Consider the following 57,671-nt stretch of genomic DNA (forward strand, 5'->3'; position numbering starts at 1 on the left):
CATCAGCTTCAACATCAGTGAGTGACAGCACATCGGCATCAACGTCATTAAGTGACAGCACATCAACATCAGTAAGCGACAGTGCATCGACATCAACATCATTAAGTGATAGTACATCAGCTTCAACATCAGTAAGTGACAGTACATCAACGTCAACATCGTTGAGTGGTAGTACATCAGCTTCAACATCAGTGAGTGACAGCACATCGGCATCAACGTCATTAAGTGACAGCACATCAACATCAGTAAGCGACAGTGCATCGACATCAACATCATTAAGTGATAGTACATCCAACATCAGTAAGTGACAGTACATCGACATCAACATCGTTGAGTGGTAGTACATCAGCTTCAACATCAGTAAGTGATAGCGCATCAACGTCAACATCGTTGAGCGATAGCACATCAACATCAGTAAGCGACAGCACATCAACATCATTAAGTGATAGTACATCAGCATCAACGTCATTGAGTGATAGTGCATCAACATCAACATCAGTAAGCGACAGTGCATCGACGTCAACATCAATAAGTGATAGCACATCAACGTCAACATCAATAAGTGATAGTGCGTCGACTTCAACATCATTGAGTGGTAGCACATCAGCTTCAACATCGTTGAGTGATAGTGCATCAATGTCAACATCATTAAGTGACAGCGCGTCGACTTCAACATCATTGAGTGATAGTACATCAGCTTCAACGTCATTGAGTGATAGTGCATCAACGTCAACGTCATTGAGTGATAGTGCATCAACGTCAACATCAGTAAGTGACAGTACTTCGGCATCAACATCAGTAAGTGATAGTGCATCGACATCAATATCAGTAAGCGACAGTACATCAACGTCAACATCGTTGAGTGATAGCACATCAACGTCAACATCAGTAAGTGACAGTACATCGACGTCAACATCATTGAGTAACTCGACATCAAGTGAATCAGCAAGTTTGAGCAATTCAACATCATTGAGTGAATCAATCTCAAACATCGACTCCACGTCAAAGAGTGAGTTAATCTCGAACAGTGATTCCACGTCAAAGAGCGACTCAATCTCAAACAGTGATTCCACGTCAGTAAGTGACAGTACATCAACATCAACATCGTTGAGCGATAGCACATCGACATCAACATCAGTAAGCGACAGTACATCAACGTCAACATCAGTAAGCGACAGTACATCAACATCAACGTCAGTAAGTGATAGTACGTCAACGTCATTGAGTGATAGCACATCAACGTCAGTAAGTGACAGTACATCAATATCAACATCATTAAGTGATAGTACATCAATATCAACATCATTAAGTGATAGCGCATCAGCTTCAACATCGGTAAGTGAAAACATTATCATGTCAACTGCCGTTGACCAACCTGAATATGTGGTAGTTGGTAACATCGTGCCAGAAGATGAAAAGGGCAACCCAGTGGAGCCAGAGATACCCTACGGACCAGTTAAGCCAGGGACAACAGTTGACACACCATATGGTGATGTTGAAGTACCAGCCAATGGTGGTGATATCATTATTCAAGTTAAGGTAGCCGTTGATCAACCTGAATATGTGTTAGTGGGTAATATTGTGCCAGAAGATGAAAATGGTAACTCAGTTGGACCAAAAATTCCATATGGTCCACTCGAACCAAATCCCGCAATTATAACACCCCATGGACCAGAAACACCTGGAATTGTCATCAATACACCCTATGGTCCAGTTGAAGTGCCAGTTAATGGCGGTGATATTATTATCACAGTTGCTACCGAAGTTCCCGGTATTGCTGTTTATGAAAAGACAGCTGTTGACCAACCTGAATACGTGGTAGTTGGCAACATCGTGCCTCAAGATGAGAATGGCAACCCAGTGGGACCAGAGATACCATACGGACCAGTCGCGCCAGGAACCACGATTGACACCCCATATGGCGATGTTGAAGTACCAGCTAACGGTGGTGATATCATTATCCAAGTCAAGGCAGCTGTTGACCAACCTGAATATGTAGTAGTTGGTAACATCGTGCCAGAAGACGAAAATGGCAACCCAGTGGGACCAGAGATACCATACGGACCAGTCACACCAGGAACCACGATTAACACCCCATACGGTTCGGTAATTGTACCGGATGCAGGTGGTGATGTTGTCATTGTTGTCAAGGTAGAAACAAATAAAAAATCTCCAATTAGCGACATCAAGGGTAACCCAACAACGACACAAGAGGTTGTGCTACCCGTTGCTAGCTCTAATAACGATGGTCAACCAGTCAATATCGATCATAGTGAAAACACAGACAAGCAGTTACCAAAAACGAGTGCGTCACAAAATAATGACCATGTTGTAATAAGTGGTTTGATTTTGACAACTTTGTTAGGGTTGCTAGCATTATTGAAAAGAAAAAATAACAACTAACCTAGCGAATTAGTTGAAAAAACAGATTTAGTTAATCCTAACTAAACCTGTTTTTTTTGTAATTTATAATAAGTTGAGAATATTTTTAAAAACGAACAATTCTAAAAAATAGTAGGAAATTATTCAAAAATAAAAAAATTTTTTTTAATTACAATGTGAATAAATGTACAAAGCCGATTTAATAGCGATTCTGTTTTTTAAATGTCAATATGTGGGTGTCCCAATTGTTTATTAGCCAAATAATATAATGATAATGAAATGCTTAATAAACTAGATTTCATCACTACTATTCTTATAAATATTAGGAAATGAACATTAGTGTGCAAGCACTTTGTGAAAAAAATACAATGTCATGACTAGCTTTTGAGGAACAGCAGTGCGTTGTATTGCGAACAAATGTTTGTGAAGACGATTATTGTCATTGTACGCTCAAAAAAGGTCAACTATGCTAGGTGAATAGTGACATTGGAGGAAAAAATAATGACAATATTTAAAACAAAAGCAGTTGTTCAGGCAGATGGCTACCTGAATAAAACACCCCCTTTTCAGTTTATTTTACTATCACTCATGTTTCCATTATGGGGGGCTGCAGCCAGTTTGAACGATATTTTAATTACGCAATTTAAAGCAGTGTTTACGCTGTCAAATGTTGCCAGCGCATTTGTACAAAGTGCATTTTACTTGGGCTATTTTGTATTGGCTATTCCAGCCAGTCGCGTGATTCAAAGGACGAGTTATAAAGTTTCAATTTTAATTGGGCTCGGACTGTATATGGTTGGGTCGCTATTATTCTTTCCAGCCAGTCAAATGGGCACATATAGCGTATTTTTGATTGCAATATTTGTTTTGGCAACAGGATTAAGTTTTTTGGAAACTAGTGCCAATACTTATTCTAGCTTGTTAGGTCCTAAGCAACATGCCACTCTGAGACTCAATATCTCGCAAACATTTTATCCTGTGGGATCGATTTTAGGTATTATATTGGGAAAATATCTTATTTTTGGCAATGGGAAAAGCTTGGCGCAACAGATGGCAGGAATGAACGCCAGCGAAAAGCTCTCATTTGGCCACAAAGCCTTGGCACACACATTGTTGCCTTATCAATTCTTACTTGTGGTGTTGGGGGTCGCTTTTATTATCTTGATCTTGACGCAATATCCAAAGAAAAAACACCAGCCGTTAACTGCCGGACACCCAAATGCCAAACTCTTTGACACACTCAAGTATTTATGGCAAAACAAACCTTTTACAAAAGGCATTCTGGTTGAATTTTTCTATGTTGGTATGCAAACAGCAGTTTGGAGCTTTACGATTCGGCTTGCTTTGACGTTGAATAGTCATTTTAATGAACGATATGCTAGTAATTTTATGATTTATGCCTATGTTGCTTTCTTTGTCGGTAAATTTATTGCCAACTTGTTAATCCCAAAATTTGGTGCAGGTCATGTTCTTCTGTCGTACGGTGTGATGGGTATTGTGGCATTGCTCTACGTCACATTGGCACATGATGTTTCAGCATTATATGCCTTAGTGTTAGTGAGTGGGTTGTTTGGACCGGGTTGGGCAACCATTTATTCGGAAACGATTAAGACGGTTCAGGTGCCAGCTCATCGTGAGACAGCCGGTGCTATTTTGGTTATGAGTATTGTTGGTGGCGCGATTTTGCCACTGATACAAGGTGCTGTCGCTGATATGACGGATATGTCTACAAGTTTCAGTATTGATTTAATCGCTTTTGCCGTTGTCGCTTGGTTTGCCAAGACAATGGTGCGGCAAGAAAGAGAGGCACAACAGCATGACACAAAGAATCAATTTGCCGGAGAAATTATTTGACCAAGAACCTTATAACATTTATCAAGATGAGCATTTTACGGTGACGACCATGCAATATGATACAGGCGTTGCTGGTTTGAAAATAAGTAATAATCGTGGCTACATTGTGATACTACCTTTTCAAGGTTTCATGATTTGGGATGCCGTTTTTGATCAATTATCTCTGAAAATGGCATCGGCATTTGATAAACCTTATTTAGGAACGCAGGTGACTGATACGTATGGTATGTTTCAATTTACATCCGGCGTTTTAGCCAGCGGTACGCCTAGTGAGACAGATCAGCACCCATTACATGGTGAATATCCGATGACCAAGCTTGACCATATTTATTTAGAATTTGACCAAGATAATATCATAATTGGCGGCGAGTATGAGTATGTAAAAGGATTTGGATATCATTATCGAACCCATAATACTGCTATCATGCACGCAGCTTCAGCATTGATAGATATTGGATTAAAAGTGACTAATCTCAGCAACTATCAAACTATGCCGTTGCAATATTTGAATCATCTCAATTATTGCTATGTTAATGGCGCCACGATGTCAGCTAACGTACCAGAGAATGCACTGAAATTAAGACGATCAATTCCAGCCCATGTCAAGCCGACAGCCAACTGGCGGGCATTTAACAGAGAACTGCAAGCAAGTGGTGATGTCATTGAGGTGCTAGATGATGGTAGTCGTTTTGATCCAGAAATTGTCTACATGTCAACAGATTTGCGTCCGTTAGTTGACCGAGCTGTTTTTAAAATGTCACTACCAAATGGACCGACATGTGTTACGTCATTTAACACAAAAGAATTACCGTTTGTTACGAGATGGTTGTTACACAATCCTGATCAACAAGTAGCGGCATTTGCCATTCCAGGTACGAGTCACCCAGATGGGCATAACGCTGCTAGTCAGGCAGGCACTTTAATTCACCTTGCGCCTGGTAAAACACAGTCATTTACGGTTACGACTGGAATTGGAGAATAATATGATAAAAGATATTGATGTATTAGTCATTGGATCAAACGTAATGGATTTAATCAGTTATGTTGATCGTTTACCTCATAAAGGCGAGACAGTTGAAGCACCAAGCTTTGAAATGGGATTTGGCGGAAAAGGTGCTAACCAAGCAGTAGCTGCCAGTCGATTAGGCGCTCAGGTCGCAATGCTAACGTGTGTTGGCAACGATAATTTTGGTGTAGAAACACGCGCCAATTTCGTGGCGAATCATATTGACATCAGTGGTGTATTAACAGGGCATCAGAGCAACGGCGTGGCGCCAATTTTTGTTGAAAGTAATGGTGACAACCGTATCTTGGTTGTGCAGGGTGCAAACACTGAACTCACACCAGAAGTATTGTTGGATAAAATCGACTTGATAAAACGGGCAAAGGTTATTGTGTTGCAACAAGAGGTGCCCATGCCAACTAATATTAAGGCCATTCATTTGGCTAAAAAATATAATATTCCGATTATATATAACCCTGCACCGGCTCATAAATTACCGTTGGATGTTTTACCAGCTGTGGATTACCTAATACCTAATGAATCTGAATTAACTGCCATTACCAAAATGCCAGTGTCAACAGTTCAGGAAACCAAAGCTGCTGCGCGACGATTGTTGTCATTTGGCGTGGCAAATGTCATTGTGACAATGGGCGACCGTGGCGCACTTTGGATAACTGCAGGTCAAGAAGCAACATTAGTTGATGGTCAAGATGTCAATGCCATTGATACCACTGGTGCAGGTGATGCGTTTGTCGGGGCATTTGCACATTATTTTGCTCGAGGCGAGTCACTTGAAACTGCGATTATTCAAGCCAATGCTTATGCTGCATTGTCGGTTATGACACGTGGTACGCAAAAATCTTATCCCAGCGTCAGTCATCACATGACAAAGGAGGTGCACGCATGAAGTCTTTCAAACGAATTATGGTCATTGTTTTAGACTCAGTTGGTGCTGGTGCAGCGCCTGATGCAGCTAGCTTTAATGATGTTGGTTCTGATACGATTGGGCATGTTGCGCATGTGTATCATGGTCGGCTTCATTTGCCCAATTTACAAGCAATGGGATTGGCAAATTTGCATCATGGTGGTCTTGAGGGTGTTAGCGTCGAAAGTCAACCCATTGGTGATTTTGGTACTATGCAAGAAGTATCCGCTGGCAAAGATAGTATGGATGGTCACTGGGAAATGATGGGTTTGCCTGTTATGCAAGCTTTAGCGACATTTCCGAATGGGTTTCCCGATGAGCTGATCAACAAAATCTCTGAATTTGCAAATCGAAAAATTTTGTTGAATCGCCCTTATTCGGGGACAGAAGCGCTCAAGGATTATGGCGAAGAACAGATGGTGACTGGGGGACTGATTGTTTACACATCTGGAGACTCGGTGTTACAAATTGCAGCGCATGAAAACGTTGTGCCGGTAGCTGAGCTGTACCGAATTTGTGAATATGTACGTACTTTAGTAAATCAGCCGCCATATCAAATCGGGCGTGTAATCGCTAGACCGTTTGTGGGTCATGATGCAGGTGATTTTAAACGGACTGCCAATCGTCGTGATTTTTCTCTTAAACCCACTGGGGAAACGGTATTAACAAAGTTACAAAAAATGAGTGTACCTGTGGTTGGCATTGGTAAAGTTCAGGATATTTTTTCCGGTGAGGGAATTGATACGGCTTATCATAATGAAAGCAATGACAATGGCATGGTTCATTTGCAGCATGTGATGGACACGACACCTAATGGTTTTGTGTTTACTAATTTAGTCGATTTTGATGCTATGTACGGGCATCGCAGAGATCCGATTGGTTTTGGACATGCTTTGATGGCATTTGATCAAGAACTTGGTGATGTGTTAGGCAAGATGAATCAGGACGATCTTATTATGGTTACAGCTGATCATGGCAACGATCCAACTTTTCAGGGTACTGATCATACACGTGAGGTCGTACCCTTATTGAGCTATTCACCAAGACTGACTCAATGCGGACAGACGTTAGGCAGACGCCGAACATTTGCTGATCTTGGGGCAACGGTTTTGGAAAATTTCGGTGGGCAACTAGATAATGGGACAAGTTTTTTAGGAGAATTACAATGAGTACACATATTGATGCAAAACAAGGTGACATTGCAGAAGTCGTCTTGTTGCCGGGCGATCCCTTACGGGCAAAGTTTATCGCTGAAAATTTTTTGGCAAATGTCACCCAATACAACACGGTTCGTAACATGTTTGGATATACAGGTACTTATCAAGGCGTGCGGGTTAGCGTGCAAGGTTCTGGCATGGGTATTCCGTCATTGTCAATTTATGCCACAGAGCTAATTCAAGATTTTGGGGTCAAAAAAATAATTCGTGTCGGTACAGCTGGCGGATTGTTACCTGAGCTAGAAATTGGGGATGTCTTGTTAGCAGAAGGGGCGTCAACAGATTCCAATGTCTTACAAGCAACCTTTGGACAGGCAATCTCTTTTGCACCTTTAGCTAGTTTTGAGTTGTTGTGTCAGGCACATCAATCTGCTAAACAACTTGATATTCCTGTGCGCGTTGGTAATATTTTTGCTGCTGATCGTTTTTATAATGATGAAATTGATAATCATAAATTGGCGCAGTATGGTGTTATGGCTGTCGAAATGGAGTCAGCTGGTTTATTCTTGATTGGCGCTAAATATCATGTTCAAACACTCAGTATTTTGACAGTGAGTGACAATTTAGTGACTCAAAAATACGCTGATGCTAAAATGCGCGAGACTGCATTTCAGGATATGATGCGTTTGGCTCTTGCAACAGCTGTTGTAGTTTAATTTTGCTACTAAAATAGTGATGCATTTGTTGACAAATGTCATCACTTATCAATTGAGTGCAATCAGTGTGCTAAATATCTTTTTGTTTGTTTCATTTAATGTTGCTTCAGTTATCCGCCCATTACTTTTGAACCAAGTGATATAGGATTTGATTAACCCAGAAGAAATATAGACATTAACGAGATATTTCTGCTGTTCATTTTGTATATTAAGTGAATCATTTAGTGACACTAATAATAATTCTTCCAATCGCTGCACTAATTTGTAGTGCGCATTATTCAAACAAAGTTGACGGAATCCAACAAAGTTGCTTTTTAAAATACGATCAACAGTCTCGACTAAAGACTGGGGTGTGTTGTGGGAATGATTCAAGTTATTGACCACAGTTTCGTATATTTCATATTGGTATTCATCAAAAATGTCTGAAATTTTGCTGTAATGAATATAAAAAGTTCTACGACTTATGGCTGCATTTTGACATAAATCGACAACGCTAATCTTATCTAACGTCTGATTTTCTAATAAATCGAACAGGCTCTGCCGTAATGCTGTTTTTGTTTGTAAAACGCGTTTATCCATTTTTAATACACACTTTCTGATTATTTGTTGCTAAAGTCCTTTAATTAAAGTATATGATACTACACATATAATAAAAATAAAGGAAGTGTTTTGTCATGTGGGATTTTTTTAATGCTATTTTTGCAAGTTATAATGGCACAGGTTATCAACTATCTCAATTTGTGAAAGCCTTTAGTCCAAGTAATCCGCACTATTATTTAGTGCTGATGATTGGTGGGTTGACCTTTGCCATAGGTTTTATTGAATACATTTATAGTTTTCTACTATTAAAGGTCGAGGGGAGTTCGCCGTATAATATATTGATGCATTCCTATTATTTCGCAATTGACTCAATGGGAATAATTGTGTTTGCTACTGCTTCGCATGCCGTTGGTGGTTTTTGGATATTTACTGCAGCAGCAATAGCAGAAGTCATATGGTCGCTGTTTGAAGTTTATAATCTGATTATGTGTGTCTATGTTGAGAGGGAAGAAATATGGGGTGACATCTCTATCAAAGAAGCGTGGCAACGAGTTACAGGCTGGGTAATTGTAATGATTGTCACTGTCAACTTATTCAGAGTATTTATGAATGATCCAGCAATGTTTAAATGGTATATTTTCACTAATATCTTAATGGCTATTATGCCAGGGTTATACTGGGAAAAGCGAGGTACGCAGGTTGGGGCATCGTGGGGATTGGCCCTTGTCATATTAGTTGGTACTATTAATTCATTTTTACCAACCAACATGTGGGCGCTCGTCAGTCCCTACTTCTCAATTTCTAATAACCCATGGTTCTATGTGGTAGGTATCGTTGCCATCTTCTTTGCCATCAGAAATCTTTGGGTATTGAAACATTTACCAAGTAAGAAAGAAGTAATGCCATCTGGTAAAAAATATATCTGGTAATGTCAACCAGTTGATTTTATAAAGACAAAAGCGGTCGCTATCTAATGTTAGCGACCGCTTTTCATGTGAAATGTTTTATTGATAGAAGAAATGTTGGACGGCTTGATAACTAGTATCATTGCCAACGAAATATAAAGTGTCGCCGGACTCAATGACAGCATAAGGGCCAGGCGAAACAATCAGATCTTCATTGTGCAAAATGCCGATGACAGTGGCGCCGGTATTTTGCCAAAGGTTTAGCCCACCAATTGATTGATTTAACTTTGGACTTGCTTGATCTAACACTAATTCATATGGTGTGAGAGGATTGTGTTGTTGCACACGTTGCGTTTGTTCAAACAAAATTGATAATGCACCTGATAAATTATCAAGTGCCGATTTTTGCTCGTCAATGAGATCGTTGATTTGAACATGAATATTTTGAATATTAGTTGTTTCTGCTGCCTGATTCAAAAATGACTTGGCTTTTTCCCGTGATAAAATTTCGACGCCACTACCATGAACGGCACGCACAATATCCAAATCTGACAAGACATTAATTGCTTTACGAGCTGTTTCCGCAGACACGCCAAATGTAGTTGATAGCGTCGAGCGCGCATGGAGTTTGGTACCAACACGGTATTCATTATTAACAATTTTTTCTGCAATTAAAAAAGCAATTTTGCGGTAACGCGGTTCTCTGATTTTGGGCATTTTATATTATCCTAATAATTAAAAATTTGACACAAGTGGCAATCTGTGTAAAAATATAAGTTGTCACTTGAAGTAACAACCTGATAATTACAATGGGTTGTCACTTTATTTTATAGTTAAATTCGAAAAGAATCAAGGAGGAATGTGACACGCGCAGTATTGTTTTATCCCAATCACTGTGTGATGTGCATGCTAAAAAATGTCTAAAGTAGAAATTAAGCATTTAACCAAGATTTTTGGTAAGCGCCCTAAAGCGGCACTCAAAATGGTTAAGCAAAACAAAAGCAAAAATGAAATTGTCGAAAAGACAGGGAGTACAGTTGGTGTCTACGACATTAACATGTCAATTGAAGAGGGCGAAATATTTGTCATCATGGGGCTTTCTGGATCAGGAAAGTCAACGTTGATTCGCTTGTTAAACCGGTTAATTGAACCGACAGATGGGCAATTGTTTATTGACGGTCAAGAAATTACGAATTTGACTAAAAAACAAATGTTATCAATTCGTCGCAAAAAGATGAGCATGGTTTTCCAAAACTTTGGTTTATTTCCACACCGTACCTTACTTGAAAACACAGAGTTTGGGCTAGAAATTCAAGGTGTGCCAAAAGCGCAGCGTCGTCAGCGCGCAGAACAGGCTTTGGATAATGCGCAACTATTATCATTTAAGGATCAGTATCCTAATCAGCTATCTGGTGGTATGCAACAACGTGTTGGATTAGCTCGTGCACTGACCAATGATCCTGACATTTTGTTGATGGATGAGGCTTTCTCGGCGTTAGATCCGCTAGTACGTGGTCAAATGCAGGACGAATTATTAGATTTGCAGGCTAATGTTCAAAAAACAATTATTTTTATCACGCACGATTTGAATGAGGCGTTGCGTATTGGTGACCATATTGCCATCATGAAAGATGGTCAGTTGCAACAGGTCGGCACTGGAGAAGAAATTTTGACTAATCCTGCAAATGATTATGTCAAAACGTTCGTTGGTGATGTTGATCGCACAAAGGTTTTGACGGCTGATAGCATTATGATTCCGGCATTAACTTCTAATATCTCAGTTGATGGACCCACAGTTGCCCTACGCAAAATGTCTGCTGAAGAAGTCTCTGGTGTTGTGGCGGTTAACCGTCATCGCCAATTTATTGGTTATTTGTCATCTGAAGCGGCGGTTTCAGCTCGACGTGACAAATTGCCACTGGCTGATGTTGTTGTTGAAATGCCGACCGTCAAGCCAGATACATTGATATCTGATATCATGCCGATTATTTATGATGCACAAACACCAGTAGCTGTTATTGATGATGATAACCGTTTGAGAGGGGTTATCATTCGAGGTGCTGTGCTTAAAGCGTTAGCAGATACGGAAGGAGACGGTGATGACAACGCATAATCTGATAAATATTCCAAAACTGCCGCTTGAAGATTGGCTTAGTGGTTTCGTTTCATGGTTGACGACCAACTTGTCTGGTTTTTTCAATGCAATTCAGCAAGCTGGGCAAGCCATTATGGACACCATCACAAATGCGTTGATGGCGGTGCCGATGCCATTGATGATTATTGGTATCACAGCGTTAGCATTTGCAATGACCACTAAAAAATATGGTTTCCCCATTTTTGCTGCTTTGGGCTTAATGTTAATTGCCAACCAAGGGCTTTGGTCCGATTTGATGAATACAGTGACATTAGTATTGATGGCATCAGTTGTGTCGTTAATTATTGGTGTTCCTTTAGGTATTTTAATGGCCAAATCGCCAAAAACGGCAGCTGTTGTACAACCTATTTTGGACTTTATGCAAACAATGCCTGGCTTTGTTTACTTAATTCCAGCCGTTGCTTTCTTCGGTATTGGTGTTGTACCAGGCGTGTTTGCCTCAATTATTTTCGCACTACCACCAATGGTTCGTATGACCAATTTAGGTATTCGTCAAGTACCAGTTGATTTAGTTGAAGCTGCAGATTCATTTGGTTCAACCACTTGGCAAAAGCTGATTAAGTTAGAGTTACCAAATGCAAAAAATACAATTCTGGCTGGAGCTAATCAAACAATTATGTTAGCCTTATCAATGGTTGTAACAGCTTCTATGATTGGTGCGCCTGGACTTGGGCGTGGTGTTTTGTCGGCGGTGCAACACGCTGATGTTGGTTCTGGTTTTGTGAATGGATTAGGACTAGTTATTTTAGCCATTATTATTGACCGATTTGCACAAAAGTTCAATACAAAGCCAGGACAAAAAGCGCCACTTAAGCCATGGCGTCGTTGGACAATTGTCGTTGCTTTGCTGGCTATTGTTGGTGGTGGTGTTGCTAATGCCATGACAACTAGTCAAACGACTGGTCAAAAAATTAACATTGGTTACGTCGAATGGGATTCTGAAGTTGCTTCATCTAATGTTTTGGCAGAATCACTTCGCCAGCATGGTTATGATGTTACTTTGACACCATTAGATAACGCTGTTTTATGGCAGTCATTGGCAAACAACCAAGTTGATGTTTCGGTATCCGCTTGGCTGCCAAACACTCACAAAGCCCTTTATCAAAAATATAAAAATGATGTGACGCTTTTGGGACCAAACTTAAAAGGCGTTAAAACCGGCTTAGTGGTGCCTGATTATATGTCAGTAAACTCAATTAGTGATTTAACCACTCAAGCTAATAAAACAATCACTGGTATTGAACCTGGGGCAGGAGAAATGGCGACTGCCGAGAAGACGTTGAAGGCTTATCCGAACCTTTCGGGTTGGAATTTGTCATCATCATCATCTGGTGCCATGGTGTCTGCTTTGGCTAAAGCCTATAAAAATAAACAAGATATTGTAGTGACGGGTTGGTCACCACATTGGATGTTTGGTAAGTATCACTTAAAGTATTTAGCAGATCCTAAAAACACCTTTGGTTCTGCAGAAACAATTAACACGGTTGTTAGTAAAAAACTCAAATCATCAGATCCAAAAGCCTATCAAGTATTAGACAAATTCCATTGGACAAAAGACGATATGGAGTCAGTCATGTTAGAAATTCAAAATGGTAAATCACCAAAACAGGCGGCGGCTGATTGGATTAAAAAACACAAAAAGTTAGTTGATAGTTGGTACCAATAATTACCATCAACAATTAAAAAGTTTGACTTGTTGTATCAAAGCAATAGGTCAAACTTTTTTTGATGTCATTATTGCCGAGAAACTAACTAATAAATTTATTACGCTTAAAAATAGTCATATAGTTCATCATTAATTCTTATCTCTTCACAATTTCTTGGTCTTCAGGTCGTCAATCGCTCAAATTCAATTGTTATCATTATTGTATTAGTTAAACAAGCACTTATAAATTTGGTCACATGATGTGTTTGTGAAGATAATGATATCGCATTTGACAATAATATGGAGAATTTAAGATGGAAAAAAGTAATAAACAAAAAGTAAGAACACGATTAACGATTGGCGCAATTATCATGAGTGCTATGGTATGGCTACTATTCGTCATATTTGCGCACCATTCTTATGTGATGTTATCAGAAGGATTTATCAATAGTATTGGTTTCCCGTTTCATCCAAATTTGAATACGGTAGCATTAATCCGTCAAGTTATTTTGGTAGCGACTGCAGTAACGCTGTTATATACCGCTTTAATGACTTTCAGTCATAATTTAGTGGTGAAGAAAGTGAGCGCCACAAAAAATGTTACTAACAATTGAGATCATTTTAATCTTATTAGCGATTTATCCTGTTTTAGGGGCACTCAAATGGTCGTGTGGCTTACTCTTTTATTTAATTTTGAGTAAGAGAAATCATGAATTTCCAAAACAAAATCATGATTTAGATGAAGTTTTTGCTGTGATTCCGGCCTATAATGAGGAAAAAACCTTGTTGACAACGATTCAGTCAGTCAAAAATCAAGGGTTGGATAACGATCACATTATGGTGATTGACGACAACAGTAATGATGAAACCGTCAAAATTGCCACAATGGCGGGCGTTAGAGTATACACGAAAAACGAAAATAAGGGGAAGGCTGATAGTCTTAATTATGCAATCAAATTAATTGATGAATTAGCTGATCCAAATAAGACTGCTTATTTGCTCTCAATTGATGCTGATACGATTCTGCAAGCTAATGGTGTGCAACGATTATTAGACTATTTTTACGGGCATAATTATGGCGGCGTGACAGCTAATATGGATGTTGCCAATCGTGAAAATGCTTTAGCAAAGTCTCAAGTTGTCGAATTTAGTTCCATAGTTGGTATCATCAAACGTGCTCAGGTCGCTATGACGGGCACAATGTACGCTTATTCCGGCGCAACGACATTGTATGCAATGGCTGCTTTAAAAGAGGTTGGTGGTTTCAGAGAAGATCGCGCGACGGAAGACATTAGTATAGCATTTGATCACTCTTTGAATGGCTATGATGCTGGTTTCGCCCCAGATGTTAAATTTTATATGAATGTGCCAACAACATTGAGAGATTTATATCGTCAACGAAAACGTTGGGCAAAAGGTGGCATTGAGGTGCTATTCACTAATCTATTGACATCACTTAAGCGTCCTAAAATTATTATGATGTTATTTGATCAATTTTTAACGATTGCTTGGTCGTTTTCATGGTTGATTATGTCAATTTATCTAGCCTATCGTTTGTTAACAGAATTTTTGAGCGGTGACTTTTATGCCTTGGGTGGGACCATAGGGATATCGTTGATTGTCATGACCTTACAAATTGTTGTGGGAACAGTTCAAATATTTATTGCGCTATTAGTTGATGATAATGGTAGTAAAATGGATTACTTCATGTTTGCGCCATTGTACTTATTGTTTTATTGGATTGTAAATCCTTTGACGATTATTACGCAGTTCGTACCCGCGTTATTGTCGGTTTACGCTGGCATGGATAAGGGAACGTGGCAATCTCGCGAAAGAAGTGTTGACTAAAGTAATATTTTAATCCAGATGGTAGTGGCAATGTGCCGCTATCTTTTTTAATGATGTTGAATTTTTTTATAAAATTCCGTGATATATTACAACGTTTAGGTATATATGTTACAATATAAGTATCATACTAATTATAAAAGTAATCATTTTTATTCTTTTTTATCATTATCTCATGATATCCACAAGAATTAAATTTTGACAGTGAGTGACATTAACAAATGCAATGACTAATTAAGATGACGATGGTTCATTTTTATTTGCACAGCACATCATGATAGCGATTGATTTATCCAATCAAAGTCATTTTGTACGGAAGTGCTTGCACGAGATAGTATGCAACTGCCAACATGACAACGCTGGGGAAAACGTGTCATGGCTACATGATGTAGTTTTACAATCTTCCCATTAATAGTAAACCAACAGGAGGACACTAAATGGAAGCGTTCCGAAAGGGGATTAAAGAAACAATAACATCACATCAAGTTGATGTGCAAAATGGCTTATCGTCACAACAGGTGACACAAAGTCGGCAAGAAAATGGTGCTAACGTATTTGACGCTGAGAAAAAAGTTTCATTATTTAAAAAAATATTACTCAGTTTAAATGACGTTGCTACCATTATTTTATTGATTGCAGCGGTGATTTCATTTGTTGCGACTTATTTAGAATCAAGTGGTAATTACTTTGAAAGTTTGTTAATTGTTGGTATCGTCGTCATCAATTCAGCATTGGCTATTGTTCAAGAAGGTAAGGCAGAGGATTCGTTAGCAGCACTACAAAATTTAAACCGCACCCAAGTGAAAGTTTTGCGCGATGGTCATATTGTGCAAATTGACGCTGATGACGTCGTTTTAGGTGATGTTTTAGTTGTCCAAAATGGTAGTGTCATTGCTGCTGATGCGCGTTTGATTGAATCGGTTGAACTGCAAGCTGAAGAGTCGGCTCTGACTGGCGAAAGCTTACCTGTTGAAAAAGACGCGAATGCGACATTTGAGTCAGACAATAACATTGATTTAGGTGAACGGATTACAATGGTGTATCGTGGGACCACAATCGTTCATGGACACGGTCGTGCAGTGGTTACAGCTGTTGGTATGCAAACAGAAATGGGTAAAATTGCCAGTCTGTTGCGTAATGAGTCGAAAACGCCGTTGACGCCTTTGCAACGTCGCTTAGTGCAATTAGGGAAAAACATTTCTTGGTTAGCGATTGGTGCTGCCGTGATTGTTTTGGGACTAGGCATTGCGCAAGGCATGGATCTTAAGCATATCTTTTTGACAGCCATTTCATTGGCAGTTGCGGTAGTGCCAGAAACTTTGGCTGTTATTGTGACGATGACATTGGCGCTTGGTGTGCAAAGGATTGCGCAAAAGCACGCCATCATTCGTCGTTTGCCAGCCGTTGAGACATTAGGAACAACCAATATTATTGCGTCTGATAAAACAGGTACGTTAACGCAAAACAAAATGACTGTTCGCAAAGTTTGGCATGATCAGCACGACGATTTGTTGGATATCGCTGATGGTTTAGATACTTCAGCTCAGGAGGTGCTATCATTGGCCGCCATATCAACCAATGTGGCGGTTAAATCAGTGAATGATCAAAAGGTCTACGACGGCTTGCCAACTGAAGTGGCCTTGGTACGTGCCATTGAATCAGAAACTTCACGTGAACAGCTTTTATCACAATATCCACTTGTCGATCAGGTACCATTTAACTCGACAAAAAAGCGTATGACCACTGTTCACAAACGTCCAGAAGGTGGCTACATAGCAATCACAAAAGGCGCTTTTGATGTCTTATTGCCAATGGTCAAACATGGCGATCGTCAACGGGCTGAACAAGTGAACAAAATGTTCGGCGAGCAGGCTTTGCGTGTTCTAACAATTACACACAAAAACTTTGATGTCATGCCAGAAGAACCAACGCAAGATTTCTATGAGCAGGATTTAACTTTGGTTGGTTTAGTTGGTATCATTGATCCACCACGACCTGAATCAGCGCCAGCCGTCGAAAAAGCACGACAAGCCGGTGTACGTACCATTATGATTACTGGAGATCACGTCGAAACAGCCAGCGCAATTGCTCGTGAAATTGGCATTTTGCGTGAGGGTGATCAAACAATTACTGGTTCAGAATTAGCTAAGTTGTCCGATCAAGAATTAGATGAAAACGTACAAAGTTACAGTGTTTACGCACGTGTGACGCCAACTGATAAAATCAGAATTATCAAATCATGGCAACGTCAGGATGCAACAATTGCCATGACTGGTGATGGTGTTAACGATGCACCAGCCTTGAAAGCCGCAGATGTAGGTATTTCTATGGGTGAAACAGGAACAGATGTGGCCCGTGAAGCATCAGATATTATTTTGACAGATGATAATTTTGCGACGATCATTAACGCCATTTCTGAAGGACGTGGTGTTTATGTTAAAGTCCGTAAAACAATTAATTTCTTATTAAGCGCTAATATTTCTGAGCTATTAGTGATTTTAATTGCCATGTTGTTAGGCTGGGGTTCACCTTTGTTACCGGTTCATTTGCTGTTCATCAACCTAGTGGCCGACGGATTACCGGGTTTTGCACTGAGTCGAGAACCAATGTTGACAAATGTTATGAACCAACCGCCAATGCCCAAAAATGCCAAGTTATTTGGACAAGGGCTTGATCGACAAATTGGGTTGAATGCAATATTGTTTGCGGTAGTGACGCTAATTGCCATTTGGATTGGCCAAAAATTAACATTAGGAGGATTACAGCCTAATGAACAAGTTGGACAAACAATGGCATTTATCATCTTATCGTTAACTTCGATTTGGCACGTCTTTAATATTCGATCAGAAAAAACGCTGTTTGCAATCAGCTATGGTGCCAATAAGTCGCTAGTCAATATGGCGATAATCGCGACATTGATTACTTTAGCTATTTCGTTAGTACCACTGACACAGACATTATTCGGCTTAACAGCGCTTTCAATTGCTCACTGGGCAGTAATTTTGGTATTGTCAGTATTACCAACTATTGTCATCGAGTTATTCAAACGCATGCGCCCCAACTTATTTAAAGTCTAAAAAGAACCAGCCACAATTTTGTGAGCTGGTTCTTTTTGTACTGATTATTTAAGTAATTGGTCTTGTGCGATGATAAATTGGGTGAGCGTTTCATCGTTAATACGCTGATTATGTTGTTTTAAAAAGCGTCGATACAAAAATCCAATTCTTGGTTGAAAAATAAATGTTGTTGGTGCGCTAAAGTCATCTTCTAATAGTTGATAAGTTCGAATGGCGCTTGCAATTAAAATTTGTTCTGCCTGATTTGCAATTAACGATAAGTCGTTAGTTTCTTCAAATAAAAATTGTTTCTCAGCAGCAGCTAATGCTTGCTGAAATTGATTGAGATTGTCTGGTTCGATAGCACTATCTTGAGCAACGCTCAGCATCGTTTGTTTAAAGCTGTCAATGGCAGCCGGTGTGGCAGCCGATGTTAATTCGAATCGTTCAAACGGCATACCGTTGGGCGTTGTGTGCGTTTCATAGTGAAACCATTGTGGATCAGTTACAAAGTAGGGGGTGTTAGTCATGTTAAAATACCTGTTAATTAGTAATCATTTTTTCAAAAGCTTTCCGGTAATTTGTTTCATGATGGGTTCGTCTGAATATGATAAGACATTTTTGGCATAAATACCTTGGCCAAACCAAGCTAATAGAATTAAGGAAATAAATGAAATACCAAGTGAAATCAAGGCAGTGGGCCAACCTTCAACATGTGTGACTAGCCGTACTGGCATCATGGATTGTGAGACAAATGGGACGTAGCTTAATGCGCGAATAGCGATGTTATTAGGCATAAACGTCATGAAATAACTAAACATATAGCCAATCATAGCTAAAAATGAAATAGGTTGAACGGCTTGTTGAACTTGTGCGTTGTCATTAATTAACGAAGCAATCATCGCTGTCAATACCAAATATAAGGCAACAGCAATGAGTATAAAGGCCAACGCATAGAGCATAAAGCCAGTTGTCACACCATTCAGATTAGACGTAATCATTTTGACAAAAACATTGTCTTTCAAAAAAATAACTGTAGCAAATCCGGCGATAAGATAAATCAGCATGTGCGTCAAGGCTAATAGAAAGACACCAATTAATTTACCAAAATACTGAATGCGAGCAGAAGTGGCTGCCAACAAAATTTCCATGATGCGTGACGATTTTTCGTTGGCGATCGCGTTGGCAATCATTGAGGTATACCACATCACCACAAACATCGTAATCACACCAATTGCAACTGCGATGGCGTAATTCGCACCCTCAGTATTGGCACCACTTTCAGACTGATTTGCTTGTTTTACAACGGTTTTGAAGTTAACCGGCTTCATGAAATCAGCGGTCTGTGCAGCAGTTAAGCCGTACTGCGTAGCCTTTTTGGCTTGTGAGAGTTGATTTAAAATAGTGGCAATATCGTCTTTTGGTACTTGTTCACTTTTTGGTTGGGTTGTCAGTGTCGCTGAATCTGACTTTAAAGTTAAGACACCATCCAAATTTTCTGATTTTAAGGCTTTGTCTGCTTGCTTTTCGTTAGTGATTTTGGATATCTTCATGTCCAAATTCTTTGCTGATTGAACAAAAGTAGCTCGTTCGCTGGTTTGACCGATAACGGCCACTGTGGGCGTTGTGTTGCCCTGCAATTGTGTTACACCAAAGGCGACACCACCAATGACGGCGACAAAAATTAAGGGAGATAGTACCAAAATCCAGTAACCACGTGATTTGAAGTTAGCTCTTAGCGTATCTTTAATGACAATATTAAGTTGTTTAATCATGAATAGCGACCTCCTGACGGAAAATGTCATCTAATGTCGGTGGTTGTTGGCTGAATGCTGGAATATAGCCATTTCTCGTTACTAAGTCAAAGACGCGACGTCCAGCAGCTTCATCAGATAAAATCAAATCAAAGCCGGTACCTTGTTTCGTGACAGTGGCGACGCCTTCAATTGCAGCCAATTCAGTTGCTGTTGTTGGCGATTCAACATACACGCGCGTCCGTCCAAATTGTTCACGGATATTTTGGACGGGTCCTTGCAAGACCGTTTTACCGTTTTTAAGCATTGTTAGGTCATCAGAAATTTTTGTGACATTACTCATGTCGTGACTTGAAAAAATGATCATAGCACCGTTATCACGCATACGGATGATTTCCGACATCATGAGACTGGTGTTGACTGGATCCAGACCTGAAAAAGGTTCATCCAAAATAATGAAGTCTGGCTCAAAAATCAAAGATGCAATCATCTGAACTTTTTGTGCGTTACCTTTCGATAAAGTCTGAACCTTATCTGTTGGTTTGCCAACAACATCTAAACGCTTCATCCATTGAATTAACGATGATTTGGCGTCAGCACGCGACATACCATGTAGTTCAGCAAAGTACAAAACTTGTTCCTCTACGGTACGCTTTTGGTATAAACCACGTTCTTCTGGCAAAAAACCAATACGTTGTTTGTCTAGTTGGGTGATTGGGTGGTTATCCCACAAAATTCTGCCTGAACTAGGTTGAATAAAGTTCAAGATCATACGAAATGTGGTCGTCTTTCCAGCGCCATTTTGGCCGATGAGACCCATGACTTTTCCAGGCGTTAAAGTCATATTCATATCAGCAACGGCAAGATGTGTACCGAATTTTTTGCTGATGTCAGTTAACTGAATCATATTAAACTCCTCCATGTTCATGTAATCCTATGGTATAGGACCTCTCTTATACTCCATTGTGACATAGTTAGCAAGCTAGAACAAGTTAAGATGGTTGCATTCTTGCAAAAAAAGAACTATAACAGAGTTAAGTAAAGGGGGCCATAAATCATGGCAGATGAAAAATTTGAAACTTTAGATATTCCAATGAATGAAGTATTTAGTTGGAGCGAGGACAAAACCCCACTACGTGATGCGCTGTGGAATCATTTCATGGAAGCCAGTAACAAAGATACTTTGTCAACATTGAAGCACTTGAAAGCATTTGAAAAAATGTCTTCTGACGAAGTGAAAACCGAAGCTGCTAAAGTACTACAATAAGTTAGGCAAAAGAAATTCAAGCGGTGTGGAGCTGCTTGATTTTTTTTGTCTATATTTTGGTCTTAATTAATTCACAAAACGCGCAAAGATACGCCACAATGACTCGCTATAATAAAAGCATAAACTTTTAATGTAGAAGGAATAGGCGATGAATTTTAAAAAAATAGGACTAATGTTAGCAGTGACTGCAATAACGATGGCACCATTATTAAGTACTGTTAATGCGGAAGATAACAGTGTTGGTTTGCGCGTTAGCGCCGTTCTGCCAGAAAATCAACGTTCAAACGACATTTCGTATTTTGATTTGTTAGTTAAACCAAAGGATCAACAAACACTCGTTGTGAATGTAGTTAATACCACAAATAAGCCACAAACTGTGAATACAGCCGTGAGTGCTGCTACCACAAATGTCAATGGTGTCGTAGAATATGCCCCATCAAAGAACAAACTTGATCAGTCGGCGCCAATTGATATGGCAAAAATTGCGACTTTACCTAAGTCAATAGAAATCCCTGCCAATAGCTCAAAAAAATTAGAAGTAAAATTGACCATTCCTGATAAAAATTGGGATGGTGTTGTGGCTGGTGGTATTACGGTGACACAAGCCGAAGCAACTCAAAGCAGTAGTAACAAAAAAACCGGTGTCACCATTCGAAATCGTTATGCATACGCAATTGGTGTGTTGCTGCAAACAAAACAGGATTCAACTGTAACTGAAAAATTGAATTTGGCTAAGGTAACTGCTGGTCAAATTGATGCACGCAATGCAATCATTTCCGAATTGCATAATACTTCCGAAACATATCTTAAGAAAGTATCTGTGACATCAAAAGTGACGCGTGTCAACAGCAGTAAAGTGCTATACGAAGCTAAGAAGAGCGATATGAAGGTTGCACCAAGTTCGATTTTTAACTACCCAATCAATTTAAAAGGACATGCCTTTAAAGCGGGTCGTTATACAATGGATATGACTGTTAAATCTGAAAAAAGCACTTGGCATTTCAAGAAAAACTTTACTATTACAACTAAAGAAGCAAATGATTTGAATGCCAAGGATATTACAATTGTCCATGACGAAGGCTTCAATTGGTGGTGGATTGTTTTGATTGTCGCTATCATACTAGCTCTGGGTGCCTATATTTGGAAACGTCGTCGTAATCAAACTAACAAGAATTAAACCAAAAAACCTAAAAATAAGTCCCACATCTCTGAAAGATAAAGAGTAGATGTGTGGCTTTTTTAGGTTTTTTGATATAAAATCATGACCTTATCGTTCGGCTAGTAGCGTGTAGTGTGCTAATAGTGTGACGACTTGGCTAAATGAAGATGATTCACTGGCTGGGCTTGGTTGAAAATTAGGCTGAGCAATTTCGTTAAAATCACCTACTGTGTCCTGAAATAATGCGTATGGTTGATTTTTGGAGACCACATGTTTCTTTTTGGGGGTTGTGACAGCGGGTGATTGTTTCCTGCTGGGTGTTCTTTCAGATTTAGGCGTGGTATTTTCAATAGTTGGTTGGCTAGTTGATGACGACTGAGGTGTTGCTTGTGGACTGATTGGATTTGTCTTTTGGTCTAGCTGTGCTAGTGCTTGGATTGGGTTTGCAGCACTATCAGAGCGTGGGGCAATGTTCTGATTGATCACTGTTTGACTAGGCTTTTTGGCGAGGTGAATCGTGAAATGCCAAGCGGTGTTATTGTCCTTTGGCAAAACAAAGCTTCCTGGCCAGTCCGTTTGAGAGATTGTGTAGTCCTTCAACTGTGTCAGGGTCATTATTGGTGAAAAATCAATTTGTTCACCGGTTTGTCCGGAAAAAATAGCCTTGCGTAGGATTTTTCCTTGGTATTCGAAGTTAATCGTAACGTACTGTGTTAGGGGCTCATAATAATAATCAATGCTTTGGTTATCATGATAAGTAAAAATACCGCTGGTATTATTTGGTTGTGACACGAGTTTAAAGCCGGGCAATGATAGTGGCTTTGTTTGGTATGTGTCATTGAGTGCGCCAGAAATTTTTTGTGAAGGCGCAATCAGATTGCCCGACTGGTCAAGATAATTGACAGTTAATGAGCTAGTAAAAGGGTGGTAATCGTTATGATCAATAATAATTTGTTGCAGGTTATGATTCGCACCAGTTGAAGCCGAAAAGACCAAAGAGATAGGTTGCGCTAAGATCTTTTGGTCAGTGATTCTATATGACCAAGTTTTAGATTGATAGTTAATCAGAATGGTATGCGTACTAGCTTGGTACTTAATTTCAAGTGGCTCAAAGTCATTCGTATCATGCTGCGCTATTTCTTTGGCATCTTTTGAAAATGTCTGGATAACGCCAGTCTCATCTGAACCAAAGAAAGCACCAAAAGGGATACCGTTTCCTTGCGTTTTGCCAAATTCTTCAGGGTCTTTAGTAAAGGAACCAGCATCATCGGAAGCGTTATAGAAAGTGTCTAGCTTGAAACCAAAGACATTGGCAATGCGTCCCAACCCAAAAGCGCCGCCGTTTGTATGATTGACTTGATCGATATGATCAAATGGTACTAATGCAAAGGCTAAGCCGTCGCCACCACCGCGTTGTTGATTTTTTGAACCTAAATTAACTTGAAGCGCCATTGAAAAATCTTGTGATAAATCGATGGGCGTATTTTGATATGCGGCCCCTGACAGGGCTGACTGATCTTCAGTTAATGTGAAAATGTTGCCCTTAATGACAGCAGAGCCATTGGTTGTAAAATGTGAGGTCAGCTGTTGCTGTGTCCAGTGATTTTGTGTGATTAGCACATTTGCATGGGCAATTGTCGCGGGAATGAGCTGGTTGACGGTTAATAAGGTCGAGCTGAAAGCTAAGAGATAATAAAGGCGATTGATTTTATTTTGCTTGTTCGTCATTTTTTCTTTAACCTTATAATAAGTTCTGCAAGTGCCTGCCAGTCACTGATAGTTGGGGGTTTTTTCCAAATAACCTGTGGTGTAGCAATTCTATCAGATGGTGTGTCAGACAAATAAATGTCGCCCTCTTCATAGGACCACTCTGTTATAAATTTGATACTGGCATGACTGATATGATCTTTAAGCATCGCTTCAATCATATGATTCGTAAAAGGTGAACCCGCAAAATTGACGATAATCGTAATGTTGTCAATTTTAGTGATGTCGATGTAATAAAAAATAATGCTGATGATATTTAAAATAAACGCGTTTAAATAGGTCGCAGGTATAATCTCTTCAGGTGAATTAATGGCAGGAAACATTGTCTCAACTGAATAGTAAATTGAAGGATAAATATCTTGAAAATATTGAGTTGATATGTTTTCTTGTGATATAAGCGCCCATTGATTGTTAGTTGTAAACTTTAAGCAATAACGTGCGGCAGCTTGGCTAATTTTTTCAGCATCTTGTGGTGTACATGACAGAATGTGCTCCTGTAATTTGGGCATTATAATCGTTGACAATCGTTCCAAAATGGGTTGAGCATAGTCAGTAAAAGCGATTGGGGCAGAAACTTCTAACAAATCAAAAATGTTGAGAGCACTTAGTAAGTGACAAAGCACAAAGTTGTCTTCAGGAATAGCTAAGTGCTGACTAATGGCGTTTGGGATTTTGTCATCAACGTGAATATGTTGATCTTCTTGTTGAATGATTGGTGAGCAAATTTTTTGATTATGGGTCAGTTCATTCAAAAAAATACTAATGAGTAGGCGCTTTTTGTCTGCACCATGCGCATTGATATAGCCTTGAGAGATTAAAAATTGATTTACCTCTTGACTAGCTGTTTTGATGTAGTGATCAAAAGCAGGCGTTGTGTCGTAATGATTGAAGATGACAAACGCCGCTGAAATGACTGCTTCTGGTGAGTCAAGGTCAATTAGAGTCGATAGGGTATTTTTTTGAATAAAAAAGTAAGAGGTGTTCCAACCATATTCGGATTCCATATAGTTATAGTTGGGCATTTTACCAGAAATTAAGCGTTGCTCTAATAATAATTTGATTGGGGATAATTCAAAAAAATAGCGTGATAGTTGATACAAATGGTAGCGCGTCAATGTCATAGTTTGATAAATAATCCCGCGCTTTAATTCAATCCAGTTAAAACCAAATAAAACACTAATATCATTATTCAGTGAATCAAGTGATTCTCGGATCAAATAATCAGATACCTTGAACTGATTTGTTAAGTCGCGAAGCTCAAAAGTGGTTTGTTTATTTTCCAGTAGTGTGGATAATAATTTGAGCTTTAAAGCATCGTTTTTGTTAATAAATTCATTTAAGATTGAGGACATAGTATCTTTCCGTTTGTAAGTATATCAACCCTAGAGTTGGTATTACATTCATTATATTCCGATTGGTGTATCATGCAACAAAAAACCCATCAACTATTTTGATGAGCTTTGTTGTTAGTTGCGATACTTTTGATACCATATCAGAGTAATAGTAGTCATTACCAATGCTAAGCATACTAGAGGTACTGTCGTTTTAGCTTCTGCGCTAGTATTTGGCAAGTTCTGCTTTTCAGTAGCAGTTTCTAAAGTGCTAGTTGCGGACGAATTTGGAGTGACTGGTGAACTTGGGTCTATCGGTGTTGGGTTAACAGGTGTCACTGGATCGATTGGTTCAGGTGTTGGCGTCAAATGATTGATTAGATTATAACCTGATACTTCCGTTTTATAGCCTGATACCTTGTCTTCAGTGATGTGATAAACAATTTTTTTGCCGGTTTCGTCGTACTTTGGCAAATTAGTGAACTTGTATGCCCAGTTGTCTGCCGCGCTAACCGTTTTTGTTTGGATAATCTTATCACCTATTAGCAAGTTAACTTTGATACTTTCAGGACGCAGACCAGCTTGATTGTTGCTGTCGTCCCAAGTTTTCGTTCCAGAAACTGTGGTGATATCAGATAGCGTGTTGGTAAAATTATTACCGTTCTGTGTTGAAACATAGTGATCAACTGCTTCTTCTTTGACAGTATAAGTATAGGCATCACCATTAGCATCATATTTTGGCAAATTAGTGAATGAATATTGCCAGTTTGTCTCTTCAGAAACGGATTTACTATCAATTTTTACACCATTTTGGTAAAGATCAACGATGATTGCGTCAGGACGTAATCCTTCAGCGTTGTTATCATCTTGCCAAGTTTTCGTTCCTGATACAGTTTCAGTGGTTTCGCCACCACCGCCACCACCATTATCTGGTGTATAGATATCTACGGTATGCGTTTCTATATTGTCACCAGTAAGCTGACCAGCATTTTCATACTTGGAAGATTGACCGCCATCGGTCGCACGAGAGTCATAATTAATTAGAACGGTATCACTAAAATCACCAATATTGATATGGAATTGCGTGTCTGAATCGTAAGAGATTGCGTCAGCCGGCACATCACTACTTTTTGTGAAATCTGTAAAAGTAGCGTTGTAAGAACCGTGAATTGCAGCCACTGTACCGTTGACAACTTGTTGATTGTCGCCAATGAAGTCTGTATAAACACCATTTTTAATCTTTTCTTGTGTTAAATTCAGTCTCACTGTCCAATGAATAAGTGTTGGATCATTAGAATCAACTGTTCCCCATTTATACAAGACTTCATTTGGATCTGGTGTTGGATTACCATCAGGGTCAACATGAATGGTTTGACCATTTGTTCCCCAATCAATCGGTACATCTGTATCTTCTTCTACTTGGCTATGATTCCAGTGAACCCAAATGTTGAAAGAACCACTTATACCATTTTTGGCTGATTCCGCTGCATAATCAGTGAATGTAATCGTTACTTTACCCGTTGTGTGATCAGCCACAGCATGCCCAATGACATTGCCGGCAGCGTCCTTAATGTCAAATGTGACATCAGATTGCAATGTCAATACTGAAGGCACATTGACCGACATTGTATCTCCGGACTTAATAGCAGTTCCTGCGGGAATGTTATAGTCCCAATGAGCTTGCATATTGTCATAAATCCCAAAATTTGTTTTGGGGTTGCCGTTCTCATCTTGTAATTCGGCGTGTGTTACGAACTGGTCACCCCAGTCTGTTTCTTTCAAGGCAGGCGCACGAGATTGTGCTTGTGTATTGGCTAATTGGTTGTTAGCTTTTTGATTTTGTGTGGTTGGTAAGCTTGATGACTTCTCAGCGTTGACTGGAAGCGTTGTTGCCTTTGTTGTTTCTTGTTGTTTGGCAACATCAGTTCTGTTATTGTTTGTGGTGCTTGATCGGGCAACTGGTGTTTCAGTTGTCGCACTCTGTGTGGCTGCAGCTATTGGGGTTGCAGCGAAAGTGCTCATCATGACCACTAAACTAAACAGCGTGGTAAATTTTTTGAACATGCTTTCTCTCCTTCTGTTATTCATTTGTTCATCAGAAATTCTAACAGGGGACGACCTCATCTCATTCTCAAAAATTTAATTCAAAATCAAAAAAATAAAAAAAAGACGATAATCGTTATGGTTAAGGCGCTTGAGACGATATGTAAAAGGTAGTAATAGGTTCAAAAAAAAGTCATAATCTTGCTGTTTCGTTCACTGTTAAGTTATCAGTTATTCGACGAAACTTCACAACTTTTAGAGATAATAGTCTTGTGGAGAAGTGATAAATATTACCACGTGACCACAACATACATAAAAGGAAGAGGTATATATTATGACAGTCTACACAAAGACAATCACCGCTGGCTTAGCATTATTATTAGCTGGCGCGCCATTAGTTGGCACAGTGAGTGCTGATAACATAGCTAACTCAAATGGAACGGTATCGTTTTCAGATCAAGATGGTTCGTTAGTGCTCGCATCAGCAGATAATGTGACGTTCCAAAATCAGGACTTATCAAACATTTCTGATTTTACGCCTGACGCTTCCAACGGAACCACGGGTAAGGTAACGTTGGAACAAACATCGGCTAATCCAAGTGGTACTTATAGTATTCAAGTTCAACAAACGGGTGACTGGAATAACAGTTATTCGAACACGATGGCTACAGCAGAAGCTTTGCCAATCATGTATAATTCAATGCCGTTATCAAGTCCAGTAACCTTTGTAGACAGCGCAGCGGCTCCGGCACGTGGTGTAAGTACTAAAGCTTTTAACCATGATTCAAAAAGTTTTGCGTTAGATTTGTCAGGTACTGGTGATCTTAGTAATGCTTTGGACCAAAGCTTGTTATCTGAACTGACATGGACGTTGACAAATAGTGTAGAATGAGTTTAGTTTCAAAGTGTTGTTTGTTGGCAAGCGTTTAAGTAATTTTAGTGTGGCGGCTTGACGTTGTCACAGCTAAAAAAGCTAGGCATACACGGCGTTCTAAAATGGCGATTGTATTTTTACTGGGGTAAGGAGCGCCAGTAAAGTCTTAACTGGTGCCAGTAATGAAACGACATAATGGGGATACGCTTGCCACATAATACTTTGTTCAGACTCGGTAGAAAAAATGACAATTTTGTCGTTTTTTTTTTGAACATGACTATATGATATTAGATGTCACCAAGGAGCACAGTCATTAATTTGTTCATGATAAGATCTTGCTTTCGCCTCAGAATGGGCACAATTTTTGATTAAAATGAGGTTGTAAATAAGCGATGATATTATTTACAGATAGATAGCAGCTATTGGCGGATTGACGCTAATAGAATCAAGAATAGAAAAGGGGAACAAACAATGTTAAAAGAAGTTAAAAATGAAGCACTTTCATTTCCAAAAGGCGTTTTCTTCTTAGTCAACATGACGACGCAAACTAGTGCGCCGATGGACGTGACAATTGAGGATGAAAATGGTGCACAATTGTTTCACGGTAGCCGAACAGGGACTGATCCTTTACCAGTAATTAGTGGAACATTTACTTCATTAAGTGGAAAAGCAAGAATTATCATTCGCTGTGAGACAGCTACTAATCTTGATGTGCTATCTGAGCATTTGGACATAAAAAAAGCAGATGGTGGTCTAATCATGCGAGAATATGTCTATGTCGCTGAAGACTCGACTGACGCAGACTATAATGATCTCTATGTGTCAATTGTTGGTTGGCAACATAAAGGATAAATATTTGATGGGCAACGGTTTGTTGCCTTTTTTTGTTGCAGTGCGCTATATCAGTTTTATGATTAACGTTTATGATATACAAACAGAAAAGTGGCGAGTTTTATTATTTTGCGTTATATTAATTTGAAAAAGCTAAATAATGAAAGGAATAGAACTAAATGAAAAGGGTATCAATTAAAGATGTAGCCAAGTCGTCAGGTGTTTCAACGACAACTGTATCTCAAATTTTGAATGGTAAAGGTGGACGCTTTTCCGACCAAACCAGAGACAGAGTTTTCAAAGCACGTGATGAGCTTGGCTATATTGCTAGTATTGCGGCCAAAACTTTAAAAGGTTTTCATTCCATTTTGATTGGTGTAATCGTGCCATCTTTTCGCCTTCCATTTTTTGCCAACTTAATTGAAAGTATGGAGAAACATGAAGCGTACGGCGTACGTTTGGTATTTTTTGCTGCAGCAGATAATAAAATTGAAAGTGCCATTCGTTCATTAGTTGCAAGAGGTGTCGGTGGGCTGATTATTGGCAGATCAATTCCAGAAAGCATGAAAATTTATCAACTGTTAGCTAAACAGCATATTCCTTACCTGGTGTTAGATCAAAATAGTAATCAGCAAGCGCATGACCGTATCATTGTAGATGAGTTTCGAGGTGGGGGACTAGTTGCTAATCATTTCATAGGTTTAGGACATACGAAATTGGCTATCGTTTCGCCTCAAAAAATGACACATAATATGTTGCAGCGCCAGCAAGGGTTTGTAGAAGTGTTAGCCCCAAAAAATATTCAGCCCATCATCATCAATACGGCAGATTTGTCAAAGCATAGTGGTTATGCTGTGACAAAAAAAGTTATTGCCAGTAAAGTTAGTGCTGTTTTTGTATTGAATGATGCGATGTCATTGGGTCTAATAAGGGGCCTTATTGATAGTGGTTTGAATATTCCCAGAGACATTTCTCTGGCAGGTTATGATGACGACGATTATGCACAATTTGTAACGCCAGCTTTAACTACGGTCAGTCAACCGGTTACGGACATTGGGATTTCAGCGATCAAACTTTTAATGAATAGAATTAATTATCCAAACTTGCCCGCGCAAATTCAGAAATTCAATTTAACGTTGATAAAACGTGAATCCACTAGCATCTATGGCGGAACTGCATAAACAATTTTGACAAAATTTATATTTCTAATCATTTAATTGTGCTTTTCCCTTGACATTGAGATAACTAAGCGGTAAATTATAAATAAAGAAAGCGCTTACATTATTTGTTCAGCTTATTTTTTTGAACTAAAAGTAATACGTTTTACTAAAGAAGGAGAAGAAATGAAAAAAATCGGCGTATTGAATTCGGATCTATCAGCTGTCATTGCTGATATGGGACATCAAGATTGGTTAGCAGTCGGGGATGCTGGTACTCCAGTACCTAAGGAAACTTCAAAAATTGATTTGAGTGTCAAAAATGGGTTGCCACACTTTATAGACGTACTGGATACAGTTCTAATAGAATTGGAGGTTCAAAAAATTTATTTAGCGGAAGAAATTAAAGCAGCCAATCCTGAAATCTTAACAGAAGTGAAGAATAGATTTTCTGATCGGGTCATCATAGAATTTATTTCCCATGAACAATTAAAGCAAAACTTAAAACGTAGCAAAGCATTTGTTAGAACTGGTGAAATGACACCGTATGCTAATATCATTCTTGAAAGTGGTGTCGTATTTTAATGAAAAGGAAAAGTGAAAAACATGAAAATTGATATGCTCGGTATTTCTAAATCATTTGGTAATAATCATGTTTTACGGGACGTAAACTTTCATTTGGATAATGCTGAAGTGCATGCATTAATGGGTGAAAATGGTGCCGGTAAGTCAACACTAATGAATATTTTGACTGGGTTACTGAATGCTGACTCAGGACAAATTTTGGTTGACGACAAAGAAGTACATTTCAATGGACCCAAAGACGCAGAAGAACATGGTATTAGTTTTATTCATCAAGAAATGAATAATTTCGGTGAGATGACCGTTTTAGAAAATATGTTTCTGAACAAAGAAGTAAAAAATAAGTGGGGCATGATTGATGAAAAAACAATGCGTGCAGAAGCGTTAAAAATATTCCAAACGTTAAATATTAATTATAATTTAAACGCAATGATTGGTGATCTAAGCATTGGTGCACAGCAAATGATTGAAATCTCTAAGGCAATGATGTCTGAAGCCAAAGTGATTATTATGGATGAACCAACAGCGGCTTTAACTAATTCTGAAATCACATCGTTGTTTAAAACGGTTAATCATCTAAAGGCGCAAGGTGTCAGTTTTATTTATATTAGTCACCGTATTGAAGAAAATATGGAAATTGCTGACAAAATTACAATTATGCGTGATGGCCACACGGTTGATGAATCATTTATTTCTGAAACAAACGTTGAAAAAATAGTAACTAATATGGTGGGTAGAGATATTGGTGATTTTTATCCTGAACGACACGCTGAGACAGGCAAAACGGTTTTAGAAGTTACTCACTTGGAAAGTAATGATAAGTTTCATGATATTAATTTCACGGTTAAAGAGGGTGAAATATTAGGATTTTCAGGATTAATGGGATCGGGTCGAACTGAAATTATGCGTGCCATTTTTGGAGTTGATCATCGAAATGGTGGTGATGTTGCCATCAATGGTAACAAAGTCAAAATTATGTCACCTTCAGATGCCATTAACCAAGGCATTGGATTTGTAACTGAAAATCGTAAAGATGAAGGTTTGATTTTAGATTTCTCAGTTTCTGAAAATATTATAATGGCTAGCTTAAAAGATTTAGTCAAAAAACATTTCATAGATGAAAAAGTGAAAGATGACTTTGTGAATTTGCTAGTAAAACGTTTAACTATAAAAACAGATGGTACAAACATTGATGCTGGTAGTTTATCAGGTGGTAATCAACAAAAAGTAGTTTTGGCAAAATGGATTGGTGCTGGCAGTAAGATATTGATCCTGGATGAACCAACTAGAGGTGTTGATGTTGGAGCTAAACGAGAAATATATGATCTTATCAATGAATTAACTAATCGTGGGGTCGCTATTATTATGGTTTCTAGTGACCTGCCAGAGGTTCTGGCAATGAGCGATCGCATTGCTGTGATGTATGAAGGGAATATGATGGCTATTGTTGATAATAGTTCACATGTAACAGAATCAGACATTATGACACTTGCAACTGGAGGAAAAGCGAATGACTAGTACTAGAAATGAACAGAAAGTGGTGAAAGAAGTGAAAGACAGAAAAATATTGCAGCAATTGTCAGGATTAGGACCAGTTCTTGCACTGATAGTACTAGCTTTAATTACGACGGTGATGAATCCAAGTTTTCTTGATCCCAACAACTTGCTCAATCTTTTGCGACAAGTATCAATAAATGGTTTGATTGCCTTTGGTATGACCTTTGTCATATTAACAGGTGGTATTGATTTGTCGGTTGGTGCTATTTTGGCACTGACATCAGCACTTTCAGCAATGATGATTACAAGTGGTGTGCCAACATTGATTGCTATGTTAATCGGTATTGTATTTGGTGGTCTGTTAGGTGGTCTGAATGGGCTGATTATTACAAAAGGCGGAGCTGCACCATTCATCGCTTCGTTGGCGACAATGACAATTTTTCGAGGTGCAACCTATGTGTTCACTAACGGTAATCCGATTACAAGCAAAGCCATGAACAATAGTTTTATTTTCCAATTTATTGGGCGCGGTTACTTTTTCGGCATTCCGGTGCCTGTCATTATCATGTTGATTTCATTCTTTATTCTGTACATTCTGTTACACAAAATGACATTTGGACGTAAGACCTATGCATTAGGTGGTAATGAAAAAGCTGCATTTGTATCAGGTATTAAAGTCAATATAACAAAAACATGGATTTACGTTATTTCCGGCATTATGAGTTCAGCTGCTGGTATGATTTTAATTTCACGTTTAAGTTCGGCACAGCCGGATGCAGGAACAGGTTTTGAAATGGACGCTATTGCTGCGGTCGTATTGGGTGGCACTTCACTTGCCGGTGGTCGTGGTCGTATTTTCGGAACATTAATTGGTGCATTGATTATTGGAACACTAAATAACGGTATGAATTTGATTGGTATTTCTAGCTTCTATCAGCAAATTGTCAAAGGAATTGTGATTATTATTGCTGTTTTGTTAGACCGTCGAAAGAAAGCTTAAGTGAGGGGTTTAAATTATTATGACAAAGAAAATATTAGGTATTGCTGTTGGTGCTTTAGCACTGATTTACGCTATTGTGTTCGTTGTTTCCGGTCGAGCCGTGTTCTCTATCAGCAATCCCTTTCAAACGAATACGGTTTTGCAGCACAAGAAACCGAGTGAATTAAAAATTGGTGTTTCTCTCTCTACTCTCAATAATCCTTTCTTTATTTCTATCAAACAGGGCGTTACAGAAACAGCTAAAAAATCTGGATCAAAAGTTCAGGTTTACGATGGACAAAATAGCACTAATAAACAGAGCAATGATGTTGAAGATTTAATTCAAAAAAAAGTTGATGTATTAATCATTAACCCAGTTGATTCCTCAGCTATTACACCGGAAGTGAAGTCGGCTAATGAAGCTGGTATTCCAGTTATCACAATTGATCGTTCATCAGATGGTGGAAAAGTGTTGAGCTTAGTTGCTTCTGATTCAAAAGAGGGTGGCAAAATGGCTGCTGACTTTATGATTAAAACACTGGGAGAAAAAGCAAAAATTGCTGAGTTGCAAGGGACTCCAGGAGCTTCTGCTACGCGTGAACGCGGTGCTGGATTTGATAATACTGCTAAAGGGCATTTAGATATTGTGACAAAACAGACTGCAAATTTTGATCGTACGGAAGGCTTAAATACTGCTGAGAATATTGCTCAAGCTCACCCTGACATCAAAGGATTGTTTTCTCAAAATGATGAAATGGCTTTAGGTGCTGTCCAAGCACTAAAATCAAATCCTGATATCGTTATTGTTGGATTTGATGGTTCTGTTGATGGCATTAATGCAGTCAAAAAAGGACAGATGGCAGCTACTGTGGCTCAAAAACCAAAAGAAATGGGTAAATTAGCAGTTCAAGCTGCATATAAATATTTCAAAGGCGAAAAAGTATCAAGTCAAATCAAATCACCTCTAGAATTAATTGTAGCGGATAAATATAAATAACTATTTGAAAGGTTTGAAATAATGAACAAGGTTGTCGTGATTGGAAGTTTAAACATAGATCTCATTACAAAAATAGGCCGCTTGCCACTGCAAGGAGAAACTATGTCTGTCAGGGAACAAGTAACAAGTTTTGGTGGAAAAGGTGCAAATCAAGCAGTTGCTGCAGCCAGACAAGGATCAGAAGTGACGTTTGTTGGCGCTGTGGGTAATGATGAAAACGGCGACGCTTTTAAAAAATTGTTACGTCAAGAAAATATCAACACGGATTATATTGTTTCAAAACAACAAAGTACAGGTTCGGCGGTTATTTTATTAGAAGAAAACGGGCATAATACTATTTTAGTAAATGGCGGAGCTAACGCTCGTCTAGATGTTGCTGATATTCAAAATGCAAAACAGGTGATTGAGAAAGCAGACATTGTCGTTGCACAATTAGAAGTCCCAAGTGAAACTGTTATTGAAGCTTTTAAAATTGCCAAGAATGCAGGCGCAATGACTGTTTTGAATCCTGCTCCAGTTAGAAAACAATTAGATCAAGAACTCATCAATTATACTGATCTCATTGTTCCAAACGAAACTGAAGCAGCTGCACTAGCCAATGAAAATCCGACAACTGAAGTGGCAGTCATCGAAAAGACTATTTATCACAAATTGCAAGGGCAAGGATTAGAAAATGTTATTATTACGTTGGGTGATAAAGGCGTTTACTATAAGGTTTTGAACAAAAGTCAGCTCTTACCAATTTTTAAGGTACAGACATTGGATACTACTGCAGCAGGAGACACATTTATTGGTACAATCGCTGCTAACTTACATGCTGATTATGCTAACTTAGAAGAAACTTTGTTGCGAAGTAGTTTAGCTAGCTCGATTGCAGTTAGTCGTGCAGGTGCAATTGCATCTATTCCTAACAGTAAAGATATTGAGGAACAGTTTAAAAAAAATAATGATAATACGAGGGTATTATAATGACAAAGCAAGATCTTTTTAAGCAAAAAGCAGCAAGAGCCGCCCTTGATTACATTAAAGACGGTATGATTGTTGGATTGGGCACAGGCTCTACTGTTAGCTTTTTGTTAGATTATATTTCTGAAAAAGAACTAGATATCACAGGTGTCACAACATCTAAAGATACGTCAAGAAAATGTCGTGCTTTGGGCATAAGAGTCGTTGATATTGACATGGTTGATCATATCGATGTCACCATTGATGGTGCTGATGAAGTAGATGCCTACATGAACGGTATCAAAGGTGGTGGTGCTGCATTATTAATGGAAAAAATTGTCGCAAATAATTCTAAAACTAACATTTGGATTGTAGATGAAACCAAAGTTCATAGTGTATTAGGATCATTTCCATTGCCTATTGAAATTATTTCATATGGTAGTGGTAAGTTGATTCAAAACTTTGAAGAAAAGGGTTACCATCCGGTTCTACGTCTTGACAATGCCGGGAATCCAGTTGTGACAGATACAGGGCACAACATCATTGATTTGAATTTGCATTATATTGATAATCCTCAAGAATTAGCAGAATATTTAGAAAGCCAAGTTGGTGTTGTCGAACATGGTCTGTTTATAAATATTGCAGATGTTGTCATTATTGGTGGTGAACAAATTGTCACTCACAATAGAAAGCAATGATGTGACAAAGAGTTTTATTGTAATACTGTTTAAAAAAAGCATGGCGGCGCCTTGCTTTTTTGTTGTCTTGTATGTTTGACAATGTTCGGATTTTTCACGTACAATAGGAAAGTAACTAATTAACTGAAAAAATTGATTTCTAGCAAGTTGCTTGCTAAATATGGAGAAATAACATGGCAAAATCAGAACATCCGGCAGTGTGGTATGAACATCTGCATACCGAGAAGTACACTGGCGCAAGACGTGGCCGCATTCACACGCCGCACGGCACATTTGAGACGCCAATGTTCATGCCGGTTGGTACACAAGGAGCCGTTAAAGGCGTTGGCACGCGTGAATTAAAGGATATTGGGGCTCAATTTATTTTGAGCAATACCTATCACTTATGGGTTCGTCCTGGGGATGAGTTAATCGCGCAAGCTGGTGGTTTACACAAATATATGGGTTGGGACCAAGCCATATTGACTGATTCAGGTGGCTTCCAAGTCTTCTCACTGGCTGACGCTCGTAAGCTCAAAGAAGAAGGCGTCACTTTCCAAAACCACGTCAATGGTGACAAGATGTTTCTCTCACCTGAAGTGGCGATGAGAATTCAGAACAATTTGGGTTCAGATGTCATGATGCAACTGGACGAAGCCATTCCGTACTTTGAGACTTATGAATATATTAAGGAATCAATGCAACGGTCATTACGCTGGGCCGAACGCGCGCAAGTTGCCCACAAAAATCCTGACACTCAAGCGCTGTTTGGTATTGTCCAAGGCGCTGGTTTTAAAGCATTGCGTACGGAGTCTGCTAATGGCTTAGTTGGCATGGACTTGCCTGGTTATGCAGTTGGTGGTTTATCAGTTGGTGAATCTAAAAAAGAAATGAACCGCGTGCTTGATTTTACTATGCCACTGTTGCCAGAAGACAAGCCGCGCTATCTTATGGGCGTGGCAGCACCTGATTCGTTGATTGACGGCGTTATTCGTGGGGTTGATATGTTTGACTCGGTGTTGCCCACTCGAATTGGTCGTAAAGGTACCTTAATGACACGCTTTGGTCGTGTCGTCATCAAAAATTCAAAGTACAAAAATGATTTCACGCCATTGGATCCAGATTTGAGCTATTACTCACCCAATCCAATTCGTCGTGATCAATTTGGTAACTTAGCACAATATGATTTGCCAGATTACAACCCATTCCAAAATCTGACACGCTCATACTTGCATCACTTGTTTAACGCTAATGAGTTACTGGGGGCGCAATTAGCTTCAGAGCACAATTTGCGCTTCCTGCTACAATTCATGGAAGATATGCGCACAGCGATTGAAAACGATGAGTTATTGGCTTTCCGTGAGACAGTCATGGAAGAATACGGTTACAACAAACCAAATGCACGTCTTTTTTAAATTTGGTACAATAGAGATACTAGTGAAATTGTGGGCTTTAGTCAAAATATGCTCACAGAATGAAGAAAGTAGGATATAACATGTCTTGGAATTTGATTTTGCCATTGGTGATTATCGTGGCAATGTTTTGGTTTATGTCACGTCAACAAAAAAAGCAACGTGAACAACAACAAACTATGCAAAGCAGCTTGCAAAAGGGTAGTGAAGTTGTCACAATCGGTGGCTTACATGCCGTTGTGGACAGCGTCGACAACGCTGCAAAAACTGTTGATTTAGACGCTGAAGGCGTTATTTTGACATTTGAATTGTCAGCAATTCGTACAATCAAGAACCCTGTTGCGCCTGTGGCAGACAAGCCAACAGTTGATGACTTGAAGCCAGCCGAAACAGTTGAAGAAACAGAAAAGATTACTGATGATACTGACAAGCCATCAGATAGCAAGTAAATTTTCTTAACGGTATAATAAAAGGGAGCGAAAGCTTCCTTTTATTTTGGAGAAAATATGAAAACACATGCATTAACCATGTCGGATGGTACAAAAATTGTTTATGATGAATATGGGAATGACACACTAACAACTGTTTTGTTGTTGCATGGTAACGGTAGTTCTGCGCGTCATTTTAAGCGACAATTGCCAACCTATGCCGCACACTTACATGTCATTGCGATTGACTCAAGAGGGCATGGTCGCTCTAATAATAGACAAACGGATATTAAGATTACTGATTTAATTAGTGACATTGAACAAATTCGTATGACGTTACACGTTGATCAAGTGGTCATTTTGGGTTACAGTGATGGCGCCAACATCGCTATGAAATATGCCATAAAATACCCGCAACATGTGTCGCGTTTGGTACTTAATGCGCCTAATTTGACTTCAGAAGGCGTCTACAAAATTCTTTGGTGGGGAGATAATGTTGCACAAGTCGCGACTGCGGCAATGGCACCTTTCAGTGCTTATGCTAAGCGGCGTCATGAGCAATTACATGTGATGAGCGAACCGCTCAATATTACGTGTCAGCAATTGTCAGATTTAACCATTCCTACATTGCTAGTCATCGGTGAGTTTGATTTGGTCAAGCGTCGCCATATCGAGCATATTGCTGAAATAATGCCACATGCGCAAGTCATGATTTTAAAGGGACATGGGCATTTTGTTACTTACACCAACCCGCGTAAGTTTGCGCAATTGGTGGCACCGTTTTTAATAGGGGGAAATGATGCAAAAATTTAAACACTTATTATTACGATTGGTTATTCCAACCATTACCTTGATTTTGGTGACACAACTAATCATTATGACACGTGAAATTACCTGGCAGGCAATTTGGTCAAGTATTAACGACGTGGCATGGTGGCAAGCTGCTATCTTGATTTTGCTGGGTTTGTTGGCGGTGCTGCCAACTTTATATAATGACCAATTATTAAGTCGCTGGCAGGGGTATCAGCTGAGTAATAGCGAGTTATTACAACGTTCATGGCTCATTAATGTGATTAACCTTAACGTTGGTTTTTTTGGTGTCTTGAGCGTGTTGTTACGGCGCATTTTTTATAGTGACCAAGCGCGTAAGAATGGCGTGAAACCCTTCTTACAAATGTATTTTTTGGGACAAACTGGTTTACTGTTATCGGCAGTATTAGTTTTATTTGATTTGTTAGTTTGGCATAGTCACTATTTTTCCGATGAAATCGGTTGGTTGGCCATATTAATCATTGTTGGGATTACCGCTTTGGCAGTATCATTGAGTTCACGTTTGAAAGCTTGGGATAGACTGACTTGGCCAGTTGCTGGCAAATTAATGTTAAATGCTGTGGTTACTGTTAGTGCGCAAATGATTTTGTTTTTAATCATCGGCATTATCATTAATGTTAAATTAAGCTGGTTAAATATTTTAATTGTCTTCGTTATTGCTAGCACAATTGCCCTGATTTCAATGGCGCCGGGTACTTGGGGCGCGTTTGAAGTGGCGGTTTTATTGCTGATTAGTTTGTTTGGTATATCTCGTGTTGACGGTGTCATTTGGCTCATTTTGTATCGTGTGACCTTTAATTTAGTACCATTATTGAGTGCGCTGGGTTTGCTATTTTTCCGGCTATCAAAACAAATTAATCATAATTTTCGTGGCGTGCCACATTATGTTGCGCAAGCCGTGGTACATCGTTTGGTGACGATCGCGCTTTATTTATCTGGTATTTTACTGGTGTTATCTGGTACGATGCCTCAAATCGTTGAGCGAATACCATTATTTAACCAACTTAGATTGTGGCCGATTACTTATGCATTGGCTAATCAATTGCCTAGTATTCTATTAGGATTCTTAATTTTGATGAACGCACGTGGTGTGGCTAATCGTGTAGCGCGTGCTTATCAATCAACTATTATTGTTTTAAGTCTGACAGTCGTATATGTGCTATTTTTCTATCGCCATCTATTGCCACTGATTTTGATTGGCTTAGTATTAATGGCAGTTATTTTTAGCAAAAAAACATTATACCGCTCACAGTTTATACACGCTTGGGAAGAACAAACCATTGATGGTGTGATATGGGGCGCCCTGATTGCTGGTTACTTAATGTTAGGCTTCATACATGTGCCAAGTATTCATCGTCACTTCACACATGTTGGTCATTTACCATCTATTCATTGGTGGTGGCTAGGAGCCATTACGATAGCGATTGTCGCGATTTCTGTTTGGCTGTTAGCACAATTTTTGCATGCCAAACAACGGCCATTAGGCACTGAATTTGATGAAAAGCGTGTACAAGATATCTTATCAATTGGTGACAACCATTATACCAGCTTGATTTTTTTGGGCGATAAACGACTTTATTTTTATCAAGTTGAGGAACATGATGTTGTTGGTTTACAGTTTAGATTAGTCAATAATAAGGCTATGGTGATGGGTGATCCATTTGGGGAATCACGTTATTTTGCTGAAGCCATGCAAGATTTTGTTGAGGCGGCTGATCGACTCGGCTACGTACCTGTATTTTATGAGGTCAGTGAGCGTGTAGCGATGCTAGCTCATGAGTTTGGTTATGACTTTTTCAAACTAGGTGAAGAGGCGCATGTTAATCTTGCTGATTTTTCAACGGCTGGTAAAAAAATGCAGAATATTCGTTCAGAAATGAATCAAGCTGGTCGCGCTGGCTTTGAATTCAAAGTTTTGACACCACCATTCAGTCCAGACGTCATTGCGCAAATGCAGGCAATTAGTGATGAATGGTTAGCTGGTCGCGATGAAAAAGGTTACTCATTAGGTTTTTTTGACCCTAATTATTTGCAACGTGGCGAGGTGGCCATTTTGGAAAAAGATGATCGCATTGAGGCGTTTGCTTCATTGGTGGTTTCACACACAGAAAAGCAGATGGCAGTTGACTTAATGCGCTTCACCGCCTCAGCACCTAATGGGGTGATGGATGTTCTCTTTGTTAATGTCTTCAAGTATGCAAAGTCGCAAAACTATGAAACTTTTAATTTAGGCATGTCACCCTTAGCCAATGTTGGACTTCATCGGCAAAGCTTTGGACGCGAGCGATTAGCTAACTTAGTCTATCAATTCGGATCCAAAGTTTATTCCTTTGAAGGCTTACATCACTACAAAAATAAATTTTCTCCTAAGTGGCAGGCAATGTACATTGCCTATTCGAGAAAAAGCAGCATTATTGCTGTGATGATTGGACTACTGAAGGTTGATAATAAGGGAGTGGCTCATGCACCAGAAATAGATTTGCGTTATACTAAAGACAATTTGGATGAGGAGGGCAATTAAACAATGCCAATGCATGAATATTTTATGGGCATGACACAACTAGAGCTCATTAATCGCGCGCCGGGATTTTTCAAATATCAACCCCACAACGTAGCGGCGCACTCTTGGAAAGTGACGCAAATCGCGCAGTTTTTAGCGGATGTTGAGGAACAAAATGGTGCCAAAATTAATTGGCAATCGGTTTATGAAAAAGCCTTGAATCATGATTACACAGAACGATTTATCGGTGATATCAAAACACCCGTGAAATATGCGACCTCAACCTTACGGTCGATGTTAGCTGACGTAGAAGATTCAATGACCGAAAATTTTATCAAAACAGAAATCCCAACACAATTTCAAGCGGCTTACACACGAAGGCTTGGTGAAGGTAAAGACGACAGCATTGAAGGACAAATTTTGTCCATTGCAGATAAAATTGACCTGATGTATGAAGCGTATGGCGAACTTGAAAAGTTTAATCCAGAACCAGTCTATGTTTCAATTTTCCAAAGCAGTTTAGAAGCACTTTCTGAGTATCAATCGATGGCGAGTGTTAAGTATTTAGCCACTGAAATTTTACCAGACATTTTCCACGAAACTTTCATCCACAAAGCATTGTTATATGATCTAGCGAAAAGTCTACTACCTGATTTCGCTGCGAAAGTTAATAAGCCAACACAGTAAAATTTACCATTTAGAAAGGCAAATATAATGAAATTATATGTTGTACGTCACGGGCAAACCATCTTTAATCAACTCAACAAAGTACAAGGGTGGGCTGATACACCACTTACTAAAAAAGGTGAAAAAGATGGGAAAATGGCTGGTCAACGACTAAAAAATGTCAAATTCAATGCTGCTTATTCTTCAGATACGTCGCGTGCTATCCACACGGCTGAGTTTGTCTTGGCTGAAAACAATAATCCCACGCCACAGTTGAAGTTTATGCCTGAATGGCGTGAATATTTTTTCGGGAGCTTTGAAGGTGGTAGCAACGATATTATGTGGGGTGCTGTCGCTGATGCATTCGATGTTAGCGAAAAAACGCCTGATGCGATTGCTGAGTCAATACATGATATGACGGCTATCATGAACAAAATTCATGAAGTAGATCCGCAACATATTGGCGAAACTGCCGCTGATTTTTGGCAACGTATGTCGGGGGCATTGGACCACTTGAAAGCCAAGCATCAACCCAACGATAATATTCTAATTGTGACTCATGGACAACTGATCGGTAATTTGGCGCAACACTATGCTCATCTTAATGACGCCCAGCGTCCTCGTAATGGTGCTGTTGCCGTGTTTGATTTGGATGACAGTGGTTTGAGAGTGACTCATTTTAATGATTTGGAAACTAATTTCATCTAAAAATAGATGTATTTAAAAATTCTTTACTTCTACTAGCAAATAAAATAAACCTTTTAGCCATGATGTTTTCACGATTGTTTCTGAAAACATCATTGTTATTTTCTTCACAAAAATTTGATAAACGATTGACATTTTAGAGTGGAACCGGTTACAATATTATGGTAAGTGATTATCATAATTGAAGGAGATAACATGGTTAAACAAGATAGCCTGCTCACTAAGATTGCGTTTTTGGGCATTTCATTTGTCTTGACAAGTGCGTATGCTATTAACGGGGCATTGCCACAAATGACTGAGGCATTGCACATTTCATCGACAGAGGCGCAGGTTTTGGCAACAACACCATCCATTACGGTGACAGTTTTTGTCCTATTGAGCAGCTTTATAGCTGCAAAGCTAGGTGACAAGAACACTATCATTTTAGGTGTGACATTAGTAGGGTTAGCTGGTATTGTGCCAATGTTCACTGACTCGTACGTGATCATATTAGCATCACGGACAATACTGGGTGCTGGGTTAGGTATTTTTAATTCATTGGCAGTTTCTATGATTGCAGTGATGTACAATGGTAAAACACGTGCGGCGATGCTAGGATATCGCGCAGCTGCTGAACAAGTGGGGCAAGCCGTTTTGACTTTGCTAGCCGGCTTGTTACTGGCGTTTGGATGGCGCGCAACATTTTTGGTCTATTTGATTGCCTTTCCAATCTTATTCTTATTCATCAAACGCGTGCCTGATACCTCAGAGATGACGCCGTTACAATCGTCAAAATCTGAAAAGACAACAGTTGAAAAAATAACGCGAATTAGTCCCTTAGTGCTTGTCTTTACACTATTTGCTGCATTTTTAGTGATTGATTACATGGCCATCCAATTGAGCTTCCCTTTTATGGCAACTGAATTAAAAGGTGAAGGGTATAATACATCCCCAATCTTATCAGCGATGCTAATTGCTGCAACAGTTGGTGGCGTAACTTATGGCTGGTTTGTGGCGACTTTTGGTCGCTTCACACTGCAAATTGGTTTGGTATTGATGGCAGTCTCTAACTTCTTAGTGGCCTTTTCACATGGCAATTTCATCATGTTGATTGCAGGGGTACTACTGATTGGTTTCCCACTACAATTAATTTCACCATTCATTTTTAATCAATTACCAAAATTGGGACCAGTTGCGCGTCAATCGTTGATTACTTCAATCATTTTGATTGGATTTAATGTTGGGGTCTTCGTTGAACCAATGTTTGTGGCGACTTTTGCCAGCTTGATTGGTCACGGTGGTGGCAGTGCTGCCGCATCAGCGTATGCTACAATTCCTTATTTGGGATTAGTACTGCTCATTATCGCAATCGTTACAGTTATTACTAGCAGAAAACAGGAGAAATAATAATGGAAATTCAAAACAAAGCAATGTTGATCACTTATGCTGATTCGTTGGGCAAAAACTTAAAAGATGTTCATCAAGTCTTGAAAGAAGATATTGGAGATGCGATTGGTGGGGTTCATTTGTTGCCTTTCTTCCCTTCAACAGGTGATCGCGGTTTTGCGCCAGCCGATTATACTCGTGTTGATGCCGCATTTGGTGATTGGGCAGATGTCGAAGCATTGGGTGAAGAATACTATTTGATGTTTGACTTCATGATTAACCATATTTCTCGTGAATCAGTGATGTATCAAGATTTTAAGAAGAATCATGACGATTCAAAGTATAAAGATTTCTTTATTCGTTGGGAAAAGTTCTGGGCAAAGGCCGGCGAAAACCGTCCAACACAAGCCGATGTTGACTTAATTTACAAGCGTAAAGATAAGGCACCAACGCAAGAAATCACTTTTGATGATGGCACAACAGAAAACTTGTGGAATACTTTTGGTGAAGAACAAATTGACATTGATGTTAATTCAGCCATTGCCAAGGAATTTATTAAGACAACCCTTGAAGACATGGTAAAACATGGTGCTAACTTGATTCGTTTGGATGCCTTTGCGTATGCAGTTAAAAAAGTTGACACAAATGACTTCTTCGTTGAGCCAGAAATCTGGGACACTTTGAATGAAGTACGTGAAATTTTGACACCATTAAAGGCTGAAATTTTACCAGAAATTCATGAACATTACTCAATCCCTAAAAAGATCAATGATCATGGTTACTTCACCTATGACTTTGCATTACCAATGACAACGCTTTACACATTGTATTCAGGTAAGACAAATCAATTGGCAAAGTGGTTGAAGATGTCACCAATGAAGCAATTCACAACATTGGACACGCATGATGGTATTGGTGTCGTTGATGCCCGTGATATTCTAACTGATGATGAAATTGACTACGCTTCTGAACAACTTTACAAGGTTGGCGCGAATGTCAAAAAGACATATTCATCTGCTTCATACAACAACCTTGATATTTACCAAATTAACTCAACTTATTATTCAGCATTGGGAAATGATGATGCAGCATACTTGTTGAGTCGTGTCTTCCAAGTCTTTGCGCCTGGAATTCCACAAATTTATTACGTTGGTTTGTTGGCAGGTGAAAACGATATCGCGCTTTTGGAGTCAACTAAAGAAGGTCGTAATATTAACCGTCATTACTATACGCGTGAAGAAGTTAAGTCAGAAGTTAAGCGACCAGTTGTTGCTAACTTATTGAAGCTATTGTCATGGCGTAATGAAAGCCCTGCATTTGATTTGGCTGGCTCAATCACAGTTGACACGCCAACTGATACAACAATTGTGGTGACACGTCAAGATGAAAATGGTCAAAACAAAGCTGTATTAACAGCCGATGCGGCCAACAAAACTTTTGAAATCGTTGAGAATGGTCAAACTGTTATGAGCAGTGATAATTTGACTCAGAACTAAACTATATTTGAATCAATTTCTAAGAACTGTTTCCTGAGGGAAGCAGTTTTTTTGCTGATAGTGGGAAATATTATATTGACAGACAAAGTAATTTATTTTATACTAAACTCACTGTTCAAAAGCTTTAAAAATTGTGCGCTGTCAATTACAGTGTGTTGAAAGAGGGAATGACATGCAAATTTTAAAAGACCATGCTAAACCATATTGGCGTGATATTACGTTTTCAATATTGGCGGTGATTGTCATGGCAGGTGCGTCGCTATGGCAACCGCGACTATTGCAGAATATCATGAAGGCAATTATTGCAGATAATCAAAGTCAAGTGATGCAATATGGTATTCAATTATTGGTACTAGCAGTGATTGGATTAGTTGCTGGTGTTATCAATACGATTTTCGCCGCAAAAGTCTCACAATCAATTGCAGCGGACGTTCGAGCAAACGAATACAAAAAAATTCAATCGTTTTCATTTGGTAATATCGAAAAATTCTCAGCAGGAAACTTGGTTGTTCGGATGACTAATGATGTCAACCAAGTGCAACAACTTGTCATGATGTTTTTGCAATCATTGACGCGTATTCCTATTTTGTTTGTTGGGGCTTTCATCCTTGCGTTGATGACGTTACCACGTTTGTGGTGGATTGTGGTGTTGATGGTCATCTTGATTGCGCTATCATCACAAATTGTGTTCAAGCAGATGGGTAAATTTTTTACACGTATTCAAAAGTTGATTGACAAAACGAATACATTGGCTAAAGAAAACCTGCAGGGCGTTCGAGTAGTAAAATCGTTTAATCAAGAGCAAAATGAAACAACGCGTTTTACTGAAAATTCTGATGAATTAACACATGTTAACACGACGATTGGGTATTTATTTTCAACGATGATTCCCATGTTTATGTTAATTTCTTATGTGGCAATTGGTGCTGCCGTGTTATTTGTTGGTCGCGGCATTATCCAACATCCAAGTGATTTAGCTGCAATTACATCATTTATTTCATATCTCATGCAGATTTTCTTTGCCATTATGATTGGTGGCATGATGTCAACATTTGCTTCGCGTGGATTTGTCTCGTTAGCGCGTATCAAAGAAGTGCTCGATACTGAACCTGATTTGACATACGATACTAATGCGGAAGACCTTGACTTGAGCGGGGATGTCTCATTCAAAAATGTTGCCTTTACTTATCCCGGTGATCAAAAACCTGCCTTAGAAAATATTTCGTTTGATGTTAAGTCTGGTGAAATGATTGGTATCGTTGGTGCAACTGGTTCTGGGAAAACGACTTTAGCACAATTGATTGCGCGTTTGTATGATCCATCAGCAGGTGAAGTGACCGTTGGTGGTGTGAATTTGAAGCACGTGAATGAAAAATCACTGCGTCGTGCTGTTTCGTATGTACTGCAACGCGCTATCTTATTTAGTGGTACAATCGCTGGTAATTTAAGACAAGGTAATCAAGGCGCAAGCGAAACAGAATTACAAAAAGCTGCTGAAATTGCACAAGCTGCGGAGTTCGTTAACCGTTACGATGATAACTTTGAACACGAGGTTGAAGAACGTTCAGCCAATTTCTCCGGTGGTCAAAAACAACGACTCTCAATTGCGCGTGGCGTGGTCGGAAATCCTAAAATTTTGATTCTAGATGATTCAACATCCGCCTTGGATGCGCGATCTGAAAAACTAGTGCAAGAAGCGCTTGACCGTGATTTGAAAGGTACCACAACTTTTGTGATTGCTGAAAAAATTAGCTCCGTATTACACGCAGATCGGATTTTGGTGCTTGATGAAGGGCAACTTGTTGGTATTGGGTCACATCAAGAATTATTGCAAACATCTTCTATTTATACTGAAATCTACGAGACACAGAAAGCGAAAGGAGCGAACGCATGACTGATATTAAACGCGCGATTGTCTATTTCGCAAAATATCTTAAACGCTATTGGCTTAGTTTATCTTTTGTGACGGTTGTAACAGTTATTTCTATTTACTTTGAAGTGAAAGCGCCAGTTTATATGGGTCAAGCAATCACTGAATTGGCTAATTATGTTGGTCAATATATGAATCCACAGACCCAGCAAACTGCCAGTATGACGCCGTTTTACAAAGCGCTTGGCTTGATGATGTTGTTCTTCGTTGTGACTGCAATTACTATGTTCATTTCAAGTTTTATTTCCAGTCGTATTAGTGCGGAAGCTTCTGGGCGTATGCGAATTGGTTTGTTTGCCAAATTACAACGGATGACAATTAAGTATTTTGATACGCATCGAGACGGTGAAATTTTGTCATTGTTTACGTCTGACTTGGATAATATTTTCAACGCGATGAACCAAGCTATTTTCCAGTTATTGTCACAATTTGCCTTGTTTGTCGGTGTTATCTTGATGATGTTTAATCAAAATGTGAAACTTGCATTAGTGACGATGGCTTCAACGCCTGTTGCAATTATTGTTGCGTGGTTTGTCATTAGTCGTGCACGTCATTATATTGATCAACAACAAGATGCCACTGGTAAAATGAATGGTTACATCAACGAGCAAATTAACGGTGAAAAAATCATTATTACGCAAGGCCTGCAAAAGGAGTCGATTGCTGGATTTGCCCCACATAATGAAACTGTCAAACAAGCAACTTTTAGGGGTCAAGTATACTCAGGTATGTTGTTTCCTTTGATGCAAGGACTATCTTTGCTTAACTTGGCAATCGTGATATTCTTTGGCTCGTGGTTGGTTGTGCATGATGGTATGGATAAGTCGGTGGGCTTAGGCTTGATTGTAGTCTTCGTTAATTATTCACAGCAATATTATCAACCGATTACACAAATTACGTCGATTTACAACATGCTTCAATTGGCTGTTACTGGTGCCCGCCGTTTGAGTGATGTTGATGAACAAGTAGAAGAAATCTCACCAGTCAATGGTCAAAAACTGACTGGTGTATCATCAAACGTGACATTAAAAGATATTCATTTTGCCTATCAAGAAAATAAAGAAATCTTGCACGGTGTCTCAATTGATGTTCAAAAAGGTGAAATGGTCGCACTAGTTGGACCAACTGGTTCTGGTAAGACAACAGTGATGAATTTATTAAATCGCTTTTATGATGTGACAGGAGGTGCTGTTACATTTGATGGTGTTGATGTCCGTGACCTAGATCTCAAATCGTTGCGGGAGCATGTTGGCATTGTGTTACAAGATTCTGTGTTATTTAGTGGCACAATTGCTGATAATATTAAATTTGGGGATCCTGAAGCTAGTGATGAAGCGATGATTGATGCAGCTAAGCAAGCCAACATTCACGATTTTATTATGACCTTGCCTGATGCTTATCAAACCAAAGTAGACGACGAAAACTCGATATTTTCAACGGGTCAAAAACAGTTATTATCAATCGCAAGAACAATTTTGACAAATCCATCATTTTTAATTTTGGATGAAGCGACCTCAAACGTTGATACAGTTACAGAAGCAAGAATTCAAGCAGCAATGGATAATGTCATTGCTGGACGGACCAGTTTTGTGATTGCACATCGCTTGAAAACAATTTTGGGTGCAGATAAGATTGTGGTTTTGAAGGATGGTCAAGTTATTGAAGAAGGTTCCCACGAAGCACTAGTTGCTGAAGGTGGTTTTTACGCCGAATTGTATCATAATCAAATGGTATTTGAATAAATAATTTTAGCCACTAATTTCGAAAAATTAGTGGCTTTTCATTAGAAGAAAAAATGATAATAATCACTGCTAAAAAGCGGGTCGTTATTGGAAGGAAAACGCTTAAAATGTTATACTATTACTATTGCGTTTCGTATGCACGTTTAACGTGCGTTTAATTTTTGGAGGAGACAATGAACATTGGTTTGTTTACGGACACGTATTTCCCACAAGTCAGTGGGGTTGCGACCTCAATCAAAACTTTAAAAGAGGCATTAGAAGCTCAAGGACATCAGGTATACATATTTACTTCGACGGATCCAAAAGTGCCCAAAAATAAATTTGAACCACACATTTATCGTTTTTCAAGTGTGCCCTATCTTGGCTTTAAAGACCGACGCTTGGCTTTTCGTGGCCTAATTCAAGCGGTTGAAATAGCTAAGTCAGTCCAGCTTGATATTGTACACACACAAACTGAATTTTCACTCGGTTTATTAGGTAAATTTGTGGCGCGACAACTCAAAATTCCGGCTGTTCATACGTATCATACGATGTATGAAGATTACACGCATTATTTTGCTAAAGGTATGCTGATTGGACCAAATGGTGTGGGTCGCATTATGAAGGCTTATATGATTGGTATGGCTGGTGTCATTGCGCCTTCTAAATTAGTGCAAGATACACTCATTCGTTATGGTATTACAGCGCCAATGCGTATCATACCAACAGGAGTATCCTTACCAAAACACCGTGCCACGCAGATTAATTTACGTCAAAACTATCATTTTTATGACACACAGCCAATTATTCTGTCTTTGGGTCGATTGGCTTTTGAAAAAAATGTTGCTATGACGATTTCGATGTTTTCGGAGTTGCTGCAAGTGATGCCGGATGCGCGTTTGGTCATTGCCGGTGATGGACCGGCTAGAAAATCTTTGTTTGAGCAAGTTGCGGAGCTTGAATTAGATGACAAAGTTATTTTTACAGGAATGGTTAATCACGAAGATATTGGTGATTATTACCAAATGGCAGATGTATTCGTCAGTTCATCGGACACAGAAACGCAAGGTTTGACATTTATTGAAGCCATGGCAGCCAATCGTCCTTTTGTGGCGATTCATTCCCCATATCTGGATAATTTAGTTGATAATGAAGCGATTGGAACCTTAGTCAGTGATTATGATGAATTGTTAGCAGCGGTTCAAAAATATCTTGAACGCCCGAATTCGTCGGTAGATGAGCAAGTACGTCAAGCCAAAATGAAAGATGTTGATGCGACAAAATTTGCGGAACGTGTTTTAGCGTTTTATCAAGATATTTTGGCCGACTACCATGCTGATGATGTCGATGATGAGTATCCCAATGATGAAGAGGTGGGATATATGAAGCGTATCTTACGCAATCCATTTAGGAGAAATTAATTGAAAGTTTTACTTTACTTTGAAAATCAAAAGTTAATTGCAAAGTCTGGTATTGGTCGTGCCTTAAAGTTGCAACAAGAGGCGCTGTCACATACTGACGTGGTTGTCACAACTGACCCTAAGTCAACAGATTATGATATTTTGCACATTAACACTTATGGTGTTGAGAGCCATCACATGGTTAATAAAGCGCATAAGTCAGGGAAAAAAGTGGTTTATCATGGTCACTCTACCTATGAAGATTTTCGTAATTCATTTATTGGCTCTAATATGATTGCGCCTCTGTTTAAGCGTTATCTTGTCTCGTTGTATTCCAAAGCTGATGCGATCATCACGCCAACACCTTATTCTAAGCAACTTTTGCGCGGCTATCGTCTGAGTCAACCCATTATGCCAATATCAAATGGCATAGCTCTTGAAAAATATGCACACGATGACGAAAAAATCCGTCAATTCAGAGATTACTTTGATCTATCGGATGAACAGAAAGTCGTCATGAGTGTTGGACTATTTTTTGAGCGAAAGGGTATTTTGGATTTTGTTGAATTAGCAAAGCGACACCCTGAATATGTATTCATTTGGTTTGGTTATACTGATTTGAGATTAGTCCCGGGCAAAATTAGTCGCCTCATTAAAGGCGATCATCCACGAAATTTAATTTTTCCGGGTTATATTACTGGTGATGTGATTCGTGGTGCCTTTCAAGGTGCTGATTTATTTTTATATCCATCCTATGAAGAAACTGAAGGTATTGTTGTGCTCGAAGCATTAGCTTCAAAGCAAAATGTATTGGTGCGCGACATTCCGGTTTATCACAATTGGCTACAAGATGGCAAAAATAGTTACAAAGCCCGCAATTTTGATGAGTTTGAAAATAAAATGCAACAAATTTTAAATGGTGAATTAACAGATTTGCGAGATGAGGGGTATCAATTAGCAAAAGCTCGTAATTTACCGGAAATTGGTCAACAGTTAAAAGCTGTTTACACGAGTTTATTGGGGAAGTGAGTCTTAACAATGTTAAAACGCGATAGATTATCAATCATTATTGTGACCGTTTTAACCGCGGGTGTCATCTATTTTTTAACGCGGGAATTACGTGGCAAAGGAAAGCAACTTGAAGAAGCATTGAAACATCTTGATTGGCGTTGGTTAGTGGGTGGTCTCTTGATGATGATCGTTTCAATTGCCTTTGAAGCCGCGGCAACAAGAGTGTTATTGAACAAAACGGACCGAAAAAACACTTCCTTTTTTGCTTTATTACGAGTGCCTTTATTGAACTTATTGGGTACAGGCGTGACGCCTTTTGCAACTGGTGGACAACCAGCACAATTGTATGGTTTAGCAAGAGCTGGTGTTGAATCTGGTCGGGCAATGTCTGTCATTTTGATGAAATTTTTAGTCTATCAAGTTGTTGTCGTGCTATTCTTTATAGTGGGTTATGTTGCGGCAGATACATTTATCTATTCACAAGTTGCGCCAACCTTTGCGACATTCATTCCATTTGCGATTGCTATTCACGCGGTTGTTATTGTGGGCATTGCCTTGGTGATGTTTTGGCCATCTTTGACTTTACGTCTAGTTGATTTTGTAGCTCCACTATTTAAGCGCATTATGTCAAAGCAACGGTTTGAGAGTGTTATTGCAACGACAAAACAAAAAATTGATAACTTTCATGAAGAGTCACGACGAGTTATTAGTAGTTGGCAATCATTAGTTGGTTCATCAATACTGACAATGATGCAGTTGATTGTTTTTTATTTAATTCCTTATTTTGTTATCCGTGCCTTTGGTTATGCGTCGGTAAATCCTTGGTTGATAGTCACTATGAACATCATGATTGTTATGGTGATTTCGTTGTTTCCTATTCCAGGTGGCGTTGGTGGCGCGGAATTGAGTTTTCAGTTATTGTTTTCACCATTCGTTAAAAATTCAGCAACATTGATTCTAGTCATTTTAATTTGGCGATTAATTACGTATTATTTTGGCATATTTGCTGGTATCATTGCATATATAATACCAGCACGAAAAAATGTGAGGTAAGAACATGGACAATGACGGACGTCATACAAGTGATTTGAAGCAAATCTTAAGTCGACTGCGAGCGATGATTGATTCAACCGATAATGCTGTTCAAATTCGTCGTTTTGACGCATTTGGCATTGAAGCGTTACAGGTCACTTATGACCAGTTAACACAAATATGGACAGTTCGAGAACATCGAGAGGTGCGACAATTCCAATTTGATGATATTGACCTCGTAGCGATTGAAGTTTATGATGTGCTACATGATTTTAAACTAATTTATTAGGAGAGCACCAAGCAATTTTCTTAATTTAGCAAGGAGTGCGTTGACGACAATGAAACGTTTATTAAAATTAATTTCTAGTCCTAAAACATGGTGGCGACAAATAAAACGTACGATGGATACATCGGCGCCCATCGTTTGGTTTTTTATTCTGAATGTGATGTTGGTTTGGCTGAAAATGTTTGCCGAGTATCATATGAACTTTAACTTGGGTGCGGAAGGCGCAACGCAGCAATTTTTGTTGTTTTTAAATCCAATTCCAACGGCTATTATCTTTATTAGTATCGCTCTCTATTTTCGTGGCGCATTAAGTTACTGGTTGGCGATTATTTTCAATTTAATTCAATCTGCTTGGCTGTTTGCAAACATGTTGTATTATCGAGAATTTTCTGACTTTCTATCGATGGGAATTTTAGGGTCGGGCAGTTCAACCGGGAACAATCTTGGTAAATCTATCGCTGCAATTATTCATTGGACGGATTATTTAGTTTTTATAGATATCATTATTTTGATTGCGCTGGTCATCTTTAAGCAGTTAACAATTGATCGAAAGGGTGTTCAGAAAAAATTTGCCATTTTGACAACACTTTTCGGTGTGATCTTAATGTTTGTTGACTATGGTATTGCGTCAACGAATCGTTCAGGATTATTGACGCGTTCGTTTGATAATAATTACATTGTTAAATATCTTGGGTTGAATGAATACGCTGTGTTCAATGCCGTTCAAACTTATAATCAGACAGAAAGTCGAAAGCGTGCTAAGCCAACCGATTTGGCAAAAGTTAAAAAGTTCGTTGCAACGCAAAAATTACCAGACAATATTCAATATTATGGCACGCAAAAAGGCAAAAATGTCTTTATGATTCATTTGGAGTCATTCCAACAATTTTTGATTGATTATAAAGTTGACGGTCAAGAAGTAACGCCTAATTTGAATAAGTTTTATCATGACCAAAATACGTTGAGTTTTGATAACTTTTATAATCAAGTGGGACAAGGTAAAACTTCTGATGCCGAAATGATGCAAGAGAATTCATTGTTTGGTTTGGCAACTGGTTCCGCAATGGTTAAATATGGTACTAATAATACGTTTGAGTCACTGCCAGCTATTTTGGGGCAACGTGGTTATACGACGGCTGCTTTCCATGGGGATGTTGCTAGTTTTTGGAACCGAGACAATACCTACAAGTCATTTGGCTATGATTATTTCTTTTCAAAATCTTATTACCCTAACGCCAACAAAGCAAATTATAATGTTGGTTACGGTATGAAGGATAAGATATTCTTAAGGGACAGTGCGCAATATATTGAACAATTACCACAACCATTTTATGCAAAGTTAATCACAGTTACTAATCATTATCCATACGATCTAGATAAGCAAAATATTGATTTTCCAGCTACCAAAACAGGAGATAACACGGTTGATGGTTATGTTCAAACCGCGCATTATTTGGATCAGTCCTTTGGTGAGTTAATGGCATACCTTAAGAAAGTTGGTCTCTACAATAATTCAGTGTTTGTGCTTTATGGTGATCACTATGGTATTTCCGAGAACCATCAGCCAGCAATTGCACAATTACTTGGCAAAGATAAGGTGACAAATTACGATTTAGCTAATTTCCAAAAGGTACCATTTATGATTCATGCAACAGGTTTGAAAGGTGGCATTGATCATACCTATGGTGGTGAAATTGATATGATGCCAACTTTGCTGGACTTATTGGGTGTGCCAGATGATGGCATGACTATGTTTGGACAAGATATGTTATCGAGTGATTATAAAGGCAAGGTTGTTTTCCGAGATGGTGATTGGATCACGCCAACTTATACCAAGTTTAATAATCAATATTTCAACACACAAACAGGCCAGCAGGTGACAGAGAGTTCGGATAAGCAACTCAAAAAGGTTGCTAAAACGATGTCCGATTATGCCACGAAAGTGCTTGGCTATTCAGATGACGTTATTACTGGTGATTTGTTGCGATTTGATACATCACGGTCAGACTTCCATGCGGTAAACAAAAAAGATTATGATTACAAGAAGTCTGCTGGTTTAGCAGCGTTGAAACAGGCGCAAAAGAGTAATCCATCAAGTATTTTGGCCCAAAATAAGGGAAAATCAACATTAAGCGATTATGTCACAGATGCCCCTGAGTTAAAAAATGAGAGTTCAGATAAGTAAGAATGGCGAACAAGGTTCAACTAGAACATTTGTTCGTTTTTTGATATAATGAAACAAGATTGTCTCAAAAAATAGTGACAAGGTGACGAAAAGAGAAAATAATATGATTGAACACCAAACAGATCATGAATTTGAAGTGGTCTCCAAATATAAACCAACCGGTGATCAGCCGCAAGCCATCGAGCAGCTAGTCAGTGGCTTAAATAATAATGTAAAGGAACAAATTCTACTTGGCGCTACGGGAACCGGTAAGACTTTTACTATTTCCAATGTTATTAAGGATGCGCAAAGACCAACATTAGTGCTCAGCCATAATAAAACATTGGCAGGACAACTTTATAGCGAATTAAAAGAATTTTTTCCAAATAATGCTGTTGAATATTTCGTATCCTACTATGATTATTATCAGCCGGAAGCTTATGTACCAAGTTCTGATACTTTTATTGAGAAAGATTCCGCTGTCAATGATGAGATTGATAAATTGCGTAACTCAGCAACAAGCGCACTGTTAGAACGACGTGATACCATTGTAGTGGCTTCTGTCAGTTCAATTTTTGGATTGGGTGATCCACATCAATATAAAGATCATGTGATTAGTTTACGGGTGGGCTATGAGTATGGTCGCGACCAGCTGATGCGTGACCTGATTGACGTTCAATTTACTCGTAATGATATTGATTTTCATCGTGGTACTTTCCGAGTCCGTGGTGATGTTGTCGAGATTTTCCCAGCCTCACAAGATGAGATGGCGTTACGCGTAGAATTTTTTGGGGATGAAGTTGATCGTATTCGAGAAATTAATTCCTTAACGGGTGAAACAGTGTCAGAACGTGAACATGTTGCTATTTTTCCTGCTAAGCACTTTATGACAGATGACGATCAAATGCGTGTCGCCCTTGAAGGCATTCGCCAAGAAATGAACGAACAAGTTACAAAATTTGAAAAAGAAGGCAAATTAATCGAGGCACAGCGGATTAAACAGCGCACGGAATATGATTTAGCAATGCTTGAAGAAATGGGATTTGTTGGTGGTATAGAAAACTATTCACGTTGGATGGATGGTCGACAAGCTGGAGAGCCACCATTTACACTCCTAGATTTTTTCCCAGATGATTTTCTCATCGTAGTGGATGAAAGCCATGTGACAATGCCACAGGTGAGAGGCATGTTTAATGGTGACAAGGCACGTAAGGAGACATTGGTTAACTATGGTTTTCGATTGCCAAGTGCTTTAGATAATCGACCATTGACACTACCGGAATTTGAGCAACATGTGAATCAAATCATTTACATGTCAGCCACACCGGGTGATTATGAAATGAACCGTGTAACACCAGAGCATATTGCACAGCAGATTATTCGCCCAACCGGTCTGCTCGATCCCGAGGTTGAAGTACGCCCAGTTATGGGTCAAATTGATGACTTAGTGGGTGAAATTAATTTGCGATCGAAATGTGATGAACGCGTCTTCATTACGACGCTTACTAAGCGAATGGCAGAAGATTTAACTGATTACTTGAAAGATTTGGGCATTAAAGTTGCCTACTTACATGCTGACATCAAGACATTAGAGAGAACGGAAATTATTCGTGATTTACGTTTAGGGAAGTATGATGTTTTGATTGGCATTAACTTGTTACGTGAAGGTATTGACGTGCCTGAAGTGTCCTTAGTGGCTATTTTAGATGCGGATAAGGAAGGCTTTTTGCGTAATCCACGCTCATTGATTCAAACCATTGGTCGTGCAGCACGTAACGAAAATGGTCATGTCATCATGTATGCCGATAAAACCACCGCGTCGATGGCAGAGGCAATGGCAGAAACTAGTCGACGTCGTGAGATACAGATGGCATATAATGAAGCGCATGGTATTACGCCAAAGACCATTAAAAAGGAAATTAGGGATCTGATTTCGATTACGCATGCTGCTGTTTCGGATGACAAAGCAGTTGATTTGACGCAAGTGGCATTTGATGATTTGCCAGCAGATGAGCAACAGGCTATTATTGATAATTTGACGGCACAAATGAAAGCAGCTGCTAAAGCGCTGGACTTTGAAGAAGCCGCTCAATTACGTGATAGTGTCATGACATTAAAAACACGTGCTGGTCATTAACCAACACCATTTAAATTAATTTAAAGAGAAAAAGAATGGCAAAAACACAAATAGAAATTCGTGGTGCACGTGCACACAATCTAAAAAACATTGATGTTGATATACCAAAAGATCGTTTGACTGTTGTCACGGGTTTGTCGGGATCTGGCAAATCATCGTTGGCATTTGATACTTTATATGCCGAAGGGCAGCGTCGTTATGTGGAAAGTCTAAGCTCTTATGCTCGCCAGTTTTTAGGTCAAATGGATAAACCAGACGTTGACTCGATTGATGGGCTATCACCTGCGATTTCAATCGATCAAAAAACAACCTCCAATAATCCAAGATCAACGGTTGGCACTGTTACAGAAATTAATGATTATTTTAGATTGTTATATGCGCGAGTTGGTCGCCCAGATGATCCGGATGATGGCACAAAAATTATGTATACAATTGATCAAATGGTCAATGACGTACTCGAGCGGTTGCCTGAGGGGAGCCGATTGCAGGTTTTTGCACCAATTATTCAGCAACAGCGCGGCTCCCATGCTTCAGCATTTGATGT

The 57,671-nt window shown here is 39.1% G+C and carries 50 protein-coding genes (1 of these 50 running past the window's edge); 40 read left to right on the forward strand and 10 right to left on the reverse strand.

What is annotated here, in order from left to right; genetic code table 11:
* Together IEU65_RS06750 and IEU65_RS06755 are read right to left on the reverse strand one after the other, a co-directional pair.
* Positions 1–298, reverse strand: a 298-nt coding sequence (locus IEU65_RS06750; RefSeq protein WP_242455654.1) for an MSCRAMM family adhesin SdrC, incomplete at its 3' end; no start/stop codon positions are given.
* Entirely contained in the window at positions 276–1,355 is a 1,080-nt protein-coding gene (locus tag IEU65_RS06755; RefSeq protein WP_202884341.1) for a hypothetical protein, read from the reverse strand. The genes IEU65_RS06750 and IEU65_RS06755, both read right to left, overlap by 23 nt.
* On the opposite strand from IEU65_RS06755, the gene IEU65_RS06760 reads away from it, so the two are divergent.
* From IEU65_RS06760 to deoD, 6 genes are all read left to right on the forward strand, one after another.
* Positions 1,354–2,403: an LPXTG cell wall anchor domain-containing protein gene (locus IEU65_RS06760; protein WP_187241152.1), complete on the forward strand. Its 1,050-nt coding sequence runs from the start codon at positions 1,354–1,356 to the stop codon at positions 2,401–2,403. The genes IEU65_RS06755 and IEU65_RS06760 overlap by 2 nt on opposite strands.
* Positions 2,404–2,883: 480 nt before the next feature.
* Entirely contained in the window at positions 2,884–4,236 is a 1,353-nt protein-coding gene (gene fucP / locus IEU65_RS06765) for an L-fucose:H+ symporter permease (protein WP_010280053.1), read from the forward strand.
* Positions 4,199–5,218, forward strand: a complete 1,020-nt coding sequence (locus tag IEU65_RS06770) for a DUF4432 family protein (protein ID WP_010280050.1) — start codon at positions 4,199–4,201, stop codon at positions 5,216–5,218. The genes fucP and IEU65_RS06770 overlap by 38 nt, the downstream gene beginning before the upstream one ends.
* Before the next feature lies 1 nt (position 5,219).
* Positions 5,220–6,146, forward strand: a complete 927-nt coding sequence (gene rbsK, locus IEU65_RS06775) for a ribokinase (RefSeq protein ID WP_010280047.1) — start codon at positions 5,220–5,222, stop codon at positions 6,144–6,146.
* Positions 6,143–7,333 (forward strand): phosphopentomutase, encoded by a 1,191-nt coding sequence (locus tag IEU65_RS06780; RefSeq protein ID WP_010280045.1) that lies wholly within the window; start codon positions 6,143–6,145, stop codon positions 7,331–7,333. The genes rbsK (IEU65_RS06775) and IEU65_RS06780 overlap by 4 nt, the downstream gene beginning before the upstream one ends.
* On the forward strand, positions 7,330–8,037 hold the full coding sequence (gene deoD / locus IEU65_RS06785; protein ID WP_010280042.1) for a purine-nucleoside phosphorylase: 708 nt from the start codon (positions 7,330–7,332) through the stop codon (positions 8,035–8,037). The genes IEU65_RS06780 and deoD overlap by 4 nt, the downstream gene beginning before the upstream one ends.
* Positions 8,038–8,085: 48 nt before the next feature.
* On the opposite strand, the gene IEU65_RS06790 is transcribed toward deoD, so the two are convergent.
* On the reverse strand, positions 8,086–8,616 hold the full coding sequence (locus tag IEU65_RS06790) for a TetR/AcrR family transcriptional regulator (RefSeq protein ID WP_010280040.1): 531 nt from the start codon (positions 8,614–8,616) through the stop codon (positions 8,086–8,088).
* 95 nt (positions 8,617–8,711) lie between these two features.
* Between IEU65_RS06790 and IEU65_RS06795 the strand changes: the two genes are divergently transcribed.
* Positions 8,712–9,506 carry a hypothetical protein gene (locus IEU65_RS06795; RefSeq protein ID WP_010280038.1) on the forward strand — a complete coding sequence of 265 codons (795 nt, stop codon included), beginning with the start codon at positions 8,712–8,714 and terminating at the stop codon, positions 9,504–9,506.
* A 75-nt stretch (positions 9,507–9,581) separates the two neighbouring features.
* Here IEU65_RS06795 and IEU65_RS06800 read toward each other — a convergent pair whose 3' ends face one another.
* Positions 9,582–10,199, reverse strand: a complete 618-nt coding sequence (locus tag IEU65_RS06800; RefSeq protein WP_010280036.1) for a GntR family transcriptional regulator — start codon at positions 10,197–10,199, stop codon at positions 9,582–9,584.
* Between the two features lie 199 nt (positions 10,200–10,398).
* On the opposite strand from IEU65_RS06800, the gene IEU65_RS06805 reads away from it, so the two are divergent.
* The 5 genes from IEU65_RS06805 (at position 10,399) to IEU65_RS06825 (ending at position 18,204) form a co-directional block, all read left to right on the forward strand.
* Positions 10,399–11,595 carry a quaternary amine ABC transporter ATP-binding protein gene (locus IEU65_RS06805; RefSeq protein WP_010280032.1) on the forward strand — a complete coding sequence of 399 codons (1,197 nt, stop codon included), beginning with the start codon at positions 10,399–10,401 and terminating at the stop codon, positions 11,593–11,595.
* Complete coding sequence (locus IEU65_RS06810; protein ID WP_010280029.1) at positions 11,582–13,303, forward strand: ABC transporter permease/substrate binding protein; 1,722 nt, start codon at positions 11,582–11,584, stop codon at positions 13,301–13,303. The genes IEU65_RS06805 and IEU65_RS06810 overlap by 14 nt, the downstream gene beginning before the upstream one ends.
* Before the next feature lie 293 nt (positions 13,304–13,596).
* Positions 13,597–13,896 carry a hypothetical protein gene (locus tag IEU65_RS06815; protein ID WP_010280025.1) on the forward strand — a complete coding sequence of 100 codons (300 nt, stop codon included), beginning with the start codon at positions 13,597–13,599 and terminating at the stop codon, positions 13,894–13,896.
* Positions 13,880–15,130 (forward strand): glycosyltransferase family 2 protein, encoded by a 1,251-nt coding sequence (locus IEU65_RS06820; RefSeq protein ID WP_010280022.1) that lies wholly within the window; start codon positions 13,880–13,882, stop codon positions 15,128–15,130. Before IEU65_RS06815 ends, IEU65_RS06820 begins: the two co-directional genes overlap by 17 nt.
* Before the next feature lie 434 nt (positions 15,131–15,564).
* A complete protein-coding gene (locus IEU65_RS06825; RefSeq protein ID WP_010280017.1) occupies positions 15,565–18,204 on the forward strand; it encodes a cation-translocating P-type ATPase in 2,640 nt (879 codons plus the stop codon).
* Between the two features lie 44 nt (positions 18,205–18,248).
* Here the strand turns inward: IEU65_RS06825 and IEU65_RS06830 are convergent, their stop codons facing one another.
* Genes IEU65_RS06830 through IEU65_RS06840 form a run of 3 tightly spaced genes read right to left on the reverse strand, consistent with a single transcriptional unit; the run spans position 18,249 to position 20,844 of the window.
* The gene (locus tag IEU65_RS06830; RefSeq protein ID WP_010280014.1) at positions 18,249–18,713 is read right to left on the reverse strand and encodes a hypothetical protein; all 465 of its coding nucleotides are present in this window, start codon (positions 18,711–18,713) and stop codon (positions 18,249–18,251) included.
* 24 nt (positions 18,714–18,737) lie between these two features.
* The gene (locus IEU65_RS06835; protein WP_010280013.1) at positions 18,738–19,958 is read right to left on the reverse strand and encodes an ABC transporter permease; all 1,221 of its coding nucleotides are present in this window, start codon (positions 19,956–19,958) and stop codon (positions 18,738–18,740) included.
* Positions 19,951–20,844 (reverse strand): ABC transporter ATP-binding protein, encoded by an 894-nt coding sequence (locus IEU65_RS06840; protein WP_010280011.1) that lies wholly within the window; start codon positions 20,842–20,844, stop codon positions 19,951–19,953. Before IEU65_RS06840 ends, IEU65_RS06835 begins: the two co-directional genes overlap by 8 nt.
* A 150-nt stretch (positions 20,845–20,994) precedes the next feature.
* Between IEU65_RS06840 and IEU65_RS06845 the strand changes: the two genes are divergently transcribed.
* Together IEU65_RS06845 and IEU65_RS06850 are read left to right on the forward strand one after the other, a co-directional pair.
* On the forward strand, positions 20,995–21,204 hold the full coding sequence (locus IEU65_RS06845; RefSeq protein WP_010280009.1) for a P8 family protein: 210 nt from the start codon (positions 20,995–20,997) through the stop codon (positions 21,202–21,204).
* A gap of 148 nt (positions 21,205–21,352) precedes the next feature.
* A complete protein-coding gene (locus IEU65_RS06850; protein ID WP_010280007.1) occupies positions 21,353–22,381 on the forward strand; it encodes a WxLIP family cell surface protein in 1,029 nt (342 codons plus the stop codon).
* A gap of 90 nt (positions 22,382–22,471) precedes the next feature.
* Here the strand turns inward: IEU65_RS06850 and IEU65_RS06855 are convergent, their stop codons facing one another.
* The 3 genes from IEU65_RS06855 to IEU65_RS06865 form a co-directional block, all read right to left on the reverse strand.
* Positions 22,472–24,091 carry a lectin-like domain-containing protein gene (locus IEU65_RS06855; protein WP_010280006.1) on the reverse strand — a complete coding sequence of 540 codons (1,620 nt, stop codon included), beginning with the start codon at positions 24,089–24,091 and terminating at the stop codon, positions 22,472–22,474.
* On the reverse strand, positions 24,088–25,482 hold the full coding sequence (locus tag IEU65_RS06860) for a hypothetical protein (RefSeq protein WP_010280004.1): 1,395 nt from the start codon (positions 25,480–25,482) through the stop codon (positions 24,088–24,090). Before IEU65_RS06860 ends, IEU65_RS06855 begins: the two co-directional genes overlap by 4 nt.
* Positions 25,483–25,596: 114 nt before the next feature.
* Positions 25,597–27,525, reverse strand: a complete 1,929-nt coding sequence (locus tag IEU65_RS06865) for a Cna B-type domain-containing protein (RefSeq protein WP_010280002.1) — start codon at positions 27,523–27,525, stop codon at positions 25,597–25,599.
* Positions 27,526–27,838: 313 nt separating this feature from the next.
* Here IEU65_RS06865 and IEU65_RS06870 point away from each other — a divergent pair, with 313 nt between their 5' ends.
* The 26 genes from IEU65_RS06870 to uvrA all read left to right on the forward strand — a co-directional run.
* Positions 27,839–28,396, forward strand: a complete 558-nt coding sequence (locus IEU65_RS06870; RefSeq protein ID WP_010280000.1) for a hypothetical protein — start codon at positions 27,839–27,841, stop codon at positions 28,394–28,396.
* 453 nt (positions 28,397–28,849) lie between these two features.
* On the forward strand, positions 28,850–29,230 hold the full coding sequence (locus IEU65_RS06875; RefSeq protein WP_010279997.1) for a fucose-binding lectin II: 381 nt from the start codon (positions 28,850–28,852) through the stop codon (positions 29,228–29,230).
* A 158-nt stretch (positions 29,231–29,388) separates the two neighbouring features.
* Positions 29,389–30,390 carry a ribose utilization transcriptional repressor RbsR gene (rbsR, locus tag IEU65_RS06880; RefSeq protein WP_010279993.1) on the forward strand — a complete coding sequence of 334 codons (1,002 nt, stop codon included), beginning with the start codon at positions 29,389–29,391 and terminating at the stop codon, positions 30,388–30,390.
* A gap of 162 nt (positions 30,391–30,552) precedes the next feature.
* Entirely contained in the window at positions 30,553–30,951 is a 399-nt protein-coding gene (gene rbsD, locus IEU65_RS06885) for a D-ribose pyranase (protein WP_010279991.1), read from the forward strand.
* A 21-nt stretch (positions 30,952–30,972) separates the two neighbouring features.
* Positions 30,973–32,466 (forward strand): sugar ABC transporter ATP-binding protein, encoded by a 1,494-nt coding sequence (locus IEU65_RS06890; RefSeq protein WP_010279988.1) that lies wholly within the window; start codon positions 30,973–30,975, stop codon positions 32,464–32,466.
* Entirely contained in the window at positions 32,459–33,445 is a 987-nt protein-coding gene (locus tag IEU65_RS06895) for an ABC transporter permease (RefSeq protein WP_010279984.1), read from the forward strand. Before IEU65_RS06890 ends, IEU65_RS06895 begins: the two co-directional genes overlap by 8 nt.
* Positions 33,446–33,464: 19 nt before the next feature.
* Entirely contained in the window at positions 33,465–34,421 is a 957-nt protein-coding gene (locus tag IEU65_RS06900) for a D-ribose ABC transporter substrate-binding protein (RefSeq protein WP_010279981.1), read from the forward strand.
* A gap of 21 nt (positions 34,422–34,442) precedes the next feature.
* Entirely contained in the window at positions 34,443–35,390 is a 948-nt protein-coding gene (gene rbsK / locus IEU65_RS06905) for a ribokinase (RefSeq protein WP_147651035.1), read from the forward strand.
* Positions 35,390–36,064 (forward strand): ribose-5-phosphate isomerase RpiA, encoded by a 675-nt coding sequence (gene rpiA, locus IEU65_RS06910; RefSeq protein ID WP_010279976.1) that lies wholly within the window; start codon positions 35,390–35,392, stop codon positions 36,062–36,064. Before rbsK (IEU65_RS06905) ends, rpiA begins: the two co-directional genes overlap by 1 nt.
* 173 nt (positions 36,065–36,237) lie before the next feature.
* Entirely contained in the window at positions 36,238–37,458 is a 1,221-nt protein-coding gene (gene tgt / locus IEU65_RS06915) for a tRNA guanosine(34) transglycosylase Tgt (protein WP_010279975.1), read from the forward strand.
* Positions 37,459–37,538: 80 nt separating this feature from the next.
* Entirely contained in the window at positions 37,539–37,904 is a 366-nt protein-coding gene (yajC, locus tag IEU65_RS06920; RefSeq protein ID WP_010279973.1) for a preprotein translocase subunit YajC, read from the forward strand.
* 57 nt (positions 37,905–37,961) lie between these two features.
* Positions 37,962–38,696, forward strand: a complete 735-nt coding sequence (locus IEU65_RS06925; protein WP_010279970.1) for an alpha/beta fold hydrolase — start codon at positions 37,962–37,964, stop codon at positions 38,694–38,696.
* Positions 38,683–41,235, forward strand: coding sequence for a bifunctional lysylphosphatidylglycerol flippase/synthetase MprF (gene mprF, locus IEU65_RS06930; RefSeq protein ID WP_031941041.1), 2,553 nt, complete (start codon positions 38,683–38,685; stop codon positions 41,233–41,235). The genes IEU65_RS06925 and mprF overlap by 14 nt, the downstream gene beginning before the upstream one ends.
* A 3-nt stretch (positions 41,236–41,238) precedes the next feature.
* Positions 41,239–41,901 (forward strand): YfbR-like 5'-deoxynucleotidase, encoded by a 663-nt coding sequence (locus IEU65_RS06935; protein WP_010279964.1) that lies wholly within the window; start codon positions 41,239–41,241, stop codon positions 41,899–41,901.
* A 27-nt stretch (positions 41,902–41,928) separates the two neighbouring features.
* Positions 41,929–42,588 (forward strand): histidine phosphatase family protein, encoded by a 660-nt coding sequence (locus IEU65_RS06940; protein ID WP_010279960.1) that lies wholly within the window; start codon positions 41,929–41,931, stop codon positions 42,586–42,588.
* 192 nt (positions 42,589–42,780) lie between these two features.
* On the forward strand, positions 42,781–43,971 hold the full coding sequence (locus IEU65_RS06945) for an MFS transporter (protein ID WP_010279955.1): 1,191 nt from the start codon (positions 42,781–42,783) through the stop codon (positions 43,969–43,971).
* 2 nt (positions 43,972–43,973) lie between these two features.
* A complete protein-coding gene (gene gtfA, locus IEU65_RS06950) occupies positions 43,974–45,446 on the forward strand; it encodes a sucrose phosphorylase (protein ID WP_010279952.1) in 1,473 nt (490 codons plus the stop codon).
* A 172-nt stretch (positions 45,447–45,618) separates the two neighbouring features.
* Entirely contained in the window at positions 45,619–47,340 is a 1,722-nt protein-coding gene (locus IEU65_RS06955) for an ABC transporter ATP-binding protein (protein ID WP_010279944.1), read from the forward strand.
* Entirely contained in the window at positions 47,337–49,118 is a 1,782-nt protein-coding gene (locus IEU65_RS06960) for an ABC transporter ATP-binding protein (protein ID WP_010279942.1), read from the forward strand. Before IEU65_RS06955 ends, IEU65_RS06960 begins: the two co-directional genes overlap by 4 nt.
* Before the next feature lie 173 nt (positions 49,119–49,291).
* Entirely contained in the window at positions 49,292–50,518 is a 1,227-nt protein-coding gene (locus IEU65_RS06965) for a glycosyltransferase family 4 protein (RefSeq protein WP_010279940.1), read from the forward strand.
* Positions 50,519–51,526 carry an LTA glycolipid anchor biosynthesis glycosyltransferase, IagA/BgsA family gene (locus tag IEU65_RS06970; RefSeq protein WP_010279937.1) on the forward strand — a complete coding sequence of 336 codons (1,008 nt, stop codon included), beginning with the start codon at positions 50,519–50,521 and terminating at the stop codon, positions 51,524–51,526.
* 9 nt (positions 51,527–51,535) lie between these two features.
* Positions 51,536–52,561: a lysylphosphatidylglycerol synthase transmembrane domain-containing protein gene (locus IEU65_RS06975; protein WP_010279933.1), complete on the forward strand. Its 1,026-nt coding sequence runs from the start codon at positions 51,536–51,538 to the stop codon at positions 52,559–52,561.
* A gap of 4 nt (positions 52,562–52,565) precedes the next feature.
* On the forward strand, positions 52,566–52,829 hold the full coding sequence (locus IEU65_RS06980; RefSeq protein WP_010279928.1) for a YkuJ family protein: 264 nt from the start codon (positions 52,566–52,568) through the stop codon (positions 52,827–52,829).
* A gap of 49 nt (positions 52,830–52,878) precedes the next feature.
* Positions 52,879–55,011 carry an LTA synthase family protein gene (locus IEU65_RS06985; protein ID WP_010279926.1) on the forward strand — a complete coding sequence of 711 codons (2,133 nt, stop codon included), beginning with the start codon at positions 52,879–52,881 and terminating at the stop codon, positions 55,009–55,011.
* Between the two features lie 103 nt (positions 55,012–55,114).
* A complete protein-coding gene (gene uvrB / locus IEU65_RS06990; RefSeq protein ID WP_010279923.1) occupies positions 55,115–57,127 on the forward strand; it encodes an excinuclease ABC subunit UvrB in 2,013 nt (670 codons plus the stop codon).
* Positions 57,128–57,162: 35 nt separating this feature from the next.
* Positions 57,163–57,671: the 5' end (the start) of an excinuclease ABC subunit UvrA gene (uvrA, locus tag IEU65_RS06995; RefSeq protein WP_010279921.1), read on the forward strand. 2,353 nt of this gene lie beyond the right edge of the window; only the first 509 of its 2,862 coding nucleotides appear in the window; the start codon lies at positions 57,163–57,165; its stop codon lies beyond the right edge, outside the window.

Source organism: Leuconostoc pseudomesenteroides KCTC 3652, assembly GCF_014634745.1.
In the GTDB taxonomy this organism is placed as follows: Bacteria; Bacillota; Bacilli; order Lactobacillales; family Lactobacillaceae; genus Leuconostoc; species Leuconostoc pseudomesenteroides.

Coding starts and splice junctions, on each gene's coding strand:
- IEU65_RS06840 (WP_010280011.1), bottom strand. CDS start 20,844: ATGATTCAGTTAACTGACATCAGCAAAAAATTCGGTACACATCTTGCC.
- IEU65_RS06955 (WP_010279944.1), top strand. CDS start 45,619: ATGCAAATTTTAAAAGACCATGCTAAACCATATTGGCGTGATATTACG.
- IEU65_RS06975 (WP_010279933.1), top strand. CDS start 51,536: ATGTTAAAACGCGATAGATTATCAATCATTATTGTGACCGTTTTAACC.
- IEU65_RS06805 (WP_010280032.1), top strand. CDS start 10,399: ATGTCTAAAGTAGAAATTAAGCATTTAACCAAGATTTTTGGTAAGCGC.
- fucP (WP_010280053.1), top strand. CDS start 2,884: ATGACAATATTTAAAACAAAAGCAGTTGTTCAGGCAGATGGCTACCTG.
- IEU65_RS06940 (WP_010279960.1), top strand. CDS start 41,929: ATGAAATTATATGTTGTACGTCACGGGCAAACCATCTTTAATCAACTC.
- uvrB (WP_010279923.1), top strand. CDS start 55,115: ATGATTGAACACCAAACAGATCATGAATTTGAAGTGGTCTCCAAATAT.
- IEU65_RS06850 (WP_010280007.1), top strand. CDS start 21,353: ATGAATTTTAAAAAAATAGGACTAATGTTAGCAGTGACTGCAATAACG.
- IEU65_RS06945 (WP_010279955.1), top strand. CDS start 42,781: ATGGTTAAACAAGATAGCCTGCTCACTAAGATTGCGTTTTTGGGCATT.
- IEU65_RS06770 (WP_010280050.1), top strand. CDS start 4,199: ATGACACAAAGAATCAATTTGCCGGAGAAATTATTTGACCAAGAACCT.
- IEU65_RS06835 (WP_010280013.1), bottom strand. CDS start 19,958: ATGATTAAACAACTTAATATTGTCATTAAAGATACGCTAAGAGCTAAC.
- IEU65_RS06795 (WP_010280038.1), top strand. CDS start 8,712: ATGTGGGATTTTTTTAATGCTATTTTTGCAAGTTATAATGGCACAGGT.
- IEU65_RS06760 (WP_187241152.1), top strand. CDS start 1,354: ATGTCAACTGCCGTTGACCAACCTGAATATGTGGTAGTTGGTAACATC.
- IEU65_RS06790 (WP_010280040.1), bottom strand. CDS start 8,616: ATGGATAAACGCGTTTTACAAACAAAAACAGCATTACGGCAGAGCCTG.
- IEU65_RS06810 (WP_010280029.1), top strand. CDS start 11,582: ATGACAACGCATAATCTGATAAATATTCCAAAACTGCCGCTTGAAGAT.
- IEU65_RS06870 (WP_010280000.1), top strand. CDS start 27,839: ATGACAGTCTACACAAAGACAATCACCGCTGGCTTAGCATTATTATTA.
- IEU65_RS06815 (WP_010280025.1), top strand. CDS start 13,597: ATGGAAAAAAGTAATAAACAAAAAGTAAGAACACGATTAACGATTGGC.
- IEU65_RS06860 (WP_010280004.1), bottom strand. CDS start 25,482: ATGTCCTCAATCTTAAATGAATTTATTAACAAAAACGATGCTTTAAAG.
- rpiA (WP_010279976.1), top strand. CDS start 35,390: ATGACAAAGCAAGATCTTTTTAAGCAAAAAGCAGCAAGAGCCGCCCTT.
- IEU65_RS06935 (WP_010279964.1), top strand. CDS start 41,239: ATGCCAATGCATGAATATTTTATGGGCATGACACAACTAGAGCTCATT.
- rbsD (WP_010279991.1), top strand. CDS start 30,553: ATGAAAAAAATCGGCGTATTGAATTCGGATCTATCAGCTGTCATTGCT.
- rbsR (WP_010279993.1), top strand. CDS start 29,389: ATGAAAAGGGTATCAATTAAAGATGTAGCCAAGTCGTCAGGTGTTTCA.
- IEU65_RS06755 (WP_202884341.1), bottom strand. CDS start 1,355: ATGATAATGTTTTCACTTACCGATGTTGAAGCTGATGCGCTATCACTT.
- IEU65_RS06865 (WP_010280002.1), bottom strand. CDS start 27,525: ATGTTCAAAAAATTTACCACGCTGTTTAGTTTAGTGGTCATGATGAGC.
- deoD (WP_010280042.1), top strand. CDS start 7,330: ATGAGTACACATATTGATGCAAAACAAGGTGACATTGCAGAAGTCGTC.
- IEU65_RS06960 (WP_010279942.1), top strand. CDS start 47,337: ATGACTGATATTAAACGCGCGATTGTCTATTTCGCAAAATATCTTAAA.
- IEU65_RS06830 (WP_010280014.1), bottom strand. CDS start 18,713: ATGACTAACACCCCCTACTTTGTAACTGATCCACAATGGTTTCACTAT.
- IEU65_RS06980 (WP_010279928.1), top strand. CDS start 52,566: ATGGACAATGACGGACGTCATACAAGTGATTTGAAGCAAATCTTAAGT.
- tgt (WP_010279975.1), top strand. CDS start 36,238: ATGGCAAAATCAGAACATCCGGCAGTGTGGTATGAACATCTGCATACC.
- IEU65_RS06985 (WP_010279926.1), top strand. CDS start 52,879: ATGAAACGTTTATTAAAATTAATTTCTAGTCCTAAAACATGGTGGCGA.
- IEU65_RS06900 (WP_010279981.1), top strand. CDS start 33,465: ATGACAAAGAAAATATTAGGTATTGCTGTTGGTGCTTTAGCACTGATT.
- gtfA (WP_010279952.1), top strand. CDS start 43,974: ATGGAAATTCAAAACAAAGCAATGTTGATCACTTATGCTGATTCGTTG.
- IEU65_RS06820 (WP_010280022.1), top strand. CDS start 13,880: ATGTTACTAACAATTGAGATCATTTTAATCTTATTAGCGATTTATCCT.
- IEU65_RS06965 (WP_010279940.1), top strand. CDS start 49,292: ATGAACATTGGTTTGTTTACGGACACGTATTTCCCACAAGTCAGTGGG.
- IEU65_RS06845 (WP_010280009.1), top strand. CDS start 20,995: ATGGCAGATGAAAAATTTGAAACTTTAGATATTCCAATGAATGAAGTA.
- yajC (WP_010279973.1), top strand. CDS start 37,539: ATGTCTTGGAATTTGATTTTGCCATTGGTGATTATCGTGGCAATGTTT.
- IEU65_RS06800 (WP_010280036.1), bottom strand. CDS start 10,199: ATGCCCAAAATCAGAGAACCGCGTTACCGCAAAATTGCTTTTTTAATT.
- rbsK (WP_010280047.1), top strand. CDS start 5,220: ATGATAAAAGATATTGATGTATTAGTCATTGGATCAAACGTAATGGAT.
- mprF (WP_031941041.1), top strand. CDS start 38,683: ATGCAAAAATTTAAACACTTATTATTACGATTGGTTATTCCAACCATT.
- IEU65_RS06875 (WP_010279997.1), top strand. CDS start 28,850: ATGTTAAAAGAAGTTAAAAATGAAGCACTTTCATTTCCAAAAGGCGTT.
- rbsK (WP_147651035.1), top strand. CDS start 34,443: ATGAACAAGGTTGTCGTGATTGGAAGTTTAAACATAGATCTCATTACA.
- IEU65_RS06925 (WP_010279970.1), top strand. CDS start 37,962: ATGAAAACACATGCATTAACCATGTCGGATGGTACAAAAATTGTTTAT.
- IEU65_RS06825 (WP_010280017.1), top strand. CDS start 15,565: ATGGAAGCGTTCCGAAAGGGGATTAAAGAAACAATAACATCACATCAA.
- IEU65_RS06780 (WP_010280045.1), top strand. CDS start 6,143: ATGAAGTCTTTCAAACGAATTATGGTCATTGTTTTAGACTCAGTTGGT.
- IEU65_RS06895 (WP_010279984.1), top strand. CDS start 32,459: ATGACTAGTACTAGAAATGAACAGAAAGTGGTGAAAGAAGTGAAAGAC.
- IEU65_RS06890 (WP_010279988.1), top strand. CDS start 30,973: ATGAAAATTGATATGCTCGGTATTTCTAAATCATTTGGTAATAATCAT.
- IEU65_RS06855 (WP_010280006.1), bottom strand. CDS start 24,091: ATGACGAACAAGCAAAATAAAATCAATCGCCTTTATTATCTCTTAGCT.